The organism is Streptomyces sp. NPDC006552 (assembly GCF_040611655.1).
In the GTDB taxonomy this organism is placed as follows: domain Bacteria; phylum Actinomycetota; class Actinomycetes; order Streptomycetales; family Streptomycetaceae; genus Streptomyces.
The window spans coordinates 1-40,689 of sequence record NZ_JBEXOS010000074.1; the positions used below are offsets into that span (position 1 = coordinate 1).

Annotated in this window: 39 protein-coding genes; 27 read left to right on the top strand and 12 right to left on the bottom strand. The window is 74.0% G+C overall.

Annotation, left to right across the window (positions count from 1 at the left end):
* Positions 1-128 precede the first annotated feature (128 nt).
* Both ABZY33_RS30710 and ABZY33_RS30715 read right to left on the bottom strand, forming a co-directional pair.
* Positions 129-365 carry a hypothetical protein gene (locus ABZY33_RS30710; RefSeq protein ID WP_356494974.1) on the bottom strand — a complete coding sequence of 79 codons (237 nt, stop codon included), beginning with the start codon at positions 363-365 and terminating at the stop codon, positions 129-131.
* Between the two features lie 74 nt (positions 366-439).
* Positions 440-3,613 carry a cytochrome P450 gene (locus ABZY33_RS30715; RefSeq protein ID WP_356494975.1) on the bottom strand — a complete coding sequence of 1,058 codons (3,174 nt, stop codon included), beginning with the start codon at positions 3,611-3,613 and terminating at the stop codon, positions 440-442.
* A 192-nt stretch (positions 3,614-3,805) separates the two neighbouring features.
* On the opposite strand from ABZY33_RS30715, the gene ABZY33_RS30720 reads away from it, so the two are divergent.
* Positions 3,806-4,468 (top strand): PAS domain-containing protein, encoded by a 663-nt coding sequence (locus tag ABZY33_RS30720; RefSeq protein ID WP_356494976.1) that lies wholly within the window; start codon positions 3,806-3,808, stop codon positions 4,466-4,468.
* Here the strand turns inward: ABZY33_RS30720 and ABZY33_RS30725 are convergent.
* A complete protein-coding gene (locus tag ABZY33_RS30725) occupies positions 4,408-4,950 on the bottom strand; it encodes an SRPBCC family protein (protein WP_356494977.1) in 543 nt (180 codons plus the stop codon). The two genes, ABZY33_RS30720 and ABZY33_RS30725, sit on opposite strands and share 61 nt — an antisense overlap.
* Before the next feature lie 190 nt (positions 4,951-5,140).
* Here ABZY33_RS30725 and ABZY33_RS30730 point away from each other — a divergent pair, with 190 nt between their 5' ends.
* Positions 5,141-6,112 carry a glutathione S-transferase C-terminal domain-containing protein gene (locus tag ABZY33_RS30730; RefSeq protein WP_356494978.1) on the top strand — a complete coding sequence of 324 codons (972 nt, stop codon included), beginning with the start codon at positions 5,141-5,143 and terminating at the stop codon, positions 6,110-6,112.
* Positions 6,113-6,148: 36 nt separating this feature from the next.
* A complete protein-coding gene (locus tag ABZY33_RS30735; protein ID WP_356494979.1) occupies positions 6,149-7,303 on the top strand; it encodes a dihydrofolate reductase family protein in 1,155 nt (384 codons plus the stop codon).
* Here the strand turns inward: ABZY33_RS30735 and ABZY33_RS30740 are convergent.
* On the bottom strand, positions 7,297-8,238 hold the full coding sequence (locus ABZY33_RS30740; protein WP_356494980.1) for a DMT family transporter: 942 nt from the start codon (positions 8,236-8,238) through the stop codon (positions 7,297-7,299). The genes ABZY33_RS30735 and ABZY33_RS30740 overlap by 7 nt on opposite strands.
* Positions 8,239-8,324: 86 nt before the next feature.
* Between ABZY33_RS30740 and ABZY33_RS30745 the strand changes: the two genes are divergently transcribed.
* The 4 genes from ABZY33_RS30745 to ABZY33_RS30760 all read left to right on the top strand — a co-directional run bounded on the left by ABZY33_RS30745 (position 8,325) and on the right by ABZY33_RS30760 (position 12,146).
* Positions 8,325-8,960 carry a TetR/AcrR family transcriptional regulator gene (locus tag ABZY33_RS30745; RefSeq protein ID WP_356494981.1) on the top strand — a complete coding sequence of 212 codons (636 nt, stop codon included), beginning with the start codon at positions 8,325-8,327 and terminating at the stop codon, positions 8,958-8,960.
* Positions 8,957-9,388, top strand: coding sequence for a protein phosphatase (locus ABZY33_RS30750; protein ID WP_356494982.1), 432 nt, complete (start codon positions 8,957-8,959; stop codon positions 9,386-9,388). Before ABZY33_RS30745 ends, ABZY33_RS30750 begins: the two co-directional genes overlap by 4 nt.
* 139 nt (positions 9,389-9,527) lie before the next feature.
* Complete coding sequence (gene otr(A), locus ABZY33_RS30755) at positions 9,528-11,450, top strand: tetracycline resistance ribosomal protection protein Otr(A) (protein WP_356494983.1); 1,923 nt, start codon at positions 9,528-9,530, stop codon at positions 11,448-11,450.
* 54 nt (positions 11,451-11,504) lie between these two features.
* A complete protein-coding gene (locus ABZY33_RS30760; RefSeq protein WP_356494984.1) occupies positions 11,505-12,146 on the top strand; it encodes a DUF4230 domain-containing protein in 642 nt (213 codons plus the stop codon).
* Between the two features lie 7 nt (positions 12,147-12,153).
* On the opposite strand, the gene ABZY33_RS30765 is transcribed toward ABZY33_RS30760, so the two are convergent.
* The 4 genes from ABZY33_RS30765 to ABZY33_RS30780 form a co-directional block, all read right to left on the bottom strand.
* On the bottom strand, positions 12,154-12,981 hold the full coding sequence (locus ABZY33_RS30765) for a putative protein N(5)-glutamine methyltransferase (RefSeq protein ID WP_356494985.1): 828 nt from the start codon (positions 12,979-12,981) through the stop codon (positions 12,154-12,156).
* Between the two features lie 224 nt (positions 12,982-13,205).
* Entirely contained in the window at positions 13,206-14,534 is a 1,329-nt protein-coding gene (locus ABZY33_RS30770) for an MFS transporter (RefSeq protein ID WP_356495008.1), read from the bottom strand.
* A 182-nt stretch (positions 14,535-14,716) separates the two neighbouring features.
* Entirely contained in the window at positions 14,717-15,172 is a 456-nt protein-coding gene (locus tag ABZY33_RS30775; RefSeq protein WP_356494986.1) for a MarR family transcriptional regulator, read from the bottom strand.
* A 181-nt stretch (positions 15,173-15,353) separates the two neighbouring features.
* Positions 15,354-15,980, bottom strand: coding sequence for a TetR/AcrR family transcriptional regulator (locus ABZY33_RS30780; RefSeq protein ID WP_356494987.1), 627 nt, complete (start codon positions 15,978-15,980; stop codon positions 15,354-15,356).
* Positions 15,981-16,128: 148 nt separating this feature from the next.
* On the opposite strand from ABZY33_RS30780, the gene ABZY33_RS30785 reads away from it, so the two are divergent.
* Positions 16,129-17,583 (top strand): cytochrome P450, encoded by a 1,455-nt coding sequence (locus tag ABZY33_RS30785; protein WP_356494988.1) that lies wholly within the window; start codon positions 16,129-16,131, stop codon positions 17,581-17,583.
* Between the two features lie 231 nt (positions 17,584-17,814).
* Here the strand turns inward: ABZY33_RS30785 and ABZY33_RS30790 are convergent, their stop codons facing one another.
* Entirely contained in the window at positions 17,815-18,567 is a 753-nt protein-coding gene (locus ABZY33_RS30790; RefSeq protein ID WP_356494989.1) for an MgtC/SapB family protein, read from the bottom strand.
* A 112-nt stretch (positions 18,568-18,679) separates the two neighbouring features.
* On the opposite strand from ABZY33_RS30790, the gene ABZY33_RS30795 reads away from it, so the two are divergent.
* From ABZY33_RS30795 to ABZY33_RS30835, 9 genes are all read left to right on the top strand, one after another.
* Positions 18,680-18,937 carry a hypothetical protein gene (locus ABZY33_RS30795; RefSeq protein ID WP_356494990.1) on the top strand — a complete coding sequence of 86 codons (258 nt, stop codon included), beginning with the start codon at positions 18,680-18,682 and terminating at the stop codon, positions 18,935-18,937.
* A 312-nt stretch (positions 18,938-19,249) separates the two neighbouring features.
* Positions 19,250-20,470, top strand: a complete 1,221-nt coding sequence (locus ABZY33_RS30800) for a cytochrome P450 (protein WP_356495009.1) — start codon at positions 19,250-19,252, stop codon at positions 20,468-20,470.
* Between the two features lie 10 nt (positions 20,471-20,480).
* A complete protein-coding gene (locus tag ABZY33_RS30805) occupies positions 20,481-21,278 on the top strand; it encodes an arylamine N-acetyltransferase (protein ID WP_356494991.1) in 798 nt (265 codons plus the stop codon).
* An 86-nt stretch (positions 21,279-21,364) separates the two neighbouring features.
* Positions 21,365-22,504 (top strand): substrate-binding domain-containing protein, encoded by a 1,140-nt coding sequence (locus ABZY33_RS30810; protein ID WP_356494992.1) that lies wholly within the window; start codon positions 21,365-21,367, stop codon positions 22,502-22,504.
* 103 nt (positions 22,505-22,607) lie between these two features.
* Complete coding sequence (locus ABZY33_RS30815) at positions 22,608-23,960, top strand: sugar ABC transporter substrate-binding protein (RefSeq protein ID WP_356494993.1); 1,353 nt, start codon at positions 22,608-22,610, stop codon at positions 23,958-23,960.
* Positions 23,961-23,991: 31 nt separating this feature from the next.
* Entirely contained in the window at positions 23,992-24,972 is a 981-nt protein-coding gene (locus ABZY33_RS30820) for a sugar ABC transporter permease (protein ID WP_356494994.1), read from the top strand.
* On the top strand, positions 24,969-25,832 hold the full coding sequence (locus tag ABZY33_RS30825; RefSeq protein WP_356494995.1) for a carbohydrate ABC transporter permease: 864 nt from the start codon (positions 24,969-24,971) through the stop codon (positions 25,830-25,832). Before ABZY33_RS30820 ends, ABZY33_RS30825 begins: the two co-directional genes overlap by 4 nt.
* Before the next feature lie 23 nt (positions 25,833-25,855).
* Positions 25,856-26,836, top strand: coding sequence for a hydroxyacid dehydrogenase (locus ABZY33_RS30830; protein WP_356495010.1), 981 nt, complete (start codon positions 25,856-25,858; stop codon positions 26,834-26,836).
* Positions 26,833-28,722: a DUF2264 domain-containing protein gene (locus ABZY33_RS30835; RefSeq protein WP_356494996.1), complete on the top strand. Its 1,890-nt coding sequence runs from the start codon at positions 26,833-26,835 to the stop codon at positions 28,720-28,722. Before ABZY33_RS30830 ends, ABZY33_RS30835 begins: the two co-directional genes overlap by 4 nt.
* A gap of 99 nt (positions 28,723-28,821) precedes the next feature.
* On the opposite strand, the gene ABZY33_RS30840 is transcribed toward ABZY33_RS30835, so the two are convergent.
* Together ABZY33_RS30840 and ABZY33_RS30845 are read right to left on the bottom strand one after the other, a co-directional pair.
* Entirely contained in the window at positions 28,822-29,331 is a 510-nt protein-coding gene (locus tag ABZY33_RS30840) for a TetR family transcriptional regulator (RefSeq protein WP_356495011.1), read from the bottom strand.
* 79 nt (positions 29,332-29,410) lie between these two features.
* A complete protein-coding gene (locus ABZY33_RS30845) occupies positions 29,411-30,862 on the bottom strand; it encodes an MFS transporter (protein ID WP_356494997.1) in 1,452 nt (483 codons plus the stop codon).
* 193 nt (positions 30,863-31,055) lie between these two features.
* On the opposite strand from ABZY33_RS30845, the gene ABZY33_RS30850 reads away from it, so the two are divergent.
* The 7 genes from ABZY33_RS30850 (at position 31,056) to ABZY33_RS30880 (ending at position 38,456) form a co-directional block, all read left to right on the top strand.
* Entirely contained in the window at positions 31,056-31,976 is a 921-nt protein-coding gene (locus ABZY33_RS30850; RefSeq protein ID WP_356494998.1) for a Gfo/Idh/MocA family oxidoreductase, read from the top strand.
* Positions 31,977-32,023: 47 nt separating this feature from the next.
* Positions 32,024-33,214: a DUF4032 domain-containing protein gene (locus tag ABZY33_RS30855; protein ID WP_356494999.1), complete on the top strand. Its 1,191-nt coding sequence runs from the start codon at positions 32,024-32,026 to the stop codon at positions 33,212-33,214.
* Positions 33,215-33,744: 530 nt separating this feature from the next.
* Positions 33,745-34,566: a helix-turn-helix domain-containing protein gene (locus tag ABZY33_RS30860; RefSeq protein ID WP_356495000.1), complete on the top strand. Its 822-nt coding sequence runs from the start codon at positions 33,745-33,747 to the stop codon at positions 34,564-34,566.
* Positions 34,567-34,647: 81 nt separating this feature from the next.
* Positions 34,648-35,688 carry a PhlD gene (locus ABZY33_RS30865; protein WP_356495001.1) on the top strand — a complete coding sequence of 347 codons (1,041 nt, stop codon included), beginning with the start codon at positions 34,648-34,650 and terminating at the stop codon, positions 35,686-35,688.
* Positions 35,689-35,763: 75 nt separating this feature from the next.
* On the top strand, positions 35,764-36,435 hold the full coding sequence (locus ABZY33_RS30870) for a TetR/AcrR family transcriptional regulator (protein WP_356495002.1): 672 nt from the start codon (positions 35,764-35,766) through the stop codon (positions 36,433-36,435).
* An 8-nt stretch (positions 36,436-36,443) separates the two neighbouring features.
* A complete protein-coding gene (locus ABZY33_RS30875; RefSeq protein ID WP_356495003.1) occupies positions 36,444-37,235 on the top strand; it encodes an SDR family NAD(P)-dependent oxidoreductase in 792 nt (263 codons plus the stop codon).
* 126 nt (positions 37,236-37,361) lie between these two features.
* Positions 37,362-38,456 (top strand): acyltransferase family protein, encoded by a 1,095-nt coding sequence (locus tag ABZY33_RS30880; RefSeq protein WP_356495004.1) that lies wholly within the window; start codon positions 37,362-37,364, stop codon positions 38,454-38,456.
* Here ABZY33_RS30880 and ABZY33_RS30885 read toward each other — a convergent pair.
* Positions 38,437-39,132 carry a DUF2470 domain-containing protein gene (locus ABZY33_RS30885; protein WP_356495005.1) on the bottom strand — a complete coding sequence of 232 codons (696 nt, stop codon included), beginning with the start codon at positions 39,130-39,132 and terminating at the stop codon, positions 38,437-38,439. The two genes, ABZY33_RS30880 and ABZY33_RS30885, sit on opposite strands and share 20 nt — an antisense overlap.
* 166 nt (positions 39,133-39,298) lie before the next feature.
* On the opposite strand from ABZY33_RS30885, the gene ABZY33_RS30890 reads away from it, so the two are divergent.
* The 3 genes from ABZY33_RS30890 to ABZY33_RS30900 all read left to right on the top strand — a co-directional run bounded on the left by ABZY33_RS30890 (position 39,299) and on the right by ABZY33_RS30900 (position 40,635).
* Entirely contained in the window at positions 39,299-39,586 is a 288-nt protein-coding gene (locus tag ABZY33_RS30890; protein ID WP_356495006.1) for a hypothetical protein, read from the top strand.
* Positions 39,587-39,712: 126 nt separating this feature from the next.
* Complete coding sequence (locus ABZY33_RS30895) at positions 39,713-40,228, top strand: VanZ family protein (RefSeq protein WP_356495012.1); 516 nt, start codon at positions 39,713-39,715, stop codon at positions 40,226-40,228.
* A gap of 56 nt (positions 40,229-40,284) precedes the next feature.
* Positions 40,285-40,635: an ATP-binding protein gene (locus ABZY33_RS30900; RefSeq protein WP_356495007.1), complete on the top strand. Its 351-nt coding sequence runs from the start codon at positions 40,285-40,287 to the stop codon at positions 40,633-40,635.
* Positions 40,636-40,689 lie beyond the last annotated feature (54 nt).

Sequence of the window (40,689 nt, forward strand, 5' to 3'; positions counted from 1 at the left end):
TCTCTCGCCCACCCCCGCCTTGTCATCAAACCCCCCCCCCCCCGGCAGCCGCGCCCGCTCACCGGGCGCGGCGGGGGGCCGCGTCGGCGCCGCGGCCCCGCTCCTTGTGCGTTCGCGCCCCGGCGCGCTCAGCGGAAGTCCCGGAAGTGCAGGACGAAGCAGACCGTGCCCACGACGACCGCGGCGAGCCCCAGCGCGCCCAGGACCACGGCGGTGCGCCGCGCCGGGCGGCAGACCGCCTCCGCGTCCTCCTCGCGGACCCCTCCCGAACAGGGAAGCGTCGCGAGGCCGTAGGTCACCAGACCGGCCGTGCCGAGCGTCAGGCCGAGTCCGAGCCACGTCACACCCGCGGACAAAAGGGACATAGAACTGATTCTGCGTCCGGTCGGGCGATCCCGCGAGTGCAGCGGGACTGCGCCGAACGGGCTACCCGGCCCGGTCAGCCGCCGTACACGTCCTCCACGTAGCGGCCGTCGGCGACCAGCCCGGCGAGCCACTGCTCTGCCGCCGTCTCGTCGGCGCCGGGGACGTACGCGCGGTACAGCGCGCGGAACGCGGCCCGCACGCCGGGCGCCATCCTCGCCCCGTCCCCGCAGACGTACACCCGCGCGCCCCGGCCGAGCAGCGCCCACAGTTCGGCGCCCTCCGCCGCGATGCGGTGCTGGACGAAGGTGTGCCCGTCGGCGGGGGCGGCGCTGAAGACCGGGCGCAGGGAGATCGCGCCGGCGGCGTCGGCGGCGCGCAGTTCACCGGCGTGCAGCAGGTCCCGGTCGGGGTGGTCGCAGCCGAAGTAGAGCAGGCCCGGCGGGAGGTGGGCGCCCGCGGCCGCGCGGGCGCGGCGGTCGGCGAGCACGCCGCGGAAGGGCGCGAGGCCCGTGCCCGCCGCGATCAGCACGACCGGCTCGGGCGCGTCGGGGCGGATGCGGAACGCGTCGCGGCACGGCTGGACGCGGCCGAGCACCGTGTCACCCGGCCGCAGCGCCGCCAGGTGGGTGGAGCCCGTCCCCCGGTAGCGGCCCCGGCCCCGGGCGGCGGGCGCGTCCAGGACCGACACCATCAGGTCCACGTGGCCCGGGAGGACGGCGGGGCTCGACGAGACCGAGTAGGAGCGCGGCCGCAACGGCGGGAGCACGTCGAGGAGTTGCGCCCAGGTGAGGGTGGACCGCAGCGCGGGGTGGTCCTCGACCAGTTCGAGGAACGTCCGCGGGTCGTCGGCGGGCAGCGCCGCGAGCGCGGCGGCCTCCGGCGGGCACGGGTCGGCGGCGGCGAGCACGGCGACCTGCGCGGCCGTCGGCCGGTGCTGTAGCTCTACGTGGTGCGTGAGCAGAGTGCGGACGGTCAGGGGCCGGTCCACGGCGACGGCGTCGCGGCGGGGCCGGCCGGCGCGGATGTCGAGCACGGTGTCCGGGTCGACGCCGAGCGCGCGCAGGGCCCGCTCGACGAGGGCGGGTTCGTGCGCGGGCAGCACGCTCAAGTGGTCGCCGGTCCGGTAGGTGACGCCGTCCGGCAGGGTGAGCCGCAGGAACCGCTTGACGCGCGGGTGCCCGGCCGCCGTGAGGTCGCGGGCCTCGGTGACGGTCAGCTCGGTGAGCCCGTGCCGGGCGGCGGCGCCGGCCAGCGGGCCGCCGGTGATCTCGCGGATCTCGTACGCCGCGGCGGGCGCGGGCTGGGTCCCGGTGGCGTCGGGGTCGCCGTACCGCTCCAGGAGTGCGGCACGGAGCCCCGTGGTGAAGGTGCGCACGGCGGCGTTCAGGTCGCCGGAGGCGTCGGCGGCGGCCCGCGCGCACAGGCGCTCGGCGCCGAGGGCGGCGAGGCGGTCGTCGATGCGGGTGGGGACGTGCTGGTAGGTGGCTGCCCAGTTCCGGTCGCCGACGCCGAGCACGGCGTACACCGCGCCGTCGAGGGAGCCGTCCGGGGCCGTGTCGAGCGCGGCCACAAAATCCCGCGCGTCGTCGGTGGGCCGGCCGTTGTAGGAAGCGGCGACGACGACCACGGGGTGGCCGGTGGGCAGCGCGCCCGCGTAGCTGTCGAGCGGGGCGGTGTCCGTCGCGCAGCCCAGCGCGGCGGCGTCGTCGGCCAGTTGTGCGGCGAGGTCGCGGCAGGTGCCGTAGTTGCTGCCGTGCAGGAACAGGACGCGGGTGCCGGGCCGCACGCTCAGGGGCAGTCCGGACGGGTCGGGGCCCCGCTCCTCGGCGGCGGCGCGGCCGGGCAGCGGCGCGGGGCACCGGTCGGCCGGGGTGCGCGGGGTCAGGCGCAGGGTGAAGCCGTCCGGCTTCATGGTGAGGGTCTCCTTCACCGTGAGCCGGTAGTCAACGTGGTCGTGCAGGCGGTAGCGGTGGACCAGCATCGCGAGCAGCATGGTCGCCTCGTGCAGCGCGAACTGCCGCCCGATGCAGGCACGTTCACCGGTTCCGAAGGGCTTGAAGGCGTGCGGGGAGCGGGCCGCCTCGGCCTCGGGCGTGAACCGGTTCGGGTCGAACCGCTCCGGGTTGTCGCCCCAGACCGGCTGGCGGTGCAGCATCGGGGCGAGCACGGTGACGCCCTGGCCGGCGCGGAGCGGGATGCGTCCGCCGAGCAGCGTGTCCTCGCGGGCCTCGCGGCTGAAAGCGGCGGCGGTGGGCCACAGGCGCAGCGCCTCGTTGAGCACCTGGCGGGTGTAGGTGAGCCGTCCGACCTCGTCGAAGTCCGGTTCGGGGTCGGCCGTACCGCCCCAGAGGCCGTCGACCTCGCGGCGGACGAGGTCGAGGACGGCGGGGTTCTTGGCGAGGTAGTACAGGGCGAAGGACATGGCGCCGGACGTCGTCTCGTGTCCGGCGATCAGGAAGGTGATGACCTGGTTGCGGATGTTGGCGGCGTCCAGGGTGCCGCCCTGCGGGTGCTCCGCGCTGAGCATCAGGCCGAGCAGGTCGTCGGTGTGCCGGTCGCCGCCGCGGACGCGGGCGGTGATGACGTCGTCGACGACCTGGGCGAGGTGGTCGGCGTCGGCGCGGAAGGCGGCGTCGGCCGCCGCGTGGTCGCCGCCCGGGGTGCGGGCGAGGCGCCGCATGCTCCACTCCAGGCAGCGCACCATGGACTCGACGAAGGGGTGCGGCTCGCTGCCCGCGAAGGACCCGAAGTCGTAGCCGAATCCGGCGAGTCCGATGGTGTCGAGCGTCATCCGGGTCATGTCGCCGGGCACGTCCACGGGACGGCCGGCGTGGGCCGCGCGGTCCCAGGCGTCGACGAGGCGGCGCGCCACCCGGTACATCACCGGGTGGTAGGCGCGCATCGAGCCGAGGGCGAAGGCGGGCATCAGGATGTCGTGGGCGCGGGCCCAGTTCGGCTCGGAGTCGTAGGCGGTGAACAGGCCGTCGGCGGCGAAGGCGCGGACGTTCTCCAGGGCGGGCCCGATGTGCTTGCCGAAGCGGGTCTCGTCGGCGAGTTCGGTGACGAGGCCGAGGTCGGCGACGAAGAGGGCGTCGCGGCCGTGCAGCCGGCGCACCAGGGCCGGGCCGTGCTCCCGCATCAGGCCCATGACCTGCTGCAAGGGGGCCGCTCCGGGGCCGGTGGCGGAGATGTCGACGAGCGGTACGCCGTCGGTGACGGACGGCGGGAGCGGCGTGGGGTGCGGCATGGTGCGGCAACTGCCTTTCGCGGGTGGGGGGATCGGCGCTTCCAGCCTGCGCCCGCTCCCCCGCCGGTCGGCGCCACCGCACTACATGATTGTGTAGTGGACGAGAGCGCGGCGGGCTTGCGTCCGGCACGACCTGCGGGACGGGGGCCGGTCGCGGTCCGTGGCGGTGGGGTACGGCGGCGGGAGCGGCACGTGGACGCGGTGGTGTGGCGCAATCGGGCGCTGGTTCTCTTCGACCGCATTCCGCTGCCGGTCGCCGTCTGCGATCCGTACGGGGTGGTGCGGCTGGCGAACGCGGCGCTGGCCGCCGAGTGGGGCACCACGCCTGGCCGGCTCAGGGGCCGTGAGCTGCTGCGCCTCTTCGCCCCGAGCGACGGCACGCAGGTCGACCGGATCGTCGAGGCGCTGCGGCTGCGGCGCCGCTCGCGCTACACGGTGGCGGTGACCTGGCCGGGCGCCGACGGGGCCGGGCGCCGCGGGGAGCTGATGGTCGACCCGGTGAGCGAGACCCCGCACGCCCTGCCCGATCTGCTGGTCATGGTGCGGACGACGGGTGCCGTCCCGGCGCCGGCGCAGCCCGCCGCGGTGGTGCTCCATCCGAACGAGGAGCGCATCCTCGCGCTCCTCGCCGCGGGGGCGACGACGGCGCGCGCGGCCCGGGAGACGGGGCTGACGACCGACGGTGTCACCTACCACCTGCGGCGGCTGACGCGGCGGTGGGGCGCGGCGAACCGGACCGAACTGGTCGCCCGCGCCTACGCGTCGGGCGTGCTGGAGCCCGGGAGCTGGCCTCCTCAGGTCAGGTCGTCCAGGTCCGGCACGGGCGCACCGGAGGGGAACCCGGCGGCACGGTAGGCGTCGTACAGCTCTTTCCACGGCGCGACCGCCCCGGCGTGCGCGCCGTCCGGGGCGGCGCCGCGGTCGGCCGCGTCGAGAGCGGTGAGGCAGACCTCCCAGCCCGCGGCGTTGCGTGCCGCGGTGTCGGGCCGTTCCAGCACGTTGGTCAAGGTGAGCCGCGTACGGCCGTCGCGGAGCGGTTCGAGGTCGAGCCGGAGTTCGTCGGCGCCCCAGGTGTAGGAGAGGTGGCGGGGCGCGTCGACGGCGAGGACCGTACCGGTCGCCTCCGCGGTGTCCGGGGCGTGCGGGTCGTCGTAGAAGCGGATCGCGGCCCCGGGGCGCAGCTCCGCGGCCTCGAACGCGGACGGGAACCAGTGCCGCAGCTGGGCCGGGTCGCTCACGTACTCCCACACGCGCTCGCGGGGCCGGGCGTACGTGCGGGTGAGGCGGACGGCGGCGCGGCCGTCGTCCACGGTGAGGCAGGTGCCGGTGAGGGTCATGCCCGCGCCTTCCGTGCTCCGTGCGGTCAGCCTCCGCACCCCGGAGATCTTCCGGGCCCTTCCGAGCCTCTCACCGGTCCCCGGCCGTCGCCCGCGCGCCGCGGTGGACCGGGCGCGTTCCAGACCCGGCCCACGTGGGGAAGGCTCGACACCGAAGCCCGTACAGGGACCCGGCAACGGAGGATGACTCATGAACGGCAACGAAGCGCTCGGCAAGAAGGGCTTCAAGCGGTCCCGCAGCCACTTCGCGGACCGGATCACGGCGGACGGCCGCGACGGCTGGCCGGTGGAGGCGGGCCGGTACCGGCTCGTCGTCAGCCTGGCCTGTCCATGGGCGAGCCGTGCCCTGGTGGTACGCCGGCTGCTCGGCCTGGAGGACGCCCTGCCGCTGGCGGTGACCGACCCGATCCAGGACGACCGCAGCTGGCGGTTCACGCTGGACCCGGACGGCCGCGACCCGGTCCTCGGCATCCGCTATCTCAGTGAGGCGTACGACGCCCGGGAGAAGGACTATCCGGGCGGTGTCAGCGTGCCCGCGATCGTCGACGTCCCCTCCGGGCAGCTGGTCACCAACGACTACCAGCAGCTCACTCTCGACCTGAGCACCGAGTGGACGGCGCTGCACCGGCAGGGCGCGCCCGACCTGTACCCCGAGCCGCTGCGGGAGGAGATCGACACGGTGATGGAGGAGGTGTACCAGGACCTGAACAACGGCGTGTACCGGGCCGGGTTCGCGACGAACCAGAGCGAGTACGCGCAGGCGTACGAGGCGGTCTTCCGGCGCCTGGACGCGCTCTCCGAGCGGCTCGCCGGGCAGCGCTATCTGGTCGGTGACACGCTCACGGAAGCGGACGTGCGGCTGTTCACGACGCTGGTCCGCTTCGACGCGGTGTACCACGGCCACTTCAAGTGCAACCGCAACAAACTGACCGAGGACCCGGTGCTGTGGGCGTACGCGCGGGACCTGTTCCAGACCCCCGGGTTCGGTGACACCGTCGACTTCGACCACATCAAGCGGCACTACTACCAGGTGCACACGGGCATCAATCCGACCGCGATCGTGCCGCTGGGACCGGATCTTTCGGGGTGGCGGACGCCGCACGGCCGGGAGCGGCTCGGCGGGCGCCCGTTCGGTGACGGGACGCCGCCGGCGCCTCGGTAGGGTCGGACCGTACGTCCCACCGCCCCCGGAGTCGCCATGCCCCGCCCTTACGTGCTGCTGTCCGCTGCCGTGTCGCTCGACGGCTGCCTCGACGACACCGGGCCCGAGCGGCTGCTGCTGTCCGGCCCCGAGGACTTCGACCGGGTCGACGCGGAGCGCGCGGCGAGCGACGCGGTCCTCGTCGGGGCGGGGACGCTGCGCGCGGACCGGCCGCGGCTGCTGGTCAACTCCCCGCGGCGGCGGGCGGAGCGCACCGGCGCCGGCCGGCCGGAGTTCCCGCTGAAGGTGGCGGTCAGCGGCGGCGGCGACCTGGACGCGGGCGATCCGTTCTGGCGGACCGGCGGCGAGCGGCTGCTCTACACGACGGACGAGGGCGCGCGGCTCGCCCGCGCCCGGCTCGGCGGCGCCGCCGAGGTGGTGGCGCTCGGCCCGGCCGTGGACTGGGCGGCGCTCCTGGACGACCTCGGGACGCGCGGCGCCCGGCGGCTGATGGTCGAGGGCGGGGCGCGCGTGCACACGCAACTGCTCCAGTCCGGCTTCGCGGACGAACTGCGGCTCGCCGTCGCGCCGTTGGTGGTCGGTGAGCCGGACGCGCCGCGGCTGTTCGGACCCGGCGCCTATCCGGGCGGGCCGCGCGGCCGGATGCGGGTGCTGGACACGGAGCGGGTGGGCGATGTGATCGTCACGCGGTACGCGCCGACCGTGCCCGGCACCGGAGAGGCGGCCACGGCGGCGGACCGGCACTGGCTGCGGACCGCCTGCGACCTGGCCGCGCTGTGCCCGCCGTCCGCGACGGCGTTCAGCGTCGGCGCGGTGATCGTCGCGGCCGACGGGACGGAGCTGGCGCGGGGCCACTCCCGGGAGGCCGGCGACCCGGTGGCGCACGCCGAGGAGGCGGCGCTCGCCAAGCTGGCCGGCGGCGATCCGCGCCTGGCCGCGGCGACGGTCTACAGCAGCCTGGAGCCGTGCGCCCGCCGCGCGTCGCGGCCGCGGCCGTGCGCGCGGCTGATCGTGGACGCGGGGGTGCGCCGGGTGGTGACGGCGTGGCGGGAGCCGGACACGTTCGTGCCGGGCGCCGACGGGATCGGGGTGCTGGCCGGGGCCGGGGTCGTCGTGGCGGAGGTGCCCGAACTGGCGGAGGCGGCGGTACGCCCCAACCGGCATCTGGTCCCGGCGGCGACGGGTCAGTAGTGAGCGCCCGCGTGCGCGCGCGCCCGGGAGTCCGTGCCGTCTGAGCCGTCCGAGCCGTGCGCCGGCCGGTGCGTGGCGCCGCGGCGCACGACGGCGACGGCGACGAGCCCCAGGGCCAGGCCCAGCGCGGTGCGCACGCCGAACGGTTCGCCGAACATGAGCGCGCCCCACACCGCGGTCACCGGTGCCATCAGGAACATCAGCGCGTTGACCTGGGTCAGGCCGCGCCGGCGCAGCACCACCCAGTACAGGCCGTAGCCGCCGAACGTCGACAGACCCACCAGCCAGGCGATCGCGAGCCAGAAGGACGGGGCGGCGGGCGGCGCCGCCTCGCCCGCGGCGACGGCGAGGGCAGTGAAGACGACCGCGCTGGTGGCGCAGTGCACGGTCAGCGCGGCCATCGGCTCGACACGCGTGGCGGAGCGGCTCTCCACGAAGGTGGCCGCCACCAGGGCCAGCATGCCGAGGAAGGGGATGGCGTACGCCCAGCCGGCGACGCCGGTGACGGCCGCCGCGTCGGCCGTGGTGACGACCACGACCCCGGCCACGCCCAGGCACAGGCCGAGCCACTGCCGCGCGGTGACGTACTGGCGCAGCAGCGGTCCGGCGAGCGCGCCCGCGACGAGCGGCTGGGTGCCGTCGATCAGGGCGGTGGTCCCGCTGGAGACGCCGAGCTGGATGGCGTAGTAGACGGTCAGCAGATAGCCGCTCTGGGAGAGCGCGCCCACGACGCACTGGCGGCCGATGTCGCGCGGGGTCAGCCCGCGCCACCAGCGCCGGCCCGCGGTCGCGGCGACCGCGCCGAGGACGAGCGCGAGGGGCAGGAACCGCCACATCAGCGTGGTCACGGCGCTCGCGTCGCCCGCGCCGAGTTTGGCGCCGATGAAGCCGGAGCTCCAGGTCAGGACGAATCCGAGGGACAGCAGGACGTTCATGGTGCGGACACCGCCTCACCGGTCGGGATCAGGTATACAGATCTGTTTAGTAGCCCTCACTATACAGATCGGTCTACTCTGGGGGTATGTGTACGTCCCCGAACCCGGCCACCCCCGCCCCCTCGCAGGTGGCGGTCGATCCCGACCGCCCCGATCTGACCCCGGCGGCCCGCCGCGTCCTGGAGACCGCCTCGCGGCTGTTCTACGAGCGCGGCATCCATGCCGTGGGAGTGGATCTGATCGCGGCGGAGGCGGGTGTCACGAAGAAGACGCTCTACGACCGGTTCGGCTCCAAGGAGCAGATCGTCGTCGCCTATCTGGCGACACGGGACGCGCGCTGGCGGGCCTTTCTCGCCGGGCACCACGATCCGGCCGCGCTCTCCCCGGTGGAGCGGGTCCTCGCGGTCTTCGACGCCTCCCAGGAGTGGATGGCGTCGAACAGCGGCAAGGGGTGCAGCATGGTGAACGCGCACGCCGAGATCAGCGATCCGGCCCACCCCGCGTCCGCGGTGATCAGCGGGCAGAAGCAGTGGATGCTGGAGCTGTTCACCCGGCTGGCCGGGGACGTGGCGCCGGACGCGGCACGGGAGCTCGGGCGCTCGTTGATGATGCTGCACGAGGGCGCGCTGGTCTCGGACGGGCTCGACGTCTTTCCCGACGCTTTCGGGCGGGCGCGCCGGCTCGCGCAGTTCCTGCTCGGCGCCGCGCGGGACGCGCGATGAGCTGGCAGCCGGACGGCCCCGGTGTCCTGCGGCTGCCCTCGGGACGGCTCGTGCGGGGCCGCGGGCTGCGCGCGCCGCGGCCGCCGGGCCCCCCGGCGACGTACGCCGTCCACCTCCTCGGCCGCCGGCCACCGGAGCTGTCCGGTGACGTGACCTGGTTGCGCTGGCCGGACTTCTGGCTGCCCGCCGACACCGCGACGGCCAGGGCCGTGCTGCTCGACGCCTGGCGGCGGGCGGCCGGCGAACGGGTGGAGGTGGCGTGCGGCGGCGGGCGCGGCCGGACCGGGACGGCGCTCGCCTGCCTGGCCGTCCTGGACGGAGTGCCGCCCGCCGACGCGGTCGCGTACGTCCGCCGCCACTACCACCGGCGCGCCGTGGAGACACCCTGGCAGCAGCGGTACGTGCGCCGCTTCCCGGCCGCGCGGTAAATGAGTTGCGCCCGGCGGTGGCCCGCGGGGCACCATGACCGGGACACGTCCTCGCCCGTTCAGGAGACCCGCATGCGCCGATTCCTCGAAGCAGTTCAGCGACCCCGCCGGACCCCCGCTCTCGAGGACTCGACCAGCCATGCAGACCCCGCAGGTACGCACGACCCTGAACATCGGCATTCTCGCCCACGTCGACGCCGGTAAGACCAGCCTCACCGAGCGGCTCCTGTTCGACGCGGGCGCCATCGACCGGCTCGGCAGCGTCGACGGCGGTGACACCCGCACCGACACCGGCGCGATCGAGCGGCAGCGCGGCATCACGATCCGCTCGGCCGTCGCCGCCCTCACCGTCGGCGACACACAGATCAACCTCATCGACACGCCCGGCCACAGCGACTTCGTCGCCGAGGTCGAGCGGGTCCTCGACGTGCTCGACGGGGCGATCCTGCTGATCTCCGCGGTGGAGGGCGTGCAGGCGCGGACCCGCGTGCTGCTCAAGACGCTGCGCCGGCTCGGCCTGCCGACGCTCCTGTTCGTCAACAAGATCGACCGGGCGGGCGCGCGGACCGCGCCGCTCCTCGACGACATCCGGCGCCGCCTCACCCCGCACGTAGTCGCCCTCACCGACGTGCGGGGCGCCGGCACACCGGAGGCTGCCGTCACCGCCCGCGACCTGACCGACCCGGCGGTACGGGACGCAGCCGCGCACGCGCTGGCCGAGGTCGACGAGACGGTGCTGGCCGCGCTGGTCGAGGGGCGGGCACCGGATGCCGACGCGGTCTGGGCGGCGCTGGTGGCGCGGACCGGCGACGGCACCGTGCACCCCGTCCTGTTCGGCTCGGCCATCGGCGGCCAGGGAGTACCCCGACTGATCGACGCCGTACGGACGTTCGTTCCCGCATCCGCCAAACCGGGGGCCGCCGCCGCGCGGCCGTCGGGCACCGTGTTCGCCGTACGGCGCGGCCCCGGCGGGGAGCGGACCGGCAGCCTGCGGCTGTACGAAGGTACGGTCCGGGCCCGTCAGAAGGTGGTGTTCCTGCGGCGGGACGCCGAGGGCGGCACGGAGCGGATCGCCGGACGGCTCACCGGCGTCCGGGTCGTCGGCGCCGCCGGGGAGACCGCGGGGCCCGGCCAGATCGCCGAGATCCGGGGCACGGCCGCGCTGCGCGTGGGCGACCGGATCGGCGAACTCCCCGGCGCGCACGCCCGGTTCGCGCCGCCGACCCTGCAGACGCTGGCGCGGGCCGTCCACCCCGGGCAGGGCGGCGCCCTGCGCGCCGCGCTGCTCGACCTCGCCGACCAGGACCCGCTGCTCCACGCGAGCCCGGAGCCCGACGGCACCACCTCGCTCCTGCTGTACGGGGAGGTGCAGAAGGAGGTGCTGGAGGCCACGCTGGCGCAGGAGTTCGGCATCGCGGTGGAGTTCGCACCCAGCCGCGTCCGCTGTGTGGAGCGCCCCCTCGGCACGGGGGTGGCCGTCGAGGAGATGGGCCACCGCAGCACGACCGGGCTGCCCGCCACCGTGGGACTGCGCGTCGAACCGGGACCGCGCGGCTCGGGCCGGGTCTTCTCGTACGAGACTGAACTCGGCGCCCTGCCCCGGGCGTTCCACCAGGCTGTCGCGGACACGGCGCTCGCCACGCTGGCGCGGGACGGCCTCCGGGGCTGGCCGGTGACGGACTGTCACATCACCATGGTGCGCTCGGGATTCGACTCCCCGGTGAGCGTCGCGGCCGACTTCCGGAGCGTGGCCGCGCTCGTCGCGCGGCGGGCCCTGGAGCGGGCCGGGACCGTCGTGTACGAGCCGACGCACGCGTTCGAGGCGGAGGTGCCGCTGGACGCGCTCGCCGCTGTCACGGCACACCTCGCCGCGCTGGGTGCGGAGTTCGGGTCGACGTCGGGCGGCCGGGAGACGTGGGTGATCACCGGCCGGCTGACGGCACGCAGGGTGCCGGAGATGGAGCGGGCCCTGCCGGGGCTCACGCGCGGCGAGGGGGTGTGGTGGTCCCGGGTGGCGGGCGACCGCCCGCTGCGAGGTTCCGGGGCGCGGCCTCAGGAGTGAGCGGCCGATACGGTGGAACTAGGGCTCTCAGGGATGGACCGAGGAGGAGCCGACATGACGTCGAGGGCTGCGTCGCTGCCCGGGTGGGCGAAGCTTGTGGGTGTGCTCGTGGTGGTCCTGGCGCTGGTGTTCACCGGGCTGCGCCTCGTGGACCGGCTGGACGTGTTCGGCACCGAGACGCACGACCGGTCGGGCCCCGCGCTGCTCAAGTCGGTGCGGGACCTGAGCCGTTACCAAGCCGCGTCCGGCAACTTCCAGGTCGTGGTCGACCTGGAGAAGGACACCAAGTACCTGCCGGACGCGCTGCGCGGGACCCGGACCCTGTACATCGGGGCCGGCACCGTGGACGCGTACGTGGACCTCGGCAAGCTCGGCTCCGGTGACGTGCGGGTCAACGACGCCCGGACCTCGGCGACGCTGAAGCTGCCGCACGCCCGGCTGGGGCGCCCCGCGCTCGACACGGACCGGTCCTACGCCGTGTCCAAGCAGCGGGGGCTGCTCGACCGGCTCGGCGACCTGTTCTCCGACAACCCGAACGACGAGCGGGCCGTCCGCAAGCTCGCCGCCCGCCACATCGACGAGGCGGCGCAGGACAGCGGACTGACCGGCCGCGCGGAGCGCAACACGACCGACATGCTGCGGGGGTTGCTGACGTCCCTGGGGTTCAAGGACGTCCGGGTGACCTACGGGGCCTGAGCCGGGTTCAGGGGCGCGTCGCGATGATCACCGTGGCGTAGAGGTCGTCGTCCTGGGTCACCCGCGCGCGCAGACCGGCGGCGTGCACGGCTGCCTGTGCGGCCTCCGCCTGGCGTTCGCTGGTCTCCACGAACAGCCGGCCGCCGGGCGCCAGCCAGCGCGGCGCCCCGGCGGCCACGCGGCGCAGGACGTCGAGGCCGTCGGCGCCGCCGTCCAGGGCCATGCGCCGCTCGTGGTCGCGGGCCTCGGGCGGCAGCAGCGGTACGTCGCCGGTGGGGACGTACGGGCCGTTGGCGACCAGGATGTCGACCTGGCCCGCCAGTTCGGCGGGGAGCGGGTCGTAGAGATCGCCTTCGTGGACCTCGCCGCCGAGCGGGGCGAGGGTGCGCCGGGCGCAGCGCACCGCGACCGGGTCCAGGTCCGCCGCGTGCAACAGCGCCGGGCGCCGCCCGGCGAGGACGGCCGCGACGGCGCCGCTGCCGCAGCACAGGTCGACGACGACCGCGTCCGGCGGCATCAGCTCCAGCGCCTGCCGGGCCAGGAACTCGGTGCGGCGGCGCGGCACGAAGACGCCGGGGTCGACCGCGACGCGCAGTCCGCAGAACTCGGCCCACCCGACGACGTGTTCGAGCGGGAGCCCGGCCGCGCGGCGCTCGACCAGTGCGGCGAGTTCGGCGGGGTCCTGGGCGCTCGCGAGCAGGACCCGCGCCTCGTCCTCGGCGAAGACGCAGCCGGCCCGGCGCAGGGCCGTGACGATCCACGCGGGGTCGGCGGCGGGGTGACGGGGCGCCGAAGAAAGGGGCGACGGCGGAAGCGGTGACGAGGGAAGCGACATGGCTGATGTATGACCTCTCGGGAAGCCGTAGGGGCTCCCGGGGCGCCGGACGGGCGCCGTCCCGCTCAACGGGCGCGGACGGTCCGGACGACAGGAGAAGGGAGCTCCCGACCTGACACAGCAGTGATCGGACTCACCTCCTCGGTTCCACGTGACGCTGTCGGACCCGGTCACACTACCGCACCGGATCCGGCGGAACCGGGCCGCCGCAACCGGCGGGGCCGCTACCGCGCGGCCCGGCGCAGGGCGCGGTCCGTCAGGGTGACGACGACGAGCAGGCCGCCGAGGACGACGGAGGCGCCCGCCATCAGGTGCAGGCCGCTGTCGTCGGCGCGCTGTCCGTAGGCCAGGGCGATCAGGCTGGAGGCGGTGATGGCGCCGATGTACTGGGCGGTGCGTTGCAGCCCGGCGGCGGCGCCGATGTCGGCGGCGGGCGCGTACTCCTGGACGGCGGCCTGGTTGCTGGTGCCGATGAGCCCCTGCGGGATGCCGAAGCAGGCACCCGCGAGGAGCAGGACCACGAGCGGGGTGTGGCCGGAGACCACGGTGAGCAGGCCCGCACCGGCGGTCAGCAGGACGCAGGCCACGGTGAGCGGGGCGCGGATGCCCTTGGTGCGGGCGCCGAGCAGGGAACAGACCAGGGCGGCCACGGACATCGGGAGCATGAGCAGCCCGGTGTGCCCGGACGAGTAGCCGCGCCCCTCCTCCAGCCATTGGGTGTAGCCGTACATGACGCAGTAGATGAGCAGGTAGCTCAGGCCGTGGCGGAGGTAGGTGCGGGCGAGCGGGCCGTTCCCGGCGAGCATCCGTACGTCGATGAACGGGGTCCGGCAGCGTAGTTGCCACCCCACCAGCGCGGCGGTGAGGACGGCGAAGGGGGCGAGCAGCCACCACAGGGGATGGGCCAGGTCCAGGAGGAAGAAGACCAGCACGGTCAGGGCCGTGGTGAACAGCCCGATGCCGAGGGGGTCGAGGGCGAGCCGGGGCGCCGGCTCGCCCGCGGTGGCGGTGGCGCGCGGGAGGTCGGCGGGGATCCAGAGGAGCGCGCAGCCGAAGGCGATGGCCGCGACGGGCACGTTCACCGCGAAGATGCCGCGCCAGCCGACGACGGTGACGAGCAGGCCGCCGAGCGTGGGGCCGACGGCGGCGCTGCCGAGCGCGGCGAAGGAGAGCCGCGCCATGACGGGTCGCGGCGGGCGGCGCCCCACTCGGCGCCCTTCGTCGCGCAGGACGGCCATGGCGGCGGGGTAGGCGGCGGAGGTGCCGATGCCGAGCAGCAGCCGGGAGACGATGAGCCAGCCGAAACCGGGGGCGAGCGTGCCGACGACGCCCGAGGCGCAGACGACGACAAGCCCCGCGAGGAAGACGCGGCGCGGGCCGAGGGCGTCGGCCAGTTTGCCGAGCACGGGCTGGGCTACGGCGCTGGCCAGATAGAGGACGGAGATCAGCCAGGCCGTGTCGGCGGCCCCGATCCCGAAGTCGTGCCCGATCGCCACCAGGGCGGTGGAGATCATCGTGGTATTGAGCGGATTCAGCACCGAGCCGAGCAGCAGCGGGGCGGTGAGCCGGGCGGGGAATCCGGTGTGGTCGTGGGCGGAGCCGGGATCGGCGGCCTGCTCGCGGGCGGCGCCGGCGCGGACAGCGGCGGTGCAGTCCGCACCACCGGTGCGGACAGCGCGGGCGTCACTCGCGTCACCACCGGCGCGAACGGCACCGGTATCGCCCGCGTCACCGCTCACTTCTGCACCAGCCGCTCCAACAGCAGCGTCGCCTCGGCCAGCGTGCGCCGCTCCGCCTCGTCGAGTTCGGCGGTGAGGGCCTGGGTGAGCCAGCCGTGTTTGGCGGCGCGGACGGAGGCGAGGGTGGCGCGGCCCTCGTCGGTGATCGACATGACGGACTGGCGCCCGTCGTGCGGGTCGGGCGAGCGCGTCACGAAGCCCCGCTCCTCCAACGCGCCGATCGTCAGCCGCATGGACTGGGGGCGGACGTACTCCGAGCGGGCCAGCGCGGCGGTGGTCGCGGGCCCCTCGGTGCCGAGCCGGCCCAGGACCGTGCGCTGGGTCGGGGTCAGGAGGCTGTCCGGCGACGCGGTGCGCAGCCGGCGCGAGAGCCGGCCGACGACGGTGGCGAGATCGGCGGCGAGCCGCTCGGTGGGCGGCTCCGCGGCCGCGGGTCCCTGCGTTCCTGGCATGGCTCCACCGTACGAGTTAGACAGGAAGCCTTGCAAGTTTTCCTTGCTATCTCTTGCTCCCTTGTTACCTGACGGGGAGGGCGGCAGGGCGCCGGGCGGGGCGGCCCACCCGCGCGGCGGGCACCGGGCACGGCGGCGAGCGGCGGCCCCCGGACACCCGGCCGTGCGGCACCGGAGGCCGTCAGACCTCCAGCGCCCCCAGCAACGCCCGCGCACAGAGATCGCGCACTTCCGCCCGCGTCAGCCGCGGCTCGTCGAGCCAGTCGAGGCAGACCGCGACGAGGAAGGCGAGCCAGCCGCGAACAGCCAGGCGGAGCACGGCCGGAGGGGGGAGCCGGTCCACGAGCCGGGGGTCGGCGGCGAGGGCGGCCCGGATCTGTTCCTCATGGGCGGCGAGCCCCTCCCGGTACACGGCGCGCACGGTGGGGTCGCCCGCCGCCTCCGCCCGGTGGAAGGCCCGGAAACCCTGCGCGTGCGCGGCGACGTACTCCAGGAAGGTGTCCAGACCGGTACCGAGCTGCTCGCGTACCGGCAGGCCGGGCACGGCGGCGGTCAGCCGCAGCATACGGGCGCTCTCGCGCCGGACCACGGCGGCGAAGAAGTCCCGCTTGGTCGGGAAATAGTGGTACAGCAGGCCGCGGGAGACACCGGCGATCTCGGCGACCTGTTCGATCCAGACGTCGTCGTACGGGTCCTGCGCGAACAGCCGGGCCCCGACGGAGAGCAGTTGTTCCCGCCGCTCCTCGGTGCTCAGCCTGCGCCGGGTCCGCTCCCCCGAGGTCCGCGCTCCCCCTCGCTCTGCGCTCATGCGGGCACCCTACTGGACCTGTCGGCCCTTACTTGACGTCGGTTCAACAGCGGACCACACTGTGGCGCATTATTGAATCCACGTCTAACAGTCCAACAACGTGCGGAGCCGGGTTCAACCCGTAGGTCGCGCAAGGGAGATGGGCACGATGGCGCAGGTGACGCAGCGGGCGGAAGGCGTGCTGCCTCGGGGTTTTCGCAGCGCCGAGCAGGGCTGGACACGGCTGGACCGGATCCCGCACCCGCCGCGCCGCGTACCGCTGCTCGGTGACGTGCTCGGCGCCGACGTGCGCACTCCCTTGCAGGACTCCATGCGGATGGCGGCGGAGCTGGGTCCGATCTTCCGGCGCAAGGCGTTCGGCAAGGAGATCGTCTTCGTGGCGGGCGCGGAGCTGGCGGCGGAGCTGGCGGACGAGTCGCGCTTCGCCAAGCACGTCGGGCTCGGCGTCGCGAACCTGCGGCCGGTCGCCGGCGACGGCCTGTTCACCGCCTACAACCACGAGCCCAACTGGCAGCTGGCGCACGACATCCTGGCCCCCGGCTTCAGCCGCGACGCGATGGCGGGTTACCACCCGCTGATGCTCGACGTCGCGGGACAGCTGATGGCCGCGTGGGACGTGAACGAGGCGGCCGGGCGGCCGGTGGACGTGCCTGGAGACATGACGAAGCTGACGCTGGAGACGATCGCGCGGACCGGGTTCGGGCACGACTTCGGCTCCTTCGAGCGGGACTTCGGCGCGGAGGGGCCGCACCCCTTCGTGACGGCGATGGTGGGCGCCCTCTCCTTCGCCCAGCGCCGCAACGTGGTGCCGCCGCTGCTCTCCTCCCTGCTGCGCGGCGCCGAGCGGCGCAACGCCGCGGACCGCGCCTGTCTGAACCGCACGGTCGACGAGGTGATCGCCGCGCGCCGCGCCACCGGCGGCGGCCCCGGTGACCTGCTCGACCGGATGCTGGAGGTGGCGCATCCCGAGACCGGGGAGCGGCTGACACCGGAGAACATCCGCCGCCAGGTGATCACGTTTCTGGTCGCCGGGCACGAGACGACGTCGGGCGCGCTCTCGTTCGCGCTGCACTACCTGGCGCAGGACCGCGCGGTGCTCGCGAAGGCCCAGGAAGAGGTCGACCGCGTCTGGGGCGACGCGCCGGTCCCGGCCTACGAACAGGTCGCCAAGCTGCGCTATCTGCGGCGGGTCCTCGACGAGTCGCTGCGGTTGTGGCCGACGGCGCCGGCGTTCGCCCGCGAAGCCGTCGCCGACACGACGCTGGGCGGCAGGCACCCGATGCGGCGCGGCGCCTGGGCGCTGGTCCTGACGACGATGCTGCACCGGGACCCGGCGGCGTGGGGCGAGCACCCGGAAGTCTTCGACCCCGAACGGTTCTCGCCGCAGGCGGTACGGGGCCGGCCCGCGCACGTGTTCAAGCCCTTCGGCACGGGGGCCCGGGCCTGCATCGGCCGTCAGTTCGCGCTGCACGAGGCGACCTTGGTGCTGGGCCTGCTCCTGCGCCGCTACGACCTCCACGCGGAGCCCGGGTACCGGCTGCGGATCGCGGAACGCCTGACGCTGATGCCCCAGGACCTGCGGATGCGGCTGACGCGCCGCTGAACTGCCGGGCCCGGTGTGCCGGGGTCGGTGTACCGGAGTCGGTGTGCCGGGGCCGGCGGCTCGGCGAGGGCACGGGCCTGCGCGGCGTCCGCGAAGACGTAGCCGCTGCCGGTCAGGCAGACGTAACTGCTGTCGGCCAACCGGCGGCGGACGGACCCCGACCGCCTGACGACTGCCCAAGAACGGCCGGCAGCAGGCCGCCCCGCGCCGCTCCCCCGACCACTCCCCCGGCTACTCCTCCGCCGCCGTCTCCATGGACGCCACGTCGAGGACCCCGTCGAGTTCGGCCAGGACCGCGACCAGATCCGGGACGGCGGACGCTCCCTCGATCTCCATGCGGACGGCCATCGTGCCGGGGCGGTCCTGGCCCTCCTCCCAGCCCGTGCGGTCGGCGCGGTCGGCGCGCAGTTCCACGACCCGGAAGCCCCGGCCCGTGCACTCCTCCAGGACACGGGTCAGCACGCTGCCGCCGACCCGGTAGGCGAGGTACAGGCCCGAGCGCCGTTCGGTGGCGAGCGCCGGGACCCGCCGGGTCAGGTACGGGTAGCCCCGGACGACGAGGAAGTGGCAGGCGGTCGCGGCGAGGGCGAGCAGGGGCAGACCGCCGCCGCAGGCCATCCCTATGGCGCAGGTCAGCCAGACCGTGGCGGCCGTGGTGAGGCCGCGTACGGCGTCCCGGCGGACGAAGATGAGGCCGCCGCCGATGAACCCGATCCCGGAGACGACCTGCGCGGCCACCCGGGACGGGTCGAACGACACGCCCTCCAGGGCGAGCACGGAGTTGAACCCGTGCTGCGACACCTCCATGAACAGGGCGCTGCCCACCCCGACGAGCGTGTGGGTGCGCAGGCCCGCGCTCTTCTGCTGGACGGCGCGTTCGGCGCCGATCAGGGTGGACAGGACCAGCGCGAGCCCCAACTCGGCGAGCTGCCGGGCACCTTGGCCCGCCTCGGGGTCGAACAGGGGAACTGCGAGCGAGGCCACCGGCGGCTCCCTCCTTTCCGTGCGCGCCCCGGGCAGGTGTCCCAGGGCTCCCATGAGGCTAGCGCCGCCCCATTGGAGACGGATTGTCAGACCCGTGCGCAAGAGTGGGAACATGAACGGGACCAGGAACGGCAACCAGTACGGTCGACAGACGAAGAACCCCGACGTGGCCGCGGCGCAGGCCTGTCTGCGGCTGCTGCACACCGCGCGCGCCGCGCTCTCCGGCACCGAACCGCCCGCGACGGCGTCGGTGCTCGCCGGGCCCCTCGCGGAGGCCGACGAGGCGCTGCGCCGGGCGGGGTTGCGGGGCAACGAGGCGTGGCTGCTGGACCGGGTCTACGACCTGGGCCTGGAGTCCCCGGCGCCGTAGGATCCGAGGGGCCGTCGTGTTCGGGGGAAGTGGACGGGCCGGGCAGGGCCGGGCACTCCCCCGTGCCCGCCCCCGACCCGTCAGGAGCCCGCCGTGACCTCCTCCGCCGACGCCCGAGACCACACCGGCACCACTACGGACACCAGCACGGACGCCACCGCCGAGACCTCTGCCGGGGCCGTCGCCGGGGCCGTCGCCGAGACCGCCGCGGAGAGTGCCGCACCCGCCGGGGCCCTCGCCGCGCCCGCTCCGGACAGCGGCACGGAGACCGGACCCGGCGCGCACCCCTCCGCCGCCGCGGCGGCGCACCGCATCGACCCCGCGGGCGGCTGCCCGCACGCGCGCAACGCCCGGTTGCGGGAGCGCGGCGCGGTGGCCGCGGTCGTGCTCCCCGGCGACGTGCCGGGGATGCTCGTCCTCGGCCACGACGCGCTGCGGGAGTTCCTCGCGCACCCCGATGTCGCCAAGGACGCCCGGCATTTCACGGCACTGGCCGAAGGCCGGATCCCGCCGGGCTGGCCGCTGCGCACCTTCGCGACGGTGCGCGGCATGACGACGGCCGACGGCGACGACCACCGGCGGCTGCGCTCGCTCGTCAGCGGGGCGTTCACGGCACGGCGGGTGGCGGCGCTGCGCCCGCGCGTGGAGCGGCTGGTCGACGACCTGCTCGACACCGTCGCCCGGGAGGCGGCGGCCGGTGGTGTGGTCGAGCTGCGGTCCCGGTTCGCGCTGCCGCTGCCGATGCGCGTCATCTGCGAACTCTTCGGCGTGGACGAGGAGTTCCGGGAGCGGCTGCACCAGCTGTCGAGCCGGATCGTCGCCACCGGCACGGCCCCGCAGGAGGCTCTCGCCGCGAACAAGGAGATGGTGGAGGTGCTCGCCCGGGTCGCGGCGGCGCGGGCCGCGCAGCCGGGCGCGGACCTGACCAGCGCCCTGATAGCGGCGCGTGCGCAGGACGGCGACCGGCTGAGCCAGGAGGAACTGATCGGCACGCTGATCCTGTTCGTCGTAGCCGGCCACGAGACGACCCTGAACCTGATCACGAACGCGGTGCGGGCGCTGTGCGGGCACCGCGAGCAGCTGGACCTGGTGCGGGCCGGTGCGGCGACGTGGACGGATGTCGTGGAAGAGACACTGCGCTGGGACAGCCCGGTCAGCTACTTCCCGTTCCGGTACCCGACCCGGGATCTCACCGTGGACGGCACGGTGATCCCGCGCGGCACCCCCGTGCTCGCGGGGTACTCGGCGGCGGGCCGCGATCCGGCCGCCCATGGCCCGGACGCCGACCGCTTCGACCTGACCCGCCGCACGGCGGGCGGCCGGCACCTCTCGCTCGGGCACGGCGCCCATTACTGCCTGGGGGCGCCGCTGGCCCGGCTGGAGGCGACGGTCGCCCTGGAGCGGCTGTTCACCCGGTTCCCGGACCTCGACCTGGCCGTGCCGGCGCGGGAGCTTCCCGCCCACGCGGGTTTCGTCGGCAACAGCGTGCGCCGGCTGCCGGTCCGGCCGGGGCCCGACGCGCGCGAGCGGTGAGACTGTCCGCATGGCTCACCTGGATCACGCCCGTACCGACGCCTACCTGGCCCGTATCGGCGCCGCGCGCCCGGCCGCGCCGACCGCCGAGGCGCTGCGCACGCTGCACCTGGCCCATCTGCGCACCGTGCCGTTCGAGAACCTCTCCGTCCATCTGGGCGAGGCCGTCACGCTCACGCCGCAGGCGCTCGTCGCCAAGCTGGTCGACCGGCGCCGCGGCGGCTTCTGTTACGAGCTGAACGGCGCGTTCGCCGCGCTCCTGGGCGCCGTCGGTTTCCAGGTGACGCTGCTCCAGGCGCGCGGCGTCGGCGAGGGCGGGCGGCCCGGCATCCCCTACGACCATCTCGCGCTGCGGGTGCGCGACGCGCGGGGCGGCGACTGGCTGGCCGACATCGGCTTCGGCACGCACACACACTTCCCGCTGGCCTATGGGGAGCGTGGTGAGCAGCGCGATCCCGGTGGGACGTTCCGCGTCGAGGAGGCCGACGGCGGCGATCTGCTGGTGCTGCGCGACGGCGAGCCGCAGTACCTGCTCGACCAGCGCCCGCGGGTGCTGCGGGACTTCGAGGCGGGCGCCTGGTACCACCGGACCTCGCCGGACTCGCACTTCACCCGGTCGCTGGTCTGTTCGCTGCTGACCGAGGACGGCCGGCTCACCCTCAGCGGTCATACGCTCACCACGACCCACGGCACGGAGCGCACCCGCACCGAGCTGCCCACAGACGCCGCGGTGCTGCGGGCCTACGACCAGTACTTCGGTATCGTCCTCGACCGCCTCCCGCCGGAACCGGTCGGCGCCGGGGGCTGACCGCGCCCCGCGCCCGCTGGTTATGCTGCGGCCGAAGCGTTCAGCGAACCGCTCAAACGAACAGCGGTGCAGAGGGGGCCAGCAGCATGCGCGAACCGGTCGATCTCCGGCGGCAGCGGATACTCGCGGTCGTGCGGTCGCGCGGCGCGACCCGGGTCAGCGAGCTCGCCGCGGAGCTGGCGGTCTCGGTGGTGACCGTCCGCCGTGACGTGGAGGAGCTGGCCCGGGAGGGGAAGCTGCGGCGCGGGCACGGGGTGGCCCGTCCGGTGCTGCCGGAGACCGAGCAGACCGCGGTGCCGGCCGCCCCGCCGGCGGCGGACGGCGGCCCGGTCGCCCTCGTCGTGCCCGAGCGGCACGCCTATCTCTACGAGACGCTGCACGGCGCCCGCACCGCCTTCGAAGAGGCCGGCGTGCGGATCGCGCTGCACATCGCGCCGACCGCGCCGGGCGCCGAACAGCCGCTCGTGGAGCGGGCCCTGGCGCAGGGGGCGCGGGGCCTGCTGATCGCGCCGCGCTGGCGCAGCCGCGCCACGGAGGAGGCGGACTACGCGTGGCTGGCCCGGCTCGCGGTGCCGGCGGTGGTGATGGAGCGCAGGCCGCGGCGGGGCAGCGCGCTGCACGCCGTGGACACCGTCTGCACGGATCACTGGTACGGCATCCATCTCGCCGTCGAGCACCTCACGGGCCTCGGCCACCGGCGGATCGTGCTCGCCGCGCGCGACGACAGCCCGACGGCGCGCGCCCTGCGGGCGGCGTTCACCGAGATCGCGGCGGACCACCCCGATGTCGACAAATGGGCGCTCGCCCTCAGCTCGCCCGGCGCCGCTCCCGATCCGGAGGCGGAGAGCGCGCAGGAGGGCATCGAACTGCCCGCGCTGCTCGCGGAGGTGGGGGCGACGGCCGCGGTGCTCCACGGTGACGTGGACGCGCTGATGCTGGTGCAGTCGCTGCGGGACAGCGGGGTGCGCGTCCCGGAGGACTGCTCCGTGATCGCCTACGACGACGTGGTCGCGGCGCTCGGCAGCACGCCGCTGACCGCCGTGTCGCCGCCGAAGGCGGACGTCGGCCGGGCCGCCGCGGAGCTGCTGCTGCGCCGGCTCGGCGGCCGGGGACCGGCGGGGCCGGTGCGGCGCCTGGAGCTGCTGCCCGAGCTGAAGGTCCGCGGCTCGACCCGGGCGCCGGGCGGTGCCGCGGCGGTGCCGGGGCCGACACCTCCCACGAATTGAGCGTTTGACCGTTTCATTTTCCTCTGATCGATCTATTGACCGCGTCTGCTCAGCCGATCAGTATTCCCGTGACTCGAACACGCAGGAGCCGCGGGAGGCGCCCATGCCTGGTCGACAGAGCCGTCGATCCGTGCTCGCCGCGATCACCGCGCTGCCGCTGACGGGCGCCCTGAGCGCCTGCAGCGGATCCGACAGCGCGTCATCCGGGAGCAGCAGCAAGTCCGGTACCAAGAGCACCAGAGCCACCACGACCGTCACCTTCTGGTCCGCGCTGCGCGGCAGCCAGGAAGTGGTGGACGCGTTCAACCAGACCCACGACCACATCAAGGTCGTCTTCGAGCAGATCCCCTCCGGACCGTCCGGCGGCTATCTGAAGCTCAGCAACGCGGCCCGGGCGGGCAACGCCCCGGACGTCGCCACGATCGAGTACCCGCAGGTCCCCGGGTACGCCATCGACGGCGTCGCCCGCGACATCACGGACATGATCAGCGACAGGCTCCGGTCGAAGCTGCTGCCGCAGGCCCTCGGCCTCACGACGTTCGAGAAGCGCACCTACAGCGTGCCGCTGGACGTCGAGCCGATGGTGCTGCACTACCGCAGGGACCTGTTCGCCAGGTACGGCTTCGACGTGCCCACCACCTGGGAGGAGTACGCCGATCTGGCCCGGGCCGTGCGCCGCACCGGCGGCAAGCGGAAAGTGACCGTCTTCTCCACGGACATGGGCCAGTTCTCCGGGTGGTGCTGGCAGGCCGGCGCCCAGTGGTTCGACACGTCGAAGGGGGCGTGGAACGTCTCGCTCGCCGACGCGCCCACCCGGCGGGTCTCCCGGTACTGGCAGCGGCTCATCGACGACGACCTCGTCTACGTCAACTCCCCCAACAGCCGGGCCAACGACGCGCAGAACGCGGGCGGCCTGATCCTCACCCGGCACAGCGGGGCCTGGGACGCGGGCGCGCAGATGAACGCCCACCCCGAGATGAAGGGCGAGTGGCGCATCGCCCCGCAGCCCCAGTGGGACCCGAAGCGGCCGTCCCTCGGCACGAACGGCGGCTCCACCTTCGCCATCACCCGGGACAGCAAGCACCCCGAGGCCGCGATGGAGTTCATCGAGTGGCAGGTCTCCAGCCCGGACGCACTCAAGGCCCGGCTGTCCAGCGGCGCCAGCAGCCAGTACCCGGCCGCGACCGAACTGATCGGGGTGGGGCGCTCCGCGTTCGACCGCGCGTACTACGGCGGCCAGGACATCTACACCCTGTTCGAGCAGGAGGCGCACAAGATCGGCGACGGCTGGGTGTGGGGGCCCCGGATGACCGCCACCGGCCAGGTCATGCAGGACGCGTTCGCCCGCGCGGCCGCCGGTTCGGGCACGCTCGAGTCCTCGATGCGCGCGGCCCAGGAGGGCACGATGCCCGATCTGAAGGCGCTCGGCCTCACCACCACCCAGCACACCACGTGAACGTCCGCACCCCGAAAGGCAGGTGACTTCCATGACCACGACGGCACAGGCCCCGGTGGCGGCCGCGCCCCCGCGGGAGGCGGACGGATCCCGGCACACGGCGCGCCGCGCGGCCGCACGCCGCAGAGGCGGCGCGGCCGGCGTCCTGATGGCCCCGTTCTTCGCCCTGCTCACCCTCGTCTTCCTGATCCCGGTCGGCACGGCGGTGTGGCTGAGCTTCTTCAGCGACGACCAGCCGGGGCTCGGCTTCGGCCCCGAGCACCGGGTCTTCGTCGGCCTGCGCTCGTACACCTCCGTGCTCACGGACCCGTCCTTCCTGTCCGGGCTCGGCACGGTCGCGCTGTACTGCGTGATCTACATCCCGCTGATGACGGTCGGCTCGCTCGCACTCGCCCTACTGCTGGACTCGGGTGTCGTGCGGCTGCGCTCCTGGGCCCAGCTGGGCCTGTTCCTGCCGCACGCCGTGCCCGGCATCATCGGCGCGCTGATCTGGCTCTACCTGTACACGCCGGGCATCAGCCCGATCATCGAGGTGCTCGGCAAGGCGGACCTCACCGTCGACTTCCTCGGCCTGCACACCACGCTGCCGTCGATCGTGAACATCGCCCTGTGGAGCAACCTCGGCTACAACATGGTCGTCTTCTACGCGGCTCTGCAGGCGGTCCCCCGCGAGGTCCTGGAAGCCGCCGTGGTCGACGGCGCGGGCCCGGTGCGCACCGCGCTCCAGGTGAAGGCGCCGCTGGTGCGCTCCTCCATCGTGATGGTCGCGATGTTCACGCTGATCTGGGCGCTGCAACTGTTCACCGAACCGGCGTTGCTGCACCAGGCCTCGCAGATGATCGGCGCCCGGTTCTCCCCGAGCATGTACATCTACGACGCGGCGTTCAGCCGGAACAACTACTCGCTGGCGGCCGCCGCCTCGGTGATCCTGCTGATCATCACGATCGCCGTCTCCTACGGCGTCACCCGCTGGACCAACCGCGTCAACTCGGCCGAGGAGAACGCCCGATGAGTGCCACGGACTCCACCTTGCTGCGGCCCCGGCTGCTCGGCCGGGCGACCGTCAACGTCGTCGTCGCGATCTCCGTCCTCTACACCCTGCTGCCCGCCCTGTGGCTGGTGCTCGCCGCGACGAAGTCCCGCGACGGCCTGTTCAGCAGCAGCATCCTGTCCTTCGGCGACTTCTCCCTGGTGCAGAACGTCAAGGACCTGTTCGCGATGGACGGGGGCCTGTACAGCCGCTGGTACGGCAACAGCCTGCTCTACGCGGTGCTGGGCGCGGCGCTCGGCGCCATGATCAGCGTCGCCTGCGGGTACGCGTTCGACAAGTACCACTTCCGGCACAAGGAGAAGCTGTTCGGCCTGGTGCTCGCGGCGGTGATGGTGCCGCAGACGGTGCTCGCGCTGCCGCTCTATCTGATCGCGTCCGCGACCGGGGTCGTGAACACCTTCTGGTCGGTGTTCGTCCCCGTCCTGTTCAACCCGTTCGGCGTCTACCTGGGCCGCATCTTCGCGCAGGGCTACGTCCCCGACGAGGTCCTGGAGGCGGCGCGCGTCGACGGCGCCGGCGAGCTGACGACGTACGTCCGGGTCGCGCTGCGCATGCTCGGGCCGGGGCTCGTCACGATCTTCCTCTTCCAGCTGACCTCGATCTGGAACAACTTCTTCCTGCCGATGGTCATGCTGTCGAACCAGAACCTGTACCCGGTCAGCCTCGGCCTGTTCCAGTGGAACAGTCAGGCGACCGTCTCTCCCGAGTACTACCCGGTGGTGATCATGGGCTCGCTCCTCGCGGTGCTCCCCCTCGTCCTCGCGTTCGTCTTCCTCCAGCGGTTCTGGCGCTCCGGCCTGACGGCGGGAGCGGTCAAGTGAGCAAGCCCCGCGCGGCGCTGGCCATGTCTCCCCAGGCCGCGGCGGCCGTCTTCGCGCCGCGGTCCATGGCCGCGCTCACGAAGGTCTGCGACCTGGCTCCCCTGCCCGTCCTGGACGATCTGACGACCGTCCGCGCCAAGGAACTCCTCGCCGGCGTGGAGGTCCTGGTCACCGGGTGGGGGTGCCCGCCGCTCGACGCGGACGTCCTCGCCGCGGCGCCGCGCCTGCGGGCCGTGGTGCACGCGGCCGGTTCGGTGCGCGGCCACGTCACCGACGCCTGCTGGGAGCGGGGCATCGAGGTCACCTCGGCGGCCGCGGCCAACGCCCTGCCGGTCGCCGAGTACACCCTCGCGATGCTCCTGCTGCACGGCAAGCACGTCCTGGAACGCGCCCGCGACTTCCGCCGGGACCGCGCCCGCGACGCCTGGCTGCTCACCTCGCACGACGTGGGCAACTACCGCCGGACCGTCGGCCTGCTGTCCGCGTCGCTGATCGGCCGCCGGGTCATCGAACTGCTGCGGCCCTTCGACTTCGAGGTGCTGCTGCACGACCCGTACGTCACCCCGGCCGAGGCGGCCGAGCTGGGCGTGGAGGGGGTGGGGCTGCCCGAACTGTTCACCCGGAGCGACCTGGTGAGCGTCCACACGCCGCTGCTGCCCGCCACGCGCGGGCTCGTCAGCCGGGAGCTGCTCACCTCGATGCGGCCCGGCGCGGCGCTCATCAACACCTCGCGCGGCGCGGTCGTCGACCAGGACGCGCTCACCGACGTGGTACGGGCGGGCCGCATCCGGGCCGTGCTCGACGTCACCGACCCCGAAGTCCTCCCCCGCGACCACCCGTTGTGGGAGTGCCCGAACGCGCTCATCACCCCGCACCTCGCCGGTTCGCAGGGCAACGAGTGGCAGCGGCTCGCCGACACCGCCGTCGGCGAACTGGCCCGCTGGGCCGCGGGCGACGGTTTCGCCCACCCCGTACGACGCGAAAGGCTGGCGTTCCTGGCATGACCGTTACTGGTGGCACGCGTTCCCCCTTCGACCTTCCGGCGGAGGACCGGGCGCTGAGCCCGTACACCGGCTATACCCGCGCCCACTGGGAGGCCGTCGCCGACGGTCTGCTCACCGCCGCGTGGCGCTGGGCCACCCCCGGCGGCGCGCTCCTCGACCTGCCGGGCCGGCCCTCCGCCTCCGGGGTCCGCTCGGACGGCCTCGAAGGGTACGCGCGGACGTTCCTGGCGGCCGCCTTCCGGGTCGCGGGCGCCGACGGCAAGGACCCGCACGGCTGGCTGGAGCGGTACGCGAGCGGCCTCGCCGCGGGCACCCGCACGCCCGGTGCGGACGACGCCGAGTCGTGGCCGCTCATCCTCGACCACCACGTACAGGGCCAGCCGATGGTGGAGTCGGCGTCGGTGGCGCTCGGTCTGACGCTGACGCGGCCCTGGTTGTGGGACCGGCTCGACGGCGACGTGCAGGACCGGGCGGAGACGTGGCTGCGGGGCGCGATCGACCACACGCCCGCGCCCAACAACTGGTACCTCTTCCCCTTCATGGTGGCGTCGTTCCTGGAGTCGGTGGGCCGGGGCGACGCGGCCACGGCGCGCGCCATGGAGCGCGCCCTCGGTCTGATGGAGACGTGGTACCGGGGCGACGGCTGGTACGCGGACGGCGACGGGCGGGCCTTCGACCACTACAACGGGTGGGCGCTGCACCTGTATCCGCTGCTGCACGCCCATCTGTCCGGGGACACGGCGTTGTCGGCCCGCTTCGGACCCCGGCTGCGGGCGCACCTGGAGGGCTTCTCCCTCCTCTTCGGCGGGGACGGCGCGCCGATCCACTTCGGGCGCTCGCTGACCTACCGGTTCGCGGCGACGGCGGCCATCGGCGCCGGAGCGGTCACCGGGCACACCCCGCTGGCACCGGGTGTCTCGCGCCGCCTCATCAGTGGCGCCCTGCGCTACTTCCTCGACCGGGGCGGCGTCACGGACGAGGGCCTGCTGAGCCTGGGCTGGCACGGCCCGCACGCGGCCACGCTCCAGCCGTACTCCGGGCCCGCGTCCCCGTACTGGGCGTCGAAGGGGTTCGTGGCGCTGCTCGCCCCGGCGGACGACCCGCTGTGGACCGCGCCGGAGGAGGCGGCCCCGAGCGAGGGCCCCGACCGGGTGCTCGCGCTGCCCGCGCCGGGGCTGCTGGTGCAGTCGACGCGGGACGACGGGATCGTGCGGCTGCACAACCACGGCAGCGACCACGTCCGCCCGCACGAGGGCGAGGCCGCGGCGCAGGACGACGTCCTCTACGGCCGCCAGGCGTACTCCACGCACACCGGGCCGACGTCCCGGACCAACGCCGCCGACAACCATCTCGGCGTCGAGGTCGGCGGGGTGGTGAGCACCCGGCGCCGGATCCGTCCGCTGGGCGCGGGCCAGGGCGACGGCTGGGGCTGGGCGGCGTCCTGGCACCGGCCGGTCTTCCCCGCGGGGCCGCCGATGGTGCCGGGGCTGCGGGTGGAGAGCGTGACCGTGGCGCGCGGCCGCCATGAGCTGCGCGTGCACCGGGTGGTGGGAGCCCCGCACGGCGCCCGGGTGACGCTCACCGGGTGGGCCACGCAGGCGCTCCGCTCCGAGCTGGTGGGCCTGTACGGGTGGGGTGAGCTGGACTCGGTGCGGGCGCCGGAGGGGACGGCGTACGAGCCGTGGGTGCGGGTGCCGCGGCTTTCCGCCGGGCTTGAGGGGGACGGGGTCTTCGTGGCGCTGGCCGCCCTTGGTGGGGAGTCCGGTGCGGGGCTCGCCGAGTCGGTGAGCGAGGTTGTCGTCGCTGGTGAGGAGGTGACGGTGCGCTGGGCCGATGAGGTCGAGACCGTGGTCGGGTTCGAGCCGCTGCACGTGCGGTGCGGGTGAGTGGGGGCTGGGCGCGCGGTTCCCCGCGCCCCTGGACGTTGCGGGCGGCCTGCATCGTCAGGGGCCGGCCCCTCCTAGCCCTGGAACAGCCGGGGCCGGTCACGGCGTGAGGTGGGTCTGGACCGCCGGGGCGTAGCGGGCCACGATGTCCTCGATGGTCGCTGCCCGCACGTGCGGGCCGCGGGCGATGCCGTACATGACGCCGAGGCCGAGCAGCATGGAGACGGCCAGTTCGGCGCGCAGGCCCGCGTCCTCGCCGGGGAGGCGTTCGGCGAGGCGGCCGCTGACCTGGGAGCGGAAGTTGGCCCGCAGTGTCTCGCCCTGCTCGCCCTGGAGCGGGGCGAAGACGATACGCAGGACGGGGTCGGCGCCCCGCTCGGCCTGGCCGGTCAGGACGTGGCGCACCATGTGGGCGCCGAGAGCGGCGAGGGGCGCGTCGAGGAACGCCTCGACGTCGGCCTCGAAATCCATGACGCGGGTGAACAGCGCGTCCTTGTTCCCGAAGTACTTGAGGACGAGCGGCGGGCTGACGCCGGCCCGCTCGGCGACCGCCTTGAGCGTGATGTCGCCGTGGGCGTGCCGGGCGAGCAGGTACCGGGCGGCCTTCATGATGGCGGCCTTGGTCGCCTCGGCGTCGCGCCGGCCCGCGCCGGCTCCCTTCGCGTCGGCGCGGGCCGGGCTCGTCACGTCAGGCTCCCTTCGTGGCGATGGCCGGGGCGGCCGCGCCGACGGCCGGGGACGCCGGGTCGGCGGGGACGGTGAGGGCGACGGCCGTGGCCACCAGCGCGACCGTACCCGCCATCGCGAAGGCGAGCTGGTAGCCGGAGAGGGCCGGTACCTCGGCGCCGCCCACCCGGGTGGTGTGGTGGACGAGGACCGCGGCGACGGCGGCACTGGAGACGGCCTGGCCGATGGTGCGCATGAGGACGTTCACGCCGTTCGCGGAGGCGGTCGCGCCCGGCGGGACGGCGCGCAGGATCAGCGTGGGCAGCGCCGAGTAGGCGAGGGTCGTCCCGGTCGAGACGACGGCCGCGCCGACGAGGATGACCCACAGGTCGGTGCTGTCGGCGATCCGTACGGCGTACCCGAGGGCGAGCACGACGCCGCCGGCGGCCAGCGTCACGCGCGGGCCGCGAGCGGCGGAGATCCGGGCGGAGACCGGCGAGAACAGCAGCATGATGACGCCGCTGGGGAGCATGCACAGCCCGGTCGCGACGATGGACAGGCCGAGGCCGTAGCCGGTGGCGACGGGGGCCTGGACGAGCTGCGCGGTGACGAGCGAGTTGGCGTAGAACGCGAAGCCGGTGAAGAACGCCGCGACGTGCGGCAGTCCGACGCGGCGGCCCGCGGCGAGCCGGAGGTCCACCAGGGGGCTCGCGGTGCGCAGTTGCTGCCACGCCCACAGGCCGAGAATCACGACGGCGGCCGCGAACAGGCCGACGACGCGGGCGCTGCCCCACCCCCACTGCCCGCCCTGGGAGACGCCGAGCAGCAGGCTGACCAGGCCGGCGGCGAGGCCGGCGGTGCCCAGGGCGTCGAAGCGGCCGGGTGCCCGGACCGGCGACTCGCGCACCGCCCACCAGGCGAGGGCGAGTCCGAGCGCGCCGAGCGCGCTGGTCGCCCAGAACATCACGTGCCAGTTCGCGTACTGCACGATCAGCGCGGCCAGCGGCAGTCCGAGGGCGGCGCCGATGCCGACGGTGGAACTCATCAGGGCGACCGCGGAGTGGGTGCGGTGCGGCGGGAGTTCGTCGCGCAGGATGCTGATGGACAGCGGCACCACGGCGGCCGCGGCGCCTTGCAGCGCGCGGGCCGCGATCAGGAGGCGGATGTCGGAGGTGAGCGCGCAGAGCACGGAGCCGCCGGTCATCAGGGCGAGCGCGATCAGCAGGACGCGCCGCTTGCCGTACATGTCGCCGGCCCGGCCGAGGACGGGGGTGAGGACGGCGCCGGCGAGGAGGGTCGCGGTGACCATCCAGGAGACGGCCCCGGGGGAGGCTCCGGTGAGCCGGGGCAGATCCGGCAGCAGCGGGACGACGACGGTCTGCATGACCGCCATGAGGATGCCGCCGAAGGCGAGCACGGGCACGGTGAGGCGCTCGCGCAGGCGCGGCGGCACGGGTATCGCAGCGGAGTCCATGGGTCTCCTGCTCGGTGACGCGGGCCGGGACCGGCGCCGGGAGAAAGGGTGAATACGCATTCACCCATGAGGTGAATCATTATTCACCACCGCCCGCCCCGCTGTCTGCGCCCGGCGGGATCCCGGCACCCGCGCCACGCCCCGGCCCCGCCGGCGCCGCGGCCGCCGGTCCGAGCGGGCGATACTGCCCCTCATGATCTCGACCGACGTACTGCGCTTCGGACTTGTCGGCACGGGCCCCTGGGCCCGGCGGACCCACGCCCCGGCGCTCGCCGCCCATCCGCACACCGAGTTCACCGGCGTCTGGGGCCGCCGCCCCGAGGCCGCCGCCGAACTGGCGGCGGCGCACGGCGCCACGGCCTACGACGAGGTGGACGCGCTGTTCGCGGCGTGCGACGCCGTGGCGTTCGCCGTGCCGCCGGACGTGCAGGCACCGCTGGCGGCCCGGGCCGCGGCGGCCGGCTGCCATCTGCTGCTCGACAAGCCGGTCGCCACGGAGCCGGCCGCGGCCCGCGCCGTGGTGGAGGCCGCGGACGCGGCGGGCGTCGCCTCGGCCGTCTTCTGCACGCTGCGCTACGCGCCCGCCCCCGCGGCGTGGATCGCCGAACAGGCCGCCGTCACGGACTGGTTCACCGGACGCGCCGACTGGTACGGCGCCCTGTACACACCCGGCGACGACACCGCCGTGCGGGCCTCCACGCCCTGGCGGGCCGAGCGCGGCGCCCTGTGGGACGTGGGCCCGCACGCCCTCTCCGTGCTGCTGCCGGTCCTCGGCGACGTGGTGGAGGTGACGGCTCGGCACGGCGCCGGTGACACCGTGCACCTCGTCCTGCGGCACGCCTCCGGCGCCTCCAGCACGGCAGCCCTGAGCCTGACGGCGCCGCGCGCGGCGGCCGGTTCCACCGTCGAACTGCGGGGCCCGGACGGGGTGTTCACGATGCCGGCGGGCGGCGCCGCGCAGGAGTCGTTTGCCGCGGCCGTCGACGTTCTGCGGGAAGCGGCGCGCACGGGAGCGGCCGCGCCGTGCGACGCGCGGTTCGGGCTGCGGCTGACCGAGATCCTCGCGGCGGCGGAGCGGTCCATGGCGGCGGACGGCCCCGGCCGCGGCGCCTGAACCCGCGCGGCCGGGGCCGCCCGTCCGGGCCCTCTACGCTGGTGACCATGCCGCTCCAGATCAGCGCCACCAACCCCGAGCACCCGGTGCTCCTGCTCGCCCTGCCGTGGCACATCCCGCTGGAGGAGTGGCCGGAGGAACATCTCGTGCCGCTGCCGCGCGGCATCTCGCGGCACGTGGTGCGCTACGCGCGCGCCGGGGACGAGGTCGTCGCCGTGAAGGAGCTGGCCGAGCGTCCGGCGCTGCGCGAGTACGAACTGCTGCGCACCCTCGACCGGCTGGGGATACCCGCGGTCGATCCGCTGGCCGTCGTGACCGGCCGCGAGCAGCCGGACGGCTCCCCGCTGGAGCCGGTCCTGATCACCCGGCACCTGGGCGGCTCCCAGCCCTACCGGTCCATGTTCGAGACGACGATGCGCCCGACCACGGTGCACCGTCTGATGGACGCGCTGGCGGTGCTGCTGGTCCGGCTGCACCTCGCGGGGTTCGCGTGGGGCGACTGCTCGCTCTCCAACACGCTGTTCCGGCGGGACGCGGGCGCGTACGCCGCGTATCTGGTGGACGCGGAGACCGGCGAGCTGCACCCGACGCTCAGTGACGGGCAGCGCGCCTACGACATCGACCTGGCCCGGGTGAACATCAGCGGCGAGATGCTCGACCTGGAGGCGTCCGGCGCGCTGCACCCGTCCATCGACCCGGTCGAGTTCGGCACGGAGATAGGGCAGCGGTACGCGAACCTGTGGAGCGAGCTGACCCGCACCTCGGTCTATCCGGCGGGCAAGCACCACTACATGGAGCGCCGCATCCGCCGGCTGAACGATCTGGGCTTCGACGTGGCGGAGATGCAGATCTCCCGCTCGCCGCACGGCGACACCGTCACGTTCGTGCCGAAGGTCGTCGACGCGGGCCATCACCAGCGCCAGCTGCTGCGGCTGACCGGCATGGATGCGGAGGAGAACCAGGCGCGGCGGCTCCTCGGCGACCTGGAGAGCTGGATGGCGACGCAGGAGGACGCGCCGGGCGCCCGTCCCGAGGTCCTCGCCCACCGCTGGGTGCGTGACGTGTTCCGTCCGACGGTCCGTGCGGTGCGCGACCGGATCCCGGCCGCGGGGGACCCGGCCGAGCTGTACCACGAGCTGCTGGAGCACCGCTGGTACCTGTCCGAGCGGGCCCAGCACGACATCGGTCTGGACGCGGCGGCGGAGGACTACGTCCGCGGGCTGCGCAAGGAGGACTGAGAACCCGGAGGGGTGGCGCGGCGGGCGGCGCCGTCGCCTTTCCGGCGTCCTGCGCACCGCGTGGTTCTCGCCATACTCCGGCTCGGCGGCCGCCCGGGTGGCCGGGCAAGACCGGGCGCGGTCGGTGCCGTGGCCGCTACGTAATGGCGAGTGACGGCACCGACCGCAGCCAGTGACCTCCGGGCCTCGCTCGCCGACGAGAGCGGGACGTGCGTCGTGCAACGCATTTTCCGGCCACATCGAGCAATTTCAGTGGCCCGGTCCCGCTACCGCTCACGCGAACAGCCCGAAGGCTCTTGAGTTACCCGACGCCGGGAAATTTCGGCCATTTTCGAGCGGCCTGGCACAGGTGCCTCATCCCTGTGTCTACGTGCTCACAGACGATGAAACCGGCAGGTGGGTAACCCCGCACGAGCCATCATGACGGAGTGTCTGATCGTTTTCTTCGGGCAATGTTTATTACCAAAGGCGATGGGAGTATTTAGACTGCACACGCTCAACTCGGCGTGTACGAAGAGGGATTACCCACCATGAACAAGAAGGCGCTCCGCGCCCTGCTCCGTGAACGGCGCGCCCTCATAGCCCCCGAGTCCCACGGCTTCCAACGCCCCACGGGCCAGGGGCGGCGCGCACCCGGCCTCTCCCAGCACCAGGTCGACCAGTTGCTGCACCGGACGCTCGGCACGTACCACCGGCTGGAGTCGGGGAGCTACCCGAGCCCGCCGACGGACCTGCTGCGCGACGTGGCCCGATTGTTCGGCCTGAACGAGCAGGAGTGGGTGCTGCTGTGCCGGTACGCCCTGCTCCAGGATCCGCCCGGGCCGCTGTACGACTCATCGGGCAAGGAGGTCCCGGGCATCTGGCAGGAAGCGGTCAACGGCATGCGTCACATGGCGTATGTGACCGACGCGTCCTGGGATCTGCTCGCCTGGAACCGGGAGTTCGTGGAGCTGTTCCCGAGCGGCCGCCCGCCCGGTAACACGATGCGCTGGATGCTCCTGGAGCCGGAGGCCCGGGTCGTGCTCAAGGACTGGCGCAACTCGTGGGCTCCCCTGGTGATGCCACAGCTGCGCGCGGCGCTGGCCTCCCGGCCCGATGACGACACGCTGCGGCAGATCGAGAAGGAGGTCCTCTCCGACCCGGTCTCGGCGGCGCTCTACGAGGCGGGCGGGGCGGCCGTCCACCCGGACGGTGACGAACGGCCCCTGCTGCACCCGCACCGGGGATCGGGCTGGGCCACCATGTGCGCGGCCCAGCCGCTCACCACTCCCGGCGCCCGGCTGATGATCCTCGTCTTCCACCACGGCGTCCGCAACACCCATCCACGCATGCCCGCGCTGCAGGCCAAGTGAGCGTCCGCTCTTCTGACTCGCCTTGTGGTGACGTACGTTGGAGCGCCCCCCACGCCCCTTCGCCAGTGGGAGCCTTCACAGATGCCTGCCTACATATCCCGACCCAGAACCGTTCTCGGCGCCCACAAGGTGACGACCTCCGAGATCATCGACGACATTCGCGCCCATCACGGCGCCCACCCGCGCCTCAACGCTCTCGTGCGGGCGGTCGCCGGATGCGGCGTCCGAACCCGGTACTTCAGCCGGCCCCTCGACGAGGGCACCGTCTCGGGTGACGTGGGGATCACCGCGCGGGTGCGGACCGATTTCACCGATGCCCTCGAACTCGCCGAACAGGCGGCGGTCTTCGCGCTCGACACGGCGGGACTGGTCGCGACGGACGTCGACGCGATCGTCACGACGCACTCCACCGGCTGGTCCGTGCCCAACCTCGACGTCGCCCTCATGAGCCGGCTCGGGATGCGCCCGAGCGCCCGCGCTCTCGCGGTGACATCGGCCGCCTGCACCGGCGGGACCAAATCGTTGGTCCGCGCGTCCGAGATGGTGGCGGCCCGGCCGGGCAGCACGGTGCTCGTGGTGGCGGCGGAGATCCTCTCCGCCGTCTATCACCACAGTGACAGCACCATCGAATCGATGATCTACAAGGCGCTGTTCGGCGACTCGGCGGCGGCCGCGGTCGTGAGCGACGTACCGGTCACCGCCGGGTTCGCGATCGAGGACAGCTTCGAGCACATCCTCCCCGACACCGCGGAACGCCTCGCGGGCCGGATCGACGCCGACGGCATCCACTTCGACTCCACCAAGCAGGGCCGGAACTCGAGCAAGGAGGTGCTGCCGGTGCTCCAGGACTGGCTCGGCCCGCGCCGCAGCGACTTCGCGGTGATCCACCCGGGCAGCCCCCGCATCATCACCGACACCGCGGCGGCGCTGGACCTCGACGACCACGCGGCCCGCCACTCCACCGCCACCCTCACCGACGAGGGCAACCTCGGCGGCGTCAGCGTGCTGCGCGTCCTGGAGCGTACGCACGACGAGCCGCCGCGGCCGGGGGCCCGCGGCACCGCGGTCGCCTACGGCCCGGGGTTCACCACCGCCGCCCTGCACGGCCACTGGCACGCCTGACCCGGCCATGTCCGGCCCGCGCATGTCCCGACGGGACTCATGTCCCATCGGGACATAAAGGTGTACCCTGAAACCATGAAGGCGAACGAGGGCACCACCCCCCGGCCCCCCGAGGACCGCCGGCAGGTCAAGGCACGCCGGACCCGGGAGGCGCTGGCGGAGGCCGCGGTCGAGCTGGTGCTCGAGCGTGGGCTCGCGGACGTGACCGTCGAGGCGATCGCCGAGCGCGCGGACGTCACGCGCCGCACCTTCAGCCGGCACTTCACCGGCAAAGAGGACGCGGCGCTGGACTTCACCCGCGCGGACGGCGCGCGGATCAACGCCGCGCTGCGCGAGAGGCCCGCGGACGAACCCCCGCTGCGCGCCTACCGCAACGCCGTAGCGGACTGGCTGGCCGACCGGGAGACGCCCGGCTGGCACCACCGCCCGGGGCTGCGCCAGTTGTACGCCACGCTGGACACGGAGCCCGCCCTGTTCGCCGCGTACGAGCGCATCCGGGTCGACGCCCAGGACGAGTCCGTACGCATCATCGCCGGCCGGCTCGGCACCGACCCCGCCCGGGACCTGCGTCCCGAGGTCGTCGTCGGCGCCGCCGCCGGGGTACTGACCGCCGCGCTGCGCACCTGGGCGCGCGGCGCGGACCAGGACGCCGGGGACCTCGCCGCTCTCGTGACGCGGGCCTACGACGGACTCATCGGGGAGGCCGCCCGTTCGGCGGCGACCTCCGACCCCGCAAGCAGAGAGTGACACGCACCATGAGCACCACCCCCACCACCGGCCGCCTCACCGACTACGCCACCGAGTTCGCCGGCCGCACCGCCCTGGTCACCGGCGCCGCCTCCGGCATCGGCCTGGCCACCGCCCGCCGCCTGGGCCGCGGCGGCGCGAACGTCGTCATCGCCGACTACGACGAGCAGGGCGCCGAGGAGGCCGCCGAGGCGCTGCGGAGCGAGGGCGTCGCGGCCGCCGCCGTCACGCTCGACGTGACGCGGCCCGCTTCCGTGGAGGCCGCCGTCGGGTTCACCGTCGACACCTTCGGCGGCCTCGACCTGGCCGTGAACAACGCCGGTATCGGCGGTGCCAGCGCCCCGACCGGCGCGTACGACATCGAGGTCTACGACCGCGTCATCCGCACGAACCTCGACGGCGTCTTCTACTCGATGCGCTACGAGCTACCCGTCATGGCGGCCGCGGGCAAGGGCGGCGCGATCGTGAACGTCGCCTCCATCCTCGGCTCGGTCGGCTTCGCAGGCTCCCCCGCCTACGTGGCCGCCAAGCACGGCGTCGTCGGCCTGACCAAGACGGCCGCCGCCGAGTACGCCGCCCAGGGCATCCGCGTCAACGCGGTCGGCCCGGGCTTCATCGAGACGCCGCTGCTCAAGGAGATGGACCAGGCCGCCTACGCGGGTCTCGTCGGCCTGCACCCGGCGGGCCGGCTCGGTCTGGCCGAGGAGGTCGCGGAGCTGATCGCCTTCCTCCTCTCGGACCGCGCCTCGTTCGTGGCCGGCAGCTACCACCTGGTGGACGGCGCCTACACCGCCGTCTGACCCGGGCCGCCCGCCGGCGTCCCGCGCGTCCCGGCACCGCGCTTGTGTCCCAGCCGCAGTCATGGAACGGTCGGCACGGGGCAGGCGGCAGGCGTGGTCCGGCACGAGGAGGGGCGCAGCGGCGCGATGGCACGGCAGGCAGCGCACGGCATATCCGGCGGCGGCAGGGCACGCGAGTCGTACTTCGACAACGTGAAGTACCTGACCATCGTGCTCGTCGCGTGCGGGCACGCGTGGGAGCCGCTCACGTACGGAAGCCGCGCGGTGACGGCCGTGTACCTGACCGTCTACGCCTTCCACATGCCGGCGTTCGCGCTGGTGTCGGGGTACTTCTCCCGCAGTTTCGACATGGCGCCGGGTCGGTTGAAGCGGCTGGTGACGGGGGTCGTCGTCCCGTACGTCGTCTTCGAGGTCGCCTACACGCTGTTCTACCGGTGGCGGCAGGACGACCCCGGTTATCCGATCAGCCTGCTGGACCCCTGGTATCTGATGTGGTTCCTGGTGGCGCTGTTCGTCTGGCGGCTGTCGACGCCGCTCTGGCTCCAGCTGCGCCACCCCGTGCCGGTCTCGCTCGCGCTGGCGACGGGCGTGTCGATGATGCCCGACGCGGGCGGCGACCTGGCGCTGCAACGGGTGGTCCAGTTCCTGCCGTTCTTCGTGGTGGGGCTCGTGCTGCGGCCCGAGCACTTCGCGCGGCTGCGTACCTGGCGCGTGCGGTGGGCGGCGGTGCCGGTGGCGCTGGTCGCGCTGGGGACGGCGTACAAGGTGGCGCCATGGTTCGACGCCGGGTGGTTCTACCACCGCGGGGCGGTGGAGGGGCGCGGGGTGCCCGCGTGGGCGGGGCTGTTCGCGACACCCGCCCTCTTCGTCCTCGCCCTCGTGCTCACGGCCTGCTTCCTGGCGTGGGTGCCGGGACGCCGGCTGTGGTTCACGGCCCTGGGGACCGGGACGATCTACGCGTACCTGCTGCACGGTTTCGTCATCAAGTCCGCGCGGTTCGGCGGCTGGTACGGCCATCCCTGGTTGCACACGCCGCTCGGGGAGCTGGCGGTGACGGCGACGGCGGTCACGGGCATCACGCTGCTGTGCACGAACCCGGTGCGGCGCGTCTTCCGGTACGTCGTCGAGCCGCGCATGGAGTGGGCTTTCCGGCAGTCCAGGACGCAGGCCGGGCCCGAGCGGGCCGCCGAGCGCGAGAAGGTCACCTCCGGCGGCGGCTGAGCGCCTGCGCGGAGGTGAGCAGGCAGTGCATGCGCTCGGTGAGCGAGGTCAGGTCGTCGGCCGGGCTGTGGAACGGGATGCGGACGTCGGCCTGGCCGCGGGCGCGCTCCAGGCGCAGGGTCAGCCCGTGCCGGTCGACGGCCAGGGGCTGAACGCGGACGACGCCGTGCAGGCTGTCGGGGGCGATGAGCCGGGTGAGCTGTTCCACGGCCTCGGGGTGCGCGTCGGCGAGGTGGGTGAGCAGGCGGGGTTCGGCGAGGGCGAGGGGGTCGGGCGCGGCGGCGGCGAGTTCACCGAGGTCGATGCCGAGGCGTTCGGTGCGGGTCTGGAGCACGGCGCGTCCGGGGCGCAGGACGAGGTCCTCGCCGTCGGGGACGAGTTCGCCCGAGAGCCAGAGCCGGGCCCGGACCCGGTCGCGGACGGGGACGGGGGCCGCGTCGGCGAACTCCAGGAGGGCGGTGGGGCGGCCGTGCGGGGAGCAGAGCACGGCGGCGGCGAGCACGCTGTCGGGCGGCGGCCCGATCCGCACCGTCGCGCCCTCGGTGACGCGGTGGGCGCCGACGAGGTCGTCCTGGCCCACGTCGGTGGTGACGCCGCAGCTCCACGCGGCGGCGAGCACGGAGCGTGCGCGGGTCGCCGTGGTGGGCACGGCACCGGCGATCTGTCGGACACCCATCCTGAACCTCCATTAGGTAAGCCTTGCCTAACTTATCGGAGATCCGTGGCGGGGGTCCACCCCACCACCCGGTGGCGTCGCCCGACCGCGGGACGGACATCACGCGAACGGGGGGTGAATATGCCGTCCGTCCCCGCGCCGCGGTCCGGGGCGGCATCATGCGGCCATGGACGGTACTGCGCTTCTGCGGGAACTCTTCACGCCCGACGAGTACGAGGCGGTCCAGGGGCACGCGGACCACCTCGGGGTGACGGTCATCGAGTACGTACGCCGTACGGCCACCGAACGGGCCCTGGGGCGGCGGCACTTGACGGAGGCCCTGGAGGCCCAGGCCCTTCGGCTCGGGAAGACGCCGATACCGCAGGTGGGCCGGGTGCGCTGCGCGGGCGGCGCGTCGTCGTCCGCCGTGGAGCGGTACCTCGACACACTGGCCCATCCCACCGACGAGAGTTGACTGCCCGCCAGTCGGCGTGTTCCGGCCCGGGCCGGGCACACGGGGTGCATGACATCGGTGACGGAAGGACCCCGTAAAGCGGACTCGGCCCGTCCGGGGAACTGGTGGCGGGTGGTCGCGCGGGTGCTGGTGGCACTTGCCGCGTTCGCCGCCCTCGTCGCGTTCTCCGCCGTGCTGGCGCGTCTCACACTCACCCCGTCCCCGGCGTCCGACAAGATCGCCGGGTCCAACCTGCGGCCGGGTGCCTCGCTGCGGCAGTACGCGCAGTCGTACACCTTCCTGGCCGCGTGCAAGCAGATCGGCGGCAATCTGCTGCTCGGGGCTCCGTTCGGCCTGCTGCTGCCGGTACTGGTGGGGCGGCGGATGCGGATGGTGCGCGTGCTGCTGCTGACCGCGCTCGTCATGGTGCTCGTGGAGCTGGCGCAGGGGGCGCTGGTGGAGGGCCGCGCGTTCGACGTGGACGACGTCATCCTCAACACGACGGGCGCGCTGATCGCGTACATCCTGATCGGCCGGCGCATCGGGCACGGGTACCACGCGCTGGCGGGCCCGTCTCCGCGGCGCCGGCTGCCGGCCACGCTCCGCCGCGGCGGCACCCGGCGCCGCGGAAAGATCCGTGCTGGAGACTACGAGAGGAAGTGATCGTCATGCGTGCGCCCCGGAGCACCGAACGGCGTGCCGCACGCGTGGAGTATTTGATGCCACGCGGCTCGAACGCGGCCCGCTGGGCCCGCCGTCTGACCCGGTCGTTCCTGGCGGGACGGACCGACGAGACCGCGGCCGACGCGGAGCTGGTGGTGTCGGAGCTCGTCACGAACGCCACCCGGGCCTGCGAGCAGCGCTGCCGGATGAGCCTGCGCCTGGACGCGGGTGAGCTGATCGTGGAGGTGCGCGACGAGGGTCCCGGCCTTCCGGAGCTGCGGCCCCTCGCGCCGCTGGCCGAGTCCGGCCGGGGCCTGGCCCTGGTCCACGCGCTGGCCCAGCGGTGGAGCGTGCAGCCGGACCGGCGCGGCGGCAAGACGGTGCGGGCGGTCTTCGCCCCCGCCTGACGCGCGGTGAGTACGGCATGTGCGGCCGGGGGGGGGGGGGGGCGGAGCCCCCCC

What these genes read in the sequence shown, in the direction of transcription:
- ABZY33_RS30710 (WP_356494974.1), bottom strand. Translation starts at nt 365, where the DNA reads ATGTCCCTTTTGTCCGCGGGTGTGACGTGGCTCGGACTCGGCCTGACG.
- ABZY33_RS30715 (WP_356494975.1), bottom strand. Translation starts at nt 3,613, where the DNA reads ATGCCGCACCCCACGCCGCTCCCGCCGTCCGTCACCGACGGCGTACCG.
- ABZY33_RS30725 (WP_356494977.1), bottom strand. Translation starts at nt 4,950, where the DNA reads ATGACCCTCACCGGCACCTGCCTCACCGTGGACGACGGCCGCGCCGCC.
- ABZY33_RS30730 (WP_356494978.1), top strand. Translation starts at nt 5,141, where the DNA reads ATGAACGGCAACGAAGCGCTCGGCAAGAAGGGCTTCAAGCGGTCCCGC.
- ABZY33_RS30735 (WP_356494979.1), top strand. Translation starts at nt 6,149, where the DNA reads ATGCCCCGCCCTTACGTGCTGCTGTCCGCTGCCGTGTCGCTCGACGGC.
- ABZY33_RS30740 (WP_356494980.1), bottom strand. Translation starts at nt 8,238, where the DNA reads ATGAACGTCCTGCTGTCCCTCGGATTCGTCCTGACCTGGAGCTCCGGC.
- ABZY33_RS30745 (WP_356494981.1), top strand. Translation starts at nt 8,325, where the DNA reads ATGTGTACGTCCCCGAACCCGGCCACCCCCGCCCCCTCGCAGGTGGCG.
- ABZY33_RS30750 (WP_356494982.1), top strand. Translation starts at nt 8,957, where the DNA reads ATGAGCTGGCAGCCGGACGGCCCCGGTGTCCTGCGGCTGCCCTCGGGA.
- ABZY33_RS30760 (WP_356494984.1), top strand. Translation starts at nt 11,505, where the DNA reads ATGACGTCGAGGGCTGCGTCGCTGCCCGGGTGGGCGAAGCTTGTGGGT.
- ABZY33_RS30765 (WP_356494985.1), bottom strand. Translation starts at nt 12,981, where the DNA reads ATGTCGCTTCCCTCGTCACCGCTTCCGCCGTCGCCCCTTTCTTCGGCG.
- ABZY33_RS30775 (WP_356494986.1), bottom strand. Translation starts at nt 15,172, where the DNA reads ATGCCAGGAACGCAGGGACCCGCGGCCGCGGAGCCGCCCACCGAGCGG.
- ABZY33_RS30780 (WP_356494987.1), bottom strand. Translation starts at nt 15,980, where the DNA reads ATGAGCGCAGAGCGAGGGGGAGCGCGGACCTCGGGGGAGCGGACCCGG.
- ABZY33_RS30785 (WP_356494988.1), top strand. Translation starts at nt 16,129, where the DNA reads ATGGCGCAGGTGACGCAGCGGGCGGAAGGCGTGCTGCCTCGGGGTTTT.
- ABZY33_RS30795 (WP_356494990.1), top strand. Translation starts at nt 18,680, where the DNA reads ATGAACGGGACCAGGAACGGCAACCAGTACGGTCGACAGACGAAGAAC.
- ABZY33_RS30805 (WP_356494991.1), top strand. Translation starts at nt 20,481, where the DNA reads ATGGCTCACCTGGATCACGCCCGTACCGACGCCTACCTGGCCCGTATC.
- ABZY33_RS30810 (WP_356494992.1), top strand. Translation starts at nt 21,365, where the DNA reads ATGCGCGAACCGGTCGATCTCCGGCGGCAGCGGATACTCGCGGTCGTG.
- ABZY33_RS30815 (WP_356494993.1), top strand. Translation starts at nt 22,608, where the DNA reads ATGCCTGGTCGACAGAGCCGTCGATCCGTGCTCGCCGCGATCACCGCG.
- ABZY33_RS30820 (WP_356494994.1), top strand. Translation starts at nt 23,992, where the DNA reads ATGACCACGACGGCACAGGCCCCGGTGGCGGCCGCGCCCCCGCGGGAG.
- ABZY33_RS30825 (WP_356494995.1), top strand. Translation starts at nt 24,969, where the DNA reads ATGAGTGCCACGGACTCCACCTTGCTGCGGCCCCGGCTGCTCGGCCGG.
- ABZY33_RS30830 (WP_356495010.1), top strand. Translation starts at nt 25,856, where the DNA reads ATGTCTCCCCAGGCCGCGGCGGCCGTCTTCGCGCCGCGGTCCATGGCC.
- ABZY33_RS30835 (WP_356494996.1), top strand. Translation starts at nt 26,833, where the DNA reads ATGACCGTTACTGGTGGCACGCGTTCCCCCTTCGACCTTCCGGCGGAG.
- ABZY33_RS30840 (WP_356495011.1), bottom strand. Translation starts at nt 29,331, where the DNA reads ATGAAGGCCGCCCGGTACCTGCTCGCCCGGCACGCCCACGGCGACATC.
- ABZY33_RS30845 (WP_356494997.1), bottom strand. Translation starts at nt 30,862, where the DNA reads ATGGACTCCGCTGCGATACCCGTGCCGCCGCGCCTGCGCGAGCGCCTC.
- ABZY33_RS30850 (WP_356494998.1), top strand. Translation starts at nt 31,056, where the DNA reads ATGATCTCGACCGACGTACTGCGCTTCGGACTTGTCGGCACGGGCCCC.
- ABZY33_RS30855 (WP_356494999.1), top strand. Translation starts at nt 32,024, where the DNA reads ATGCCGCTCCAGATCAGCGCCACCAACCCCGAGCACCCGGTGCTCCTG.
- ABZY33_RS30860 (WP_356495000.1), top strand. Translation starts at nt 33,745, where the DNA reads ATGAACAAGAAGGCGCTCCGCGCCCTGCTCCGTGAACGGCGCGCCCTC.
- ABZY33_RS30865 (WP_356495001.1), top strand. Translation starts at nt 34,648, where the DNA reads ATGCCTGCCTACATATCCCGACCCAGAACCGTTCTCGGCGCCCACAAG.
- ABZY33_RS30870 (WP_356495002.1), top strand. Translation starts at nt 35,764, where the DNA reads ATGAAGGCGAACGAGGGCACCACCCCCCGGCCCCCCGAGGACCGCCGG.
- ABZY33_RS30875 (WP_356495003.1), top strand. Translation starts at nt 36,444, where the DNA reads ATGAGCACCACCCCCACCACCGGCCGCCTCACCGACTACGCCACCGAG.
- ABZY33_RS30880 (WP_356495004.1), top strand. Translation starts at nt 37,362, where the DNA reads ATGGCACGGCAGGCAGCGCACGGCATATCCGGCGGCGGCAGGGCACGC.
- ABZY33_RS30885 (WP_356495005.1), bottom strand. Translation starts at nt 39,132, where the DNA reads ATGGGTGTCCGACAGATCGCCGGTGCCGTGCCCACCACGGCGACCCGC.
- ABZY33_RS30890 (WP_356495006.1), top strand. Translation starts at nt 39,299, where the DNA reads ATGGACGGTACTGCGCTTCTGCGGGAACTCTTCACGCCCGACGAGTAC.
- ABZY33_RS30900 (WP_356495007.1), top strand. Translation starts at nt 40,285, where the DNA reads ATGCCACGCGGCTCGAACGCGGCCCGCTGGGCCCGCCGTCTGACCCGG.